The sequence below is a fragment of the Shewanella sp. SACH genome, assembly GCF_001887095.2.
GTDB lineage: Bacteria > Pseudomonadota > Gammaproteobacteria > Enterobacterales > Shewanellaceae > Shewanella > Shewanella baltica.
This window is the reverse complement of sequence record NZ_MPDG02000003.1, coordinates 1-57,671: the sequence shown is the minus strand read 5'-3', so window position 1 is coordinate 57,671 and position 57,671 is coordinate 1. Positions and strand designations below refer to the sequence as shown.

Annotated in this window: 55 protein-coding genes, 3 tRNA genes and 1 pseudogene (1 of these 59 running past the window's edge); 24 read left to right on the top strand and 35 right to left on the bottom strand. The window is 46.5% G+C overall.

Features of this window, described 5'->3' with window-relative positions; genetic code table 11:
* Positions 1 to 754, bottom strand: partial view of an octaprenyl diphosphate synthase gene (gene ispB, locus BM607_RS14440; protein WP_037391117.1) — the 5' portion only. 218 nt of this gene lie to the left of the window's left edge; 754 of the gene's 972 nt are visible here — the first part of the coding sequence; the start codon lies at positions 752 to 754; its stop codon lies beyond the left edge, outside the window.
* A gap of 271 nt (positions 755 to 1,025) precedes the next feature.
* Here ispB and rplU point away from each other — a divergent pair, with 271 nt between their 5' ends.
* From rplU to BM607_RS14405, 7 genes are all read left to right on the top strand, one after another.
* Complete coding sequence (gene rplU, locus BM607_RS14435) at positions 1,026 to 1,337, top strand: 50S ribosomal protein L21 (protein WP_006080526.1); 312 nt, start codon at positions 1,026 to 1,028, stop codon at positions 1,335 to 1,337.
* Between the two features lie 14 nt (positions 1,338 to 1,351).
* Positions 1,352 to 1,606, top strand: a complete 255-nt coding sequence (gene rpmA, locus BM607_RS14430) for a 50S ribosomal protein L27 (RefSeq protein ID WP_006080527.1) — start codon at positions 1,352 to 1,354, stop codon at positions 1,604 to 1,606.
* Positions 1,607 to 1,820: 214 nt separating this feature from the next.
* Complete coding sequence (gene cgtA, locus BM607_RS14425) at positions 1,821 to 2,990, top strand: Obg family GTPase CgtA (RefSeq protein WP_006080528.1); 1,170 nt, start codon at positions 1,821 to 1,823, stop codon at positions 2,988 to 2,990.
* Between the two features lie 27 nt (positions 2,991 to 3,017).
* Positions 3,018 to 3,779 carry a threonine/serine exporter family protein gene (locus tag BM607_RS14420; protein WP_006080529.1) on the top strand — a complete coding sequence of 254 codons (762 nt, stop codon included), beginning with the start codon at positions 3,018 to 3,020 and terminating at the stop codon, positions 3,777 to 3,779.
* Positions 3,776 to 4,249, top strand: coding sequence for a threonine/serine exporter family protein (locus tag BM607_RS14415; protein ID WP_006080531.1), 474 nt, complete (start codon positions 3,776 to 3,778; stop codon positions 4,247 to 4,249). The genes BM607_RS14420 and BM607_RS14415 overlap by 4 nt, the downstream gene beginning before the upstream one ends.
* Before the next feature lie 27 nt (positions 4,250 to 4,276).
* Positions 4,277 to 4,759 carry a type 3 dihydrofolate reductase gene (folA, locus tag BM607_RS14410; protein WP_006080532.1) on the top strand — a complete coding sequence of 161 codons (483 nt, stop codon included), beginning with the start codon at positions 4,277 to 4,279 and terminating at the stop codon, positions 4,757 to 4,759.
* A 222-nt stretch (positions 4,760 to 4,981) separates the two neighbouring features.
* Positions 4,982 to 5,395: a DUF3718 domain-containing protein gene (locus tag BM607_RS14405; RefSeq protein ID WP_006080534.1), complete on the top strand. Its 414-nt coding sequence runs from the start codon at positions 4,982 to 4,984 to the stop codon at positions 5,393 to 5,395.
* Positions 5,396 to 5,705: 310 nt separating this feature from the next.
* Here the strand turns inward: BM607_RS14405 and BM607_RS14400 are convergent, their stop codons facing one another.
* The 8 genes from BM607_RS14400 to lptD form a co-directional block, all read right to left on the bottom strand.
* The gene (locus tag BM607_RS14400) at positions 5,706 to 7,727 is read right to left on the bottom strand and encodes a methyl-accepting chemotaxis protein (protein WP_071940190.1); all 2,022 of its coding nucleotides are present in this window, start codon (positions 7,725 to 7,727) and stop codon (positions 5,706 to 5,708) included.
* A 96-nt stretch (positions 7,728 to 7,823) separates the two neighbouring features.
* Complete coding sequence (locus BM607_RS14395) at positions 7,824 to 8,648, bottom strand: symmetrical bis(5'-nucleosyl)-tetraphosphatase (protein ID WP_071940191.1); 825 nt, start codon at positions 8,646 to 8,648, stop codon at positions 7,824 to 7,826.
* Between the two features lie 21 nt (positions 8,649 to 8,669).
* Positions 8,670 to 9,050, bottom strand: a complete 381-nt coding sequence (gene apaG, locus BM607_RS14390; protein ID WP_006080538.1) for a Co2+/Mg2+ efflux protein ApaG — start codon at positions 9,048 to 9,050, stop codon at positions 8,670 to 8,672.
* A gap of 48 nt (positions 9,051 to 9,098) precedes the next feature.
* A complete protein-coding gene (gene rsmA / locus BM607_RS14385) occupies positions 9,099 to 9,905 on the bottom strand; it encodes a 16S rRNA (adenine(1518)-N(6)/adenine(1519)-N(6))-dimethyltransferase RsmA (protein WP_071940192.1) in 807 nt (268 codons plus the stop codon).
* Between the two features lie 15 nt (positions 9,906 to 9,920).
* Positions 9,921 to 10,907 carry a 4-hydroxythreonine-4-phosphate dehydrogenase PdxA gene (gene pdxA, locus BM607_RS14380; protein ID WP_006085824.1) on the bottom strand — a complete coding sequence of 329 codons (987 nt, stop codon included), beginning with the start codon at positions 10,905 to 10,907 and terminating at the stop codon, positions 9,921 to 9,923.
* A 6-nt stretch (positions 10,908 to 10,913) separates the two neighbouring features.
* A complete protein-coding gene (surA, locus tag BM607_RS14375; protein WP_006085822.1) occupies positions 10,914 to 12,218 on the bottom strand; it encodes a peptidylprolyl isomerase SurA in 1,305 nt (434 codons plus the stop codon).
* Entirely contained in the window at positions 12,205 to 12,342 is a 138-nt protein-coding gene (locus tag BM607_RS14370) for a hypothetical protein (RefSeq protein ID WP_006085821.1), read from the bottom strand. The genes surA and BM607_RS14370 overlap by 14 nt, the downstream gene beginning before the upstream one ends.
* A 118-nt stretch (positions 12,343 to 12,460) precedes the next feature.
* Entirely contained in the window at positions 12,461 to 14,758 is a 2,298-nt protein-coding gene (lptD, locus tag BM607_RS14365) for an LPS assembly protein LptD (protein WP_071940193.1), read from the bottom strand.
* Positions 14,759 to 14,917: 159 nt separating this feature from the next.
* Between lptD and BM607_RS14360 the strand changes: the two genes are divergently transcribed.
* The 5 genes from BM607_RS14360 to BM607_RS14340 all read left to right on the top strand — a co-directional run bounded on the left by BM607_RS14360 (position 14,918) and on the right by BM607_RS14340 (position 19,156).
* Complete coding sequence (locus tag BM607_RS14360; protein WP_083548638.1) at positions 14,918 to 15,961, top strand: phosphotransferase; 1,044 nt, start codon at positions 14,918 to 14,920, stop codon at positions 15,959 to 15,961.
* Positions 15,958 to 16,635, top strand: coding sequence for an N-acetylmuramate alpha-1-phosphate uridylyltransferase MurU (gene murU / locus BM607_RS14355; RefSeq protein ID WP_071940195.1), 678 nt, complete (start codon positions 15,958 to 15,960; stop codon positions 16,633 to 16,635). The genes BM607_RS14360 and murU overlap by 4 nt, the downstream gene beginning before the upstream one ends.
* 69 nt (positions 16,636 to 16,704) lie before the next feature.
* Positions 16,705 to 17,493, top strand: a complete 789-nt coding sequence (gene djlA, locus BM607_RS14350; protein WP_071940196.1) for a co-chaperone DjlA — start codon at positions 16,705 to 16,707, stop codon at positions 17,491 to 17,493.
* Between the two features lie 41 nt (positions 17,494 to 17,534).
* Positions 17,535 to 18,167, top strand: a complete 633-nt coding sequence (locus BM607_RS14345) for a porin family protein (protein ID WP_071940197.1) — start codon at positions 17,535 to 17,537, stop codon at positions 18,165 to 18,167.
* A 35-nt stretch (positions 18,168 to 18,202) separates the two neighbouring features.
* On the top strand, positions 18,203 to 19,156 hold the full coding sequence (locus BM607_RS14340; RefSeq protein WP_071940198.1) for a D-2-hydroxyacid dehydrogenase: 954 nt from the start codon (positions 18,203 to 18,205) through the stop codon (positions 19,154 to 19,156).
* Between the two features lie 68 nt (positions 19,157 to 19,224).
* Here the strand turns inward: BM607_RS14340 and BM607_RS14335 are convergent, their stop codons facing one another.
* The 4 genes from BM607_RS14335 to purT form a co-directional block, all read right to left on the bottom strand.
* Entirely contained in the window at positions 19,225 to 21,504 is a 2,280-nt protein-coding gene (locus BM607_RS14335; protein ID WP_071940199.1) for a hypothetical protein, read from the bottom strand.
* Positions 21,494 to 22,954: a DUF3142 domain-containing protein gene (locus BM607_RS14330; protein WP_071940200.1), complete on the bottom strand. Its 1,461-nt coding sequence runs from the start codon at positions 22,952 to 22,954 to the stop codon at positions 21,494 to 21,496. Before BM607_RS14330 ends, BM607_RS14335 begins: the two co-directional genes overlap by 11 nt.
* Positions 22,955 to 23,096: 142 nt before the next feature.
* Positions 23,097 to 24,821, bottom strand: a complete 1,725-nt coding sequence (locus BM607_RS14325; protein WP_071940201.1) for an RluA family pseudouridine synthase — start codon at positions 24,819 to 24,821, stop codon at positions 23,097 to 23,099.
* A 361-nt stretch (positions 24,822 to 25,182) separates the two neighbouring features.
* Positions 25,183 to 26,358: a formate-dependent phosphoribosylglycinamide formyltransferase gene (gene purT / locus BM607_RS14320; RefSeq protein ID WP_071940202.1), complete on the bottom strand. Its 1,176-nt coding sequence runs from the start codon at positions 26,356 to 26,358 to the stop codon at positions 25,183 to 25,185.
* A gap of 280 nt (positions 26,359 to 26,638) precedes the next feature.
* Here purT and BM607_RS14310 point away from each other — a divergent pair, with 280 nt between their 5' ends.
* Both BM607_RS14310 and BM607_RS14305 read left to right on the top strand, forming a co-directional pair.
* A complete protein-coding gene (locus BM607_RS14310) occupies positions 26,639 to 28,150 on the top strand; it encodes an AAA family ATPase (protein ID WP_071940204.1) in 1,512 nt (503 codons plus the stop codon).
* A gap of 300 nt (positions 28,151 to 28,450) precedes the next feature.
* Positions 28,451 to 29,149, top strand: a complete 699-nt coding sequence (locus BM607_RS14305) for a hypothetical protein (RefSeq protein WP_140393429.1) — start codon at positions 28,451 to 28,453, stop codon at positions 29,147 to 29,149.
* A 103-nt stretch (positions 29,150 to 29,252) separates the two neighbouring features.
* On the opposite strand, the pseudogene BM607_RS22295 reads toward BM607_RS14305, so the two are convergent.
* The 5 genes and pseudogenes from BM607_RS22295 to cysP form a co-directional block, all read right to left on the bottom strand.
* Positions 29,253 to 29,437: pseudogene (locus BM607_RS22295) on the bottom strand (hypothetical protein); the annotation flags it as partial.
* Between the two features lie 24 nt (positions 29,438 to 29,461).
* Positions 29,462 to 30,592, bottom strand: a complete 1,131-nt coding sequence (locus BM607_RS14300; RefSeq protein WP_006085800.1) for a sulfate/molybdate ABC transporter ATP-binding protein — start codon at positions 30,590 to 30,592, stop codon at positions 29,462 to 29,464.
* Complete coding sequence (gene cysW, locus BM607_RS14295) at positions 30,589 to 31,455, bottom strand: sulfate ABC transporter permease subunit CysW (protein WP_071940206.1); 867 nt, start codon at positions 31,453 to 31,455, stop codon at positions 30,589 to 30,591. Before cysW ends, BM607_RS14300 begins: the two co-directional genes overlap by 4 nt.
* A gap of 9 nt (positions 31,456 to 31,464) precedes the next feature.
* Entirely contained in the window at positions 31,465 to 32,310 is an 846-nt protein-coding gene (gene cysT, locus BM607_RS14290) for a sulfate/thiosulfate ABC transporter permease CysT (protein ID WP_071940207.1), read from the bottom strand.
* A gap of 195 nt (positions 32,311 to 32,505) precedes the next feature.
* Complete coding sequence (cysP, locus tag BM607_RS14285; protein WP_006085798.1) at positions 32,506 to 33,513, bottom strand: thiosulfate ABC transporter substrate-binding protein CysP; 1,008 nt, start codon at positions 33,511 to 33,513, stop codon at positions 32,506 to 32,508.
* 208 nt (positions 33,514 to 33,721) lie between these two features.
* On the opposite strand from cysP, the gene cysM reads away from it, so the two are divergent.
* Positions 33,722 to 34,603, top strand: a complete 882-nt coding sequence (cysM, locus tag BM607_RS14280; RefSeq protein ID WP_310795110.1) for a cysteine synthase CysM — start codon at positions 33,722 to 33,724, stop codon at positions 34,601 to 34,603.
* Between the two features lie 93 nt (positions 34,604 to 34,696).
* Here cysM and BM607_RS14275 read toward each other — a convergent pair whose 3' ends face one another.
* On the bottom strand, positions 34,697 to 35,233 hold the full coding sequence (locus tag BM607_RS14275) for a DUF4136 domain-containing protein (protein ID WP_071940209.1): 537 nt from the start codon (positions 35,231 to 35,233) through the stop codon (positions 34,697 to 34,699).
* 205 nt (positions 35,234 to 35,438) lie between these two features.
* On the opposite strand from BM607_RS14275, the gene BM607_RS14270 reads away from it, so the two are divergent.
* Complete coding sequence (locus BM607_RS14270) at positions 35,439 to 35,744, top strand: DUF1289 domain-containing protein (RefSeq protein WP_071940210.1); 306 nt, start codon at positions 35,439 to 35,441, stop codon at positions 35,742 to 35,744.
* A 124-nt stretch (positions 35,745 to 35,868) separates the two neighbouring features.
* On the opposite strand, the gene BM607_RS14265 is transcribed toward BM607_RS14270, so the two are convergent.
* The 5 genes from BM607_RS14265 to BM607_RS14245 all read right to left on the bottom strand — a co-directional run bounded on the left by BM607_RS14265 (position 35,869) and on the right by BM607_RS14245 (position 39,742).
* Positions 35,869 to 37,137, bottom strand: a complete 1,269-nt coding sequence (locus BM607_RS14265; RefSeq protein ID WP_071940211.1) for an ATP-binding protein — start codon at positions 37,135 to 37,137, stop codon at positions 35,869 to 35,871.
* 11 nt (positions 37,138 to 37,148) lie between these two features.
* A complete protein-coding gene (locus BM607_RS14260) occupies positions 37,149 to 37,862 on the bottom strand; it encodes a response regulator (protein ID WP_006080570.1) in 714 nt (237 codons plus the stop codon).
* Positions 37,862 to 38,272, bottom strand: a complete 411-nt coding sequence (locus BM607_RS14255; RefSeq protein WP_006080572.1) for a DUF3019 domain-containing protein — start codon at positions 38,270 to 38,272, stop codon at positions 37,862 to 37,864. The genes BM607_RS14260 and BM607_RS14255 overlap by 1 nt, the downstream gene beginning before the upstream one ends.
* 5 nt (positions 38,273 to 38,277) lie before the next feature.
* Entirely contained in the window at positions 38,278 to 39,141 is an 864-nt protein-coding gene (locus BM607_RS14250) for a MipA/OmpV family protein (protein ID WP_071940228.1), read from the bottom strand.
* A 364-nt stretch (positions 39,142 to 39,505) separates the two neighbouring features.
* Positions 39,506 to 39,742 (bottom strand): hypothetical protein, encoded by a 237-nt coding sequence (locus BM607_RS14245; RefSeq protein WP_006080575.1) that lies wholly within the window; start codon positions 39,740 to 39,742, stop codon positions 39,506 to 39,508.
* Positions 39,743 to 40,521: 779 nt separating this feature from the next.
* Here BM607_RS14245 and BM607_RS14240 point away from each other — a divergent pair.
* A complete protein-coding gene (locus tag BM607_RS14240; RefSeq protein WP_006080576.1) occupies positions 40,522 to 41,085 on the top strand; it encodes a GPR1/FUN34/YaaH family transporter in 564 nt (187 codons plus the stop codon).
* A 72-nt stretch (positions 41,086 to 41,157) separates the two neighbouring features.
* Here BM607_RS14240 and BM607_RS14235 read toward each other — a convergent pair whose 3' ends face one another.
* Positions 41,158 to 41,628, bottom strand: a complete 471-nt coding sequence (locus BM607_RS14235; protein WP_071940212.1) for a YcxB family protein — start codon at positions 41,626 to 41,628, stop codon at positions 41,158 to 41,160.
* Between the two features lie 311 nt (positions 41,629 to 41,939).
* On the opposite strand from BM607_RS14235, the gene BM607_RS14230 reads away from it, so the two are divergent.
* The gene (locus tag BM607_RS14230; RefSeq protein ID WP_071940213.1) at positions 41,940 to 42,278 is read left to right on the top strand and encodes a DUF1971 domain-containing protein; all 339 of its coding nucleotides are present in this window, start codon (positions 41,940 to 41,942) and stop codon (positions 42,276 to 42,278) included.
* Between the two features lie 106 nt (positions 42,279 to 42,384).
* Here the strand turns inward: BM607_RS14230 and BM607_RS14225 are convergent, their stop codons facing one another.
* Entirely contained in the window at positions 42,385 to 42,801 is a 417-nt protein-coding gene (locus BM607_RS14225; protein ID WP_006080581.1) for a VOC family protein, read from the bottom strand.
* A gap of 56 nt (positions 42,802 to 42,857) precedes the next feature.
* Positions 42,858 to 43,472, bottom strand: a complete 615-nt coding sequence (locus tag BM607_RS14220) for an NAD(P)H-dependent oxidoreductase (RefSeq protein ID WP_071940214.1) — start codon at positions 43,470 to 43,472, stop codon at positions 42,858 to 42,860.
* A gap of 147 nt (positions 43,473 to 43,619) precedes the next feature.
* Here BM607_RS14220 and BM607_RS14215 point away from each other — a divergent pair, with 147 nt between their 5' ends.
* The gene (locus BM607_RS14215) at positions 43,620 to 44,243 is read left to right on the top strand and encodes a metalloregulator ArsR/SmtB family transcription factor (RefSeq protein WP_071940215.1); all 624 of its coding nucleotides are present in this window, start codon (positions 43,620 to 43,622) and stop codon (positions 44,241 to 44,243) included.
* 105 nt (positions 44,244 to 44,348) lie between these two features.
* On the opposite strand, the gene BM607_RS14210 is transcribed toward BM607_RS14215, so the two are convergent.
* Complete coding sequence (locus tag BM607_RS14210) at positions 44,349 to 45,275, bottom strand: hypothetical protein (RefSeq protein WP_012088501.1); 927 nt, start codon at positions 45,273 to 45,275, stop codon at positions 44,349 to 44,351.
* Positions 45,276 to 45,436: 161 nt separating this feature from the next.
* On the opposite strand from BM607_RS14210, the gene BM607_RS14205 reads away from it, so the two are divergent.
* Positions 45,437 to 46,144 carry a 16S rRNA pseudouridine(516) synthase gene (locus tag BM607_RS14205; protein ID WP_071940216.1) on the top strand — a complete coding sequence of 236 codons (708 nt, stop codon included), beginning with the start codon at positions 45,437 to 45,439 and terminating at the stop codon, positions 46,142 to 46,144.
* A gap of 139 nt (positions 46,145 to 46,283) precedes the next feature.
* Here BM607_RS14205 and hmpA read toward each other — a convergent pair whose 3' ends face one another.
* From hmpA to BM607_RS14175, 6 genes are all read right to left on the bottom strand, one after another.
* Complete coding sequence (hmpA, locus tag BM607_RS14200) at positions 46,284 to 47,477, bottom strand: NO-inducible flavohemoprotein (RefSeq protein ID WP_071940217.1); 1,194 nt, start codon at positions 47,475 to 47,477, stop codon at positions 46,284 to 46,286.
* A 261-nt stretch (positions 47,478 to 47,738) separates the two neighbouring features.
* Complete coding sequence (locus tag BM607_RS14195; protein WP_071940218.1) at positions 47,739 to 49,364, bottom strand: methyl-accepting chemotaxis protein; 1,626 nt, start codon at positions 49,362 to 49,364, stop codon at positions 47,739 to 47,741.
* Between the two features lie 166 nt (positions 49,365 to 49,530).
* Positions 49,531 to 49,617, bottom strand: a tRNA-Leu gene (locus BM607_RS14190).
* 86 nt (positions 49,618 to 49,703) lie between these two features.
* Positions 49,704 to 49,790, bottom strand: a tRNA-Leu gene (locus tag BM607_RS14185).
* A gap of 54 nt (positions 49,791 to 49,844) precedes the next feature.
* Positions 49,845 to 49,920, bottom strand: a tRNA-Phe gene (locus tag BM607_RS14180).
* Positions 49,921 to 50,149: 229 nt separating this feature from the next.
* Positions 50,150 to 50,911: an outer membrane protein assembly factor BamD gene (locus tag BM607_RS14175; RefSeq protein WP_006085778.1), complete on the bottom strand. Its 762-nt coding sequence runs from the start codon at positions 50,909 to 50,911 to the stop codon at positions 50,150 to 50,152.
* 122 nt (positions 50,912 to 51,033) lie between these two features.
* Between BM607_RS14175 and rluD the strand changes: the two genes are divergently transcribed.
* The 3 genes from rluD (at position 51,034) to clpB (ending at position 55,515) form a co-directional block, all read left to right on the top strand.
* Entirely contained in the window at positions 51,034 to 52,008 is a 975-nt protein-coding gene (rluD, locus tag BM607_RS14170; RefSeq protein WP_006080591.1) for a 23S rRNA pseudouridine(1911/1915/1917) synthase RluD, read from the top strand.
* Positions 52,009 to 52,743, top strand: a complete 735-nt coding sequence (gene pgeF, locus BM607_RS14165) for a peptidoglycan editing factor PgeF (protein WP_071940219.1) — start codon at positions 52,009 to 52,011, stop codon at positions 52,741 to 52,743.
* Positions 52,744 to 52,941: 198 nt separating this feature from the next.
* Entirely contained in the window at positions 52,942 to 55,515 is a 2,574-nt protein-coding gene (gene clpB, locus BM607_RS14160) for an ATP-dependent chaperone ClpB (RefSeq protein ID WP_006080593.1), read from the top strand.
* Between the two features lie 271 nt (positions 55,516 to 55,786).
* On the opposite strand, the gene BM607_RS14155 is transcribed toward clpB, so the two are convergent.
* Positions 55,787 to 56,254: a DUF4124 domain-containing protein gene (locus BM607_RS14155; RefSeq protein ID WP_071940220.1), complete on the bottom strand. Its 468-nt coding sequence runs from the start codon at positions 56,252 to 56,254 to the stop codon at positions 55,787 to 55,789.
* Positions 56,255 to 56,348: 94 nt separating this feature from the next.
* On the opposite strand from BM607_RS14155, the gene pssA reads away from it, so the two are divergent.
* Complete coding sequence (gene pssA / locus BM607_RS14150) at positions 56,349 to 57,200, top strand: CDP-diacylglycerol--serine O-phosphatidyltransferase (RefSeq protein WP_071940221.1); 852 nt, start codon at positions 56,349 to 56,351, stop codon at positions 57,198 to 57,200.
* Positions 57,201 to 57,671: the final 471 nt, after the last annotated feature.

Sequence of the window (57,671 nt, the reverse complement as noted above, 5' to 3'; positions counted from 1 at the left end):
TCTCTTCGTCTGTGCCATGGGCAATGGCATAGATGAGTGGCAGAGTTGGTTTACCTTCAGCAAGATCATCACCTATGTTCTTGCCTAGCTCATCACTGTCGGCGGTATAGTCGAGTAAATCGTCGGTAAGCTGGAAGGCGGTACCAAGGTATTTACCATAGTTACCTAAGGCGGTTTCTTGCTCTGGCGTCGCACCCGCTAACACGCCCGCAAGCAGGGTGGCGGCTTCAAACAACTTAGCGGTTTTGCAATAAATGACCCGCATATAGCTTTCTTCTGTGGTGTCAGGATCGTTGCAATTCATCAGTTGTAAGACTTCGCCCTCGGCCAACACGTTCGTGGTATCCGCTAACACTCTGAGCACTTTCATGCTGTCAAGTTCAGTCATCATCTGGAATGAACGGGTATAAAGAAAATCCCCGACCAGCACGCTGGCGCTATTGCCGAACAGTGCGTTGGCGGTTTCTCGTCCGCGGCGCAATGTCGATTCATCAACTACATCATCGTGGAGCAATGAGGCCGTATGGATAAACTCAATAATCGCCGCTAGCTTAAGATGCGCTTCGCCTTCGTAGCTCACCGCACGTGCGGCTAATACCGACAGCAGAGGACGAAGACGTTTACCACCACCATTAATAATGTAAAAACCTAATTGATTAATTAGGGCGACATCTGATTCAAGCTGTTTATATATCAGCTGATTGACTGCTTGCATATCAGTGTCAGCCAGTTGACGAATAGCGTTTAAATCCATAGTAGACTCTGGTTGTGGGGTCATTACGTACCGGCCCCTGTTTAGGCTCACGTGTTATAATGAAATGAATTTTACCTAAAATTCTGACATATGACAGCACTAGCTCAACTAATGTGAGAGTTAATCCGGTCTTTTTTTATTCTTTCCTAATTAGGGCTTGCCAGAGTTAGATTCTTCGCGTAAACTCCGCGCCCATTGTCAATAAAGTTTTTATAGCACCCTGCCTCATCCAAGAATGAGCCCGCGTGTTAGGAATTGGAGTAAAATAGCTATGTACGCTGTTTTTCAAAGTGGTGGTAAACAACACCGTGTAGCCGAAGGCCACACTGTTCGTTTAGAAAAGTTAGAAGTTGCAACTGGTGAAACTATCGAATTCGATCAAGTTCTTTTGATCGCTGATGGCGAAACAGTGCATGTTGGTGCTCCTTTAGTAGCTGGCGGTAAAGTCGTTGCTGAAGTTGTAAGTCACGGTCGTGGCGATAAAGTAACTATCGTTAAGTTCCGTCGTCGTAAGCATCACGACAAGAAAATGGGCCACCGTCAGTGGTTCACTGAAGTTAAAATTACTGCTATCAACGCATAATAGGAGTCTAACTCATGGCACATAAAAAAGCTGGCGGTTCTACTCGTAACGGCCGCGATTCAGAAAGTAAACGTCTAGGTGTTAAGCGCTTTGGCGGTGAATCAGTTCTAGCTGGTAACATTATCGTTCGTCAACGTGGTACTAAATTCCACGCTGGTGTAAACGTAGGTATTGGTCGTGACCATACTCTGTTTGCTCTGACTGACGGTAAAGTGAAATTCGAAGTTAAAGGCGCTAATAACCGTAAGTTTATTAGCATCGAAGCTTAATTTTCGAACCTAGCTTATACTGTTAAAGCCCCGCCATTGGTGGGGCTTTCTGTTTTTTGTGCTTCTATTTACGCCGTGTAGATGCTTGAGTTGGTAAATGATTACCAAGAATGAGCATTGACAGGTAAGATTGGGAGCAAAGTATCTCGAGTTTTTTGGCGACCAATGAAGTTAGACGGTATAATTGCTTCATTCAGTGGTGCCAGGAGTAAGTATGAAGTTTGTCGATGAGGCAGTAATTAGGGTCGAAGCAGGCGACGGCGGTAGCGGTTGTGTTAGCTTTAGGCGCGAAAAGTATGTACCTGATGGTGGTCCTGATGGTGGTGATGGTGGCGACGGCGGCAGTGTTTTCCTGCAAGCTGACGAAAACTTCAACACTTTGATCGAGTTCCGTTTTGAACGTTTTCACATGGCTGAACGTGGCGAAAATGGTCGTGGCCGTGATTGTACCGGTCACAGCGGTAAAGATCTGATCTTAAAAGTTCCTGTTGGTACTCGCGCGGTCGATCATGATACTGAAGAAGTCCTTGGGGATTTAACGACCCACGGTCAAAAGCTATTGGTTGCCAAAGGTGGTTTCCATGGTTTAGGTAACACCCGTTTTAAGAGCAGTACTAACCGTGCCCCACGTCAAAAGACGTTAGGAACACCTGGTGAAGTTCGTAGCCTTAAATTAGAGTTGTTACTGTTGGCTGACGTTGGTTTGCTTGGCATGCCTAACGCGGGTAAGTCGACATTCATTCGTGCGGTTTCCCGTGCAACGCCGAAAGTGGCTGATTATCCGTTTACAACACTAGTGCCTAACTTAGGTGTGGTTAATCCACGTCCTGGTCAAAGCTTTGTGATCGCGGATATTCCAGGTCTTATCGAAGGCGCAGCCGATGGTGCGGGTTTAGGTATTCGCTTCTTAAAGCATCTTGAGCGTTGTCGTATTCTACTGCACATCATCGACATTGAGCCTATTGACGGAACCGATCCGGTTGAGTCTGCACGCGCTATCGTTGGTGAGCTTGAGAAATACTCTCCAAAACTGGCAAGCAAGCCACGTTGGTTAGTCTTTAACAAAACCGATTTGCTGCTTGAAGAAGAGCTGCAACAAAAGGTTGATCGCATCGTTAAAGAAATGGGTTGGGAAGGCGACGTTTACACTATTTCTGCCTACAACCGCGACGGCACTAATGAGTTGGCATTAAAGCTCCTCGATTATATTGCGAGCTTGCCACCAGAAGACAATGAAATCGACCCAGACAGTGAAGTCGAGTTCAAGTGGGATAATTATCATCAAGCTAACTTAGATTCTGTAAATGAAGACTATGTTGATGAAGATGATGACGACGACTTTGATGATGACGACTACGACGTAGAAGTTATTTACCAGAGATAATCTTACCGTCTTAATTTTGAGAGTTCCGTGTACGCAGATACTCAAAATGATATTACTCGGCAAGTTGTGCGTGCTGCACAACTGCTACTGGCCTACGGCGCAGAATCTGATTTAGTTGAAGAAATCAGCCAGCGTCTAGGTCAGGCTTTAGGCCTTGCCAGCGTAGAGCTCTCTATTTCCTCCAATTCCCTCGTGTTAACCAGTTTGGTTCATGGTCGCTGTATCACTACGACTCGTCGTATTCGTGAGCATGGCATTAATATGACCATAGTTTGTGAATTACAACGCATCTGTTTATTAGCTGAAAAAGGTCTGTATGGCCCCAACGAAGTCCGTAAACGTTTGGCGCGGATTGAGCCTAAAACCTATCCTCCTAGTTTAGTTGTCTTCATGATTGGCCTGTCTTGTGCCAGTTTTTGTCACCTGTTTAATGGTGATCTTATCTCGTGTGTGATTACCTTTTTTGCCGCAGCTGTGGGCATGTCGGTACGTTTAGCGATTGCTAAGCAGCATTTTAATTTATTGGTTAACTTTGCCGTCACGGCTTTCGTCACCAGTATGTTGGCTCAAACTGGCTATGTGTTTGCATTGAGTGAAACGCCTAAAGCAGCTATGGCCGCGAGTGTGCTAATGCTGGTGCCGGGTTTTCCGATGATCAATGCGATTTCTGACATGGTGAAAGGGCATATGAATGTCGGCATCTCCCGTTGGGGCCATGCGACCTTGCTGACCGTTTCTTCTGTGATAGGCATTACGATTGCGATGCAGATCGGCGGGATTTTCCTATGATGGAACTACTGATAACGCTGCTGCACGATGCTTTTTTCTCAGCAATTCCCGCCGTGGGATTTGCTATGGTGTTTAATGTTCCTAAACGATTTCTTCCCTATTGCGCCTTAGCGGGAGCCATTGGTCATAGCTCGCGTACCTTAATGCTACAGTTTGGTTTACCGATTGAGTGGGCCACATTTGCCGCTGCTGCAATCGTCGGGATTATTACTATAGGGTTTGGAAAACGCCATTTAGCGCCACCTTTAATGTATGCTGTCGCCGCTATTATACCTATGATCCCTGGCACTTATGCCTTTAATACCGTCATTGCCTTAGTGCAACTGACTGCTCAGTCTCAGGTGAGTCCGGAACTGACGGCACAAGTGATTAGTAATGGCCTCAAAACCGTCTTTATTCTCGGGGCGTTAGCTGTGGGGCTGGCCATGCCGAGCTTGCTGTATTTCAGAACCCGCCCCGTCATTCAATAATTCTATTTCAATAAAACAGGAGTGAGCATGCGCATTGCTATGATAGCCGCGATGGCAAACAATCGAGTCATCGGAAAAGAGAATAAAATGCCATGGCATCTTCCTGAAGATCTACGTCACTTTAAAGCCATGACCCTAGGAAAGCCTGTGGTGATGGGGCGTAAGACCTTTGAGTCCATTGGTAGACCTCTTCCTGGCCGACATAACATAGTGATTTCACGTCAAACGGATCTCGTCATTGAGGGAGTGACCTGTGTAACCTCCTTTGATGCAGCCAAACAAGCCGCCGGCGAGTGTGAAGAGTTAGTGGTGATTGGTGGCGGTCAGCTTTATGCCGAGTTATTACCTTACGCAGATACCTTATATTTGACGCAAATCAAGCTAGAGGTTGAGGGTGATACATTTTTCCCCCACTGGGATGACGGAACTTGGAAAGAAACGGAATCTTTGTCTAGTATAAATGCGGATGGTTTGGAATATCGCTTTATCAACTTGGCAAAAAAATGTTAAATTGCAGCCTCTGTTGTGTACCCTGTGTGTATGGGGCGTCATTTTATCTAACGTATTGCATCATATCGGACATTTAGTTTTCACGGAAAGAAGAGATAGCCTATTTCGTTATCCTAGATTTCGAACGAGAGCTAAAGCCAAGAGGTCAATACCCTTTAGAGACGAGATGCAGCCCATACAAAATTGATAATAAAACTATAAGAAAGTATTAAGGAGTATCGGATGCGTCTTATGCCTGTAGCCTTGGCTGCGTTAATTGGATTTAGCTATATCACTGTACCAACCCCTGCTGTTGCGGGCGTTGATCCACTCGTCGCGAGTATTTGCGATTACGTAAAAGCTAACGATAAAAACCGCCTACGTAAAAAATTAAAAGAAAGCCGCGTTAAGCTACGTCAGATTTACAGTGGCATCAGTTGCGATGGCGCAAGTCTATTGCGTACCGCTTACGGCGCGAGTGCTAACGATGCCGGTGAGTTTGTAGCTAAACGTTTGTCAGTGACGGAACTGAGTGTCGCTGAAGCGGATGGTATGACTATCCAAGCTTGGGCAGAAGCAAACGGTCATGGTGATAGCCCTATCACTGCTGCAGTGAAAGAGCGTCTTGGCGCTGCTGCGGGCGGCGAAGAAGAGTAATCGCTGAGCTGGACTCGTTGCACCGAACTAGCGGCACTTTAGCTCTATTTGCAGCTTAGTGATATTAAGTGACGAGTATTAAGCAACGGGTTTAAGTCATTAGCGTTAAGAGCCTAGTATTAAGCGCTTTGTATTAAACGTCAGGCCTTGAATCAGAAAAAATGCCGAACTTAAGTTCGGCATTTTTTATGGCCCTAATTTGCACTAAGTCGGTCAGACCGAGTGATTGGTATGATAGGGAAAGTAAATTTGGCCCAAAAGAAAGGGCCGCTAAGCGACCCTTGGTTTAGAAGGTTTTAGCAATTAACATTTAGACTCTAAATTCACCTACTGAGGCTTGAAGCTCTTCTGCTAGTTTGGCGACTTGATGGCTAGACTGAGCCGTTTGATCTGCGCCGATAGCCGTTTCTTCCGAAATGGCAGCAATATGCTCGAGTTTCTCAGACACTTGCTGACTCACTAAATTCTGCTCTTGAGCTGCATGGGCGATATGAGTGCCTGAGTCATAGGCCTTATGCACAGACTGGCTAATGGTTTCGAGGGCAATGTTGGCTTGCTCAGTTTTTTCAACACAGGCATTCGCCTGAGCACGTCCCATATCCATAGCGGCAACGGCTTGCTCTGCACCTTGTTGCAACACTTCGATCATCTGTTGGATCTCTCGGGTTGATACCTGAGTGCGTGAGGCTAAGCTACGGACTTCATCGGCAACCACCGCAAAGCCACGACCTTGTTCACCGGCTCTAGCAGCTTCAATGGCGGCGTTAAGGGCGAGTAGGTTAGTCTGCTCTGCAATGCCGCGGATCACATCCAAAATTGAGCCAATTGAGGCGCTATCAGACTGCACTTTATTGATCACTACGCCTGCCTTGGCGACTTCATCGGCTAAAGCCAAAATCGTCAGTTTGTTCTCTTCGGCAATGGCTCGCATATGCTGAGTTTCTTGGTCGGCTTGCTTGATTTGCTCAAGGGCTTGATCGGCACTTAACGACACTTGTTGCGCGCTAGATCTCAGTTCTGTGGTTGCAGTGGCCACTTGGTCCACTTGGCTTTTTTGCTCTTGAATGCCGGAGGTAGTTTGCGCTGTGATTGCCGACGTTTGTTCAGCTGCCGCGGCCAGTTGGTTCGATCTATCCAAGATGCCGATAATCAAACTGCGTAAGCTATCGACGAGACGGTTGCAGTTTTTCGCCAGCTCTGCAAATTCATCGTGTCCAGAGTCATCAAGCTTATGGGTAAGGTTGCCTGAGGCTAAGACGTTTAGAGCATTGTTCACTTGGCTTAGTGAGCGTTTGAGCGGATTCACTACAGCAAAACTCACAATGACAGCGACAACAATGGCAATTAACACTACAACCATGGTTTGTATGCTAGCAGAGTCAATCTTAGCTATGGTGTCGTTGCTCATGTTGGCGGCAACAAGTTCGATGTTATTACTCACATCATCCATGTTGGAATTAATAACTTTCACGTCTTTTTCGATAATACCGAGTTTGACCACGGCTTCTTTAGAATGGGAAAGCTGGCTCGATTTCAGCTGCAACATAGATTGCGGGCCAGTAACAAGCGCTAAAACTTTTTCAATATCTTTAGTGACTGAACTTAAGGTATCCGCATCGACGATACCTTGACCGTGACGATTCACATATTCAAGTTTGTTTTTGGTTTCGCTGATAATGTAGTCAAGTTCTTTAGAGATCAGTTCGTGTTTATTGTCTTCTTCATTGGTCACTAAGTCTGCGATAGTGGTGATGATATTCCCGAGGCTAGTATCAATCGCGCTGGCTGACGCGGCCAGACTCTGCTCATCGGGATTTTGACTGCTTTCTAAATCAACAATATCGAGCAGTTCCGATGAGGCATCATCGGCGGCATTTTCGAGTTTTTTCTTTAGATTAACTAACTGTTCTTGCTTGCTTAATGAAGCTTCACGTTCGGCGATCATAGCAAGGCTGTCTCGTTCAAAGCTTGAGAAGCTACCGCTTAATTGGCTGATTAAGGAGGTGAGCTCTGGCTGGCTTTTCACTAATTGGGTGATGTTAGCTATTTCGTTTTTGAACTGAGTTCCATGATCATCGAACACTTTGCGAATACTGGGAATATTGGCCGATTTAGGCGTGTGATAGGCAATCAGGATTTGTCTTTGTTGCTCACTCAATGTTTCACTGAGGTGATTGGTCGACTTAAGCGCGGGCAAGCTTAATTCTTGCATCATCGCCGAGCTTGCTTTTAGGCTGTTGTTGGTGAGGTAGGATGTAAATCCTAGCACCACGAGCAAAAGCGTGACAATACCAAATCCGCCAATCACTCTGGTGGCTACGTTAAATTTCATAGGATACTCCGATTTTTATTATATTTTTCCAAATGAAAACAGGGCGATTTCAGGGTTAGGCGGCTCAGTCTGTTATCGACTTTAAGCTGTTTTAGTTTAACTCTTTTTTAACTTTTTTTGCGTAATTTTTTGGTCTTTTTCAAGATGCCATAGGGTTAAGTGTTCACCCCAGCAACAACCTGTATCTAAAGCCTTTAATTTACTATCGCCGACATTGCCCATCAGTGCTGCCCAATGGCCGAAAACCAAGGTGTGGCTTTGGCGCAGGGGCGAAGCAAACTCAAACCAAGGTTTGAGTTGTGGATTAGTACAGTTTTCAGGAGGTTGTTTACAATCAAAATCGAGTCGGCCATCGACATAGAGGTAGCGCATGCGTGTTAATGCGTTGATGCAGTAACGTAGGCGCTCTATGCCAATTGCACTTGGGTCCCATTGTTCGGCGCTATCCGAATACATTTGGCTTATCAGTGCCTCAAGATAATCATCTTGTTTGAGTGCGCAACTGACGAGTGCGGCTTCTTCTCTTAATACTTCAAGCGACCACAGCGGTGGCACACCCGCATGACTCATGATGAGTTGGTGTTCGGGTAATTCACGCATTAGGGGTTGCTGTCTCAGCCAGTCAATTGAGGCTGAAATGTCGGGCGATTCAAGAATTTCAGTTAAATTATCGCTGGGCTTAGCGCGTTTGAGCTTGCCGTGTAACGCCATTAAGTGGAGATCGTGATTGCCTAAAACCGTTTTAGCGGAATCACCTAAAGAACGAAAAAAGCGCAGTGTAGCTAAGGAATCTGGTCCGCGAGCAACAAGATCACCTACAGCCCAGAGTTCATCACGTGAGGGATTAAAATCGACCTTAGCGAGTAATTTTTGTAATTCAGCGAAACAGCCTTGAATATCACCAACAAAATAATGCGCCACAGTACCCCTTTCCTAACGATATTAATGTAGTAAGCCTGGGGTCGCTAAACGGAAGGGACGGATCGTCGCTTGGAAATGCTCACCCGATTCGCTGACCATACCATAAGTGCCATGCATTATGCCAAGGGGTGTATCGAGCACTGTGCCACTGGTGTATTGATAGGCGGTATTTGGCGCTATGGTTGGTGTTTCACCGACAACTCCGGCGCCTTGGACTTCACTGGTATTGCCATTGGCATCTGTGATTATCCAGTGACGGGTTTCGAGTTTAGCCGCCTGCTCACCTAAATTGATGATAGTGATGGTATAGCTGAAGAGGTATTTTTCATCCTCGGGCGAGGACTGCTGCTCTATATATTCAGTTTTAACTTCAACCCGAATGGAGGTGTCCAATGCGCTCATTCTTGTTCCTAGGCTCTGGTTAAAGGGCACCTAAGTGCCCAGACATATTTATGCTTTCTTATCGCAAACCATGTTAGCCATAGCAACATACTGTTGCACGCTAATCTGCTCTGGACGTTGACTTGAGTCAATCTCTAATTGCTCGAACTCATCGTCAGATAACATGTGCTTTAAGTTATTACGCAGAGTCTTACGACGCATGTTGAACGCCGTAGTACAAAGGTGACGTAGTACGGTCACATCTTTGCAAGGGAACGGTTTTACAGCGTATGGCAATAAGCGTACGACTGCTGAGTCGACCTTAGGCGCGGGCGTAAAGCTGTGGGGCGGCACTTCAAGAACCGGAACCACTTGGCAGAAGTATTGCGCCATTACCGTTAAACGGCCATAGGCTTTACAACCTGGGCTTGCCGATAAACGCAGTACCACTTCTTTTTGCAGCATAAAGTGCATGGTTTCAATCTGTTCGGCAAATTCGAACAGGTGGAACATCAGCGGCGTTGAAATGTTGTAAGGTAAGTTACCAAACACTTTCATCTTTTTGCCAGGCACACTCAGTTGACCAAAATCAAACTGCAGTGCATCACCTTGGTGAATGGTCAGTTTATCTTTAAGGACTGGGTGATGATGTAAGCGTTCAACTAGATCGCGGTCAAGTTCGACGACGGTCAGATTATCTACAGCTTCGGCTACGGGTTCGGTTAAGGCACCAAGGCCTGGGCCGATCTCGACCATCACATGGTGATTATCGGGGGAAATTGCGCCCACAATGCGATCAATCACATTGCCGTCGGTAAGGAAGTTTTGTCCGAAACGCTTTCTGGCCGTGTGGCCTAAATGTACTTTGTTGCTCATTAATAATGTAATCGTTTAGTTCTTTGAGGATAACTCAATGGCTTTATTCAGAGCACACACAAAGCTGCCAATATCGGCTTTGCCTGTACCCGCGAGATCGAGCGCCGTACCATGGTCAACCGAGGTACGAATATAAGGTAAACCTAAGGTGATGTTTACCGATTTGCCAAATCCTTGTGACTTGAGAACGGGAAGTCCTTGGTCATGGTACATGGCCAAGACGACATCGGCGTCCTGTAAATATTTAGGTTGGAACAGGGTATCGGCCGGTAATGGGCCGACAATATTCATCTGGAACTCTTCTCGCAACTCGTTGAGTGCAGGAATAATCACGTCGATTTCTTCACGCCCTAAATGGCCGTCTTCACCTGCGTGTGGATTAAGGCCACAAACATAAATTTTCGGTGAAACTATGCCAAATTTGCTGATGAGATCGGCATGTAAAATCTTGATAATATGCTGTAGGCGTTGACGCGTTATCGCTTTTGCAACATAGGCCAGTGGAATATGTGTGGTCACGAGTGCCACTTGTAATCCCGGCGTTGCCAGCATCATCACCACATCAGGGCAATTTGCTTGATGGGCAAAAAACTCAGTATGGCCACTAAAGGAAATACCCGCTTGATTGATAATGCCTTTGTGTACCGGACCTGTCACGACTGCATCAAACTCGCCGCTCATGTTTTTCTCGCCCGCATAACGCAAGGTTTCAACTACATAAGTGCTGTTTTGCTCATCGAGTTGACCGCAAATCGATTCGGTCACTAGCTTGAAGGGGGCGATGGTTAATGTGCCCGCTTCTTGCGGTTTAGGCGCTTGATTTGGCTGGTAAGGGCGGAAAGTCACTTGCAAACCGAGTCGTTTAGCACGGCTGGTTAATAATTCTGGATCCGCACAAACGACTAACTCAGCAGGCCAAGCCTGCTGAGCGAGTTGTACGACTAAATCGGGGCCAATACCTGCGGGTTCGCCTGGGGTAACGGCAATACGTTTAGTGCTCAATTAGAATTAACCTCGATTGGTCTCTGGCTGGAAGATTTCAATGTATGCGTCCGAACGCATTTCGTCTAGCCAGTTTTGCAGTTCTTCGTTAAATTTGCGACGGAAGATCAACTGGTGCGCACGGTTACTGTTGAACTGATCCGTGGCATCGGTTTTTCTGCGTTCTTCTAACTGGGTAATGTGCCAACCGTGAGTAGTACGGAATGGCTCGCTGATCTGGTCAGTTTTTAAACTGTTAAGGGTTTGAGCGAACTCTGGCACGTAAATGCTTGGCTCTGCCCAACCTAATTCGCCGCCTTTAGTGGCTGAACCTGGATCTTCAGAATATTGACGCGCTAGGTCTTCAAACTTAGCTTCACCTGAGCGAATTTGCTTCAGAAATTGCTCAAGCATGGCTTTAGCACGATCTTCTGACAAAATTGGCGATGGCTTGAGCAAAATGTGGCGCGCTCTGACTTCTTCAATTTCTTTGGTTTGTAGGCCGCGAGCATCCATGATTTTAATAATATGGAAACCTGCACCACTCTTAATCGGGCCGATAATGTCACCCGTTTTCGCACCGTTGATCACTTCGGCGAACAGGGTTGGCATTTCGTTGATGTTCATGTAGTCCCAAATACCGCCTTCGAGTGCTTTAGGGCCCGAAGAAGATGCGATAGCGGTACGACGGAAATCTTCACCACTCTTCAAACGCTCCAAAACGATATTGGCACGTTTGCTCGAGGATTCCAGTTGTTCACTGGTAGGATTATTTGGCACGTCAATCAGGATGTGGCCAATTTGGTATTCCACATCTTTCATCCCTTGTTCTTGGATGAGTTTGACTAGGCTAGTAATTTCCTGTGGTGACACTTGGATACGACGTTGTACTTGAATACGTTGAATTTCACCTAAGGTGATTTCTTCGCGCAATTGCTCGCGGTATTGGCTGAAGCTTAACCCTTCGCTTTCAATTTTCTGTTGCATCTGCGCCACAGACATTTTTTGTTCGCGTGCGATGTTTTCAATCGCTTGGTCTAATTGTAAGTCACCAATATGCAGGCCAATACGATCTGCCATTTGCAGTTGTAAACGGGTCAAGATCAAACGTTCAATCACCTGAGTGCGCAGGGCACTGTCAGAAGGTAACGATTGGTTTGCCGTTTTGGCATTGGCTTTAACAGTGTCAATCATGTTAGTGATTTCACTTTCGAGCACTATGCCGTCGTTAATTTGGACCGCAACGCGGTCGAGCGGCTGAGGTGCGGCCAATGTAGGTTGGCTGATAGCGAGTGCAAATAAAGCAAAAATCAGATGTTTACTGGGTTTCATCCACAAAATCCTTGGCACGTTCTAAGGTCAGGTTCGACGGCTTAATTGAAATAACTTTACCATTTATATCGAAATTACAGCGAGTTGCCCTAATGTAATTTTTTGGCGATGCATTTGAGTGCATGGTTAAACCTTAAGATCCGCTTTTATTAGCGTTAGCAAAAGGCAAACGATAAAGCACTCATTAACCTGTTTGGACTCTCAGTCCTTGTTGAGGTTCAGCAATCTATCACAATTCTTTGCTAATTCCTCAGATAAAGCGGTTTTCTGTAGTTAAACAGGCCGTCATTGAGCATATCGGTTACGCCTAATGGGCCAGAACCACCCAGTCCTTTAATGACTAAATTCAGGTAGAAGCCGCTTTCAAACTGCTCACGCGAGTCGATAGCAGCAGAGCCAATGTTGTCGTCATAGTTAGTTTTAATGCGGTAGTGATAACTAAATCGCACCGCATAACAACATGATTCGTATTGAATACCTGTGTAGGTTTCAATGCTGCGGCTTTCGTTTAAGTCATAATACCAATTACCCACGAAGTAGAGATCGTCACTGATGGGCCAAGCGCCACGAACACCCGCTTGAGAGATGTTCACAGTATCATTGGTATTGGAGTTTAATAAATCGGGGACGTACCGATAGCTAAATTGCAGCAATTTGTTCGCTTCGGGTCTGAAATCTAAGGTGACTTCCGTTTTTTTATTTTCACTGGTGTTGGTGTCGTATTGAATTGCCGCACCCATGTACCAATCATTCGTCAAACGGGTATCTAACTCGGCAGCCAGTACTGATGTCGATTGATTTGATTCGAAAATATTGTCTTCGTAGCCGACTTTACTGTCCTGCAGGTAAAAAATTTGCCCTAAGCTGAATTTAGTCGCTTCTTGGTTGTGACTGTCAAAGATACGCGTGGTAACACCTAGCGTGACTTGATTCGCATCGGAAATGCGATCCAGTCCCGAGAAGCGGCGATCACGGAATAGACCAAAATAGTCATCCTGTAATTGGGCCGTATCGTAAATTCCTATGCCGCGTTGGTCTTCGTAGCCAACATAAAGATATTGGAATTGCGGTTCCAGTGTTTGGCGATAGTTTTCATCGAAAAGCTCAGTAAAACGCTCGAAGTTAATCTGACCATTAATCCGTACTTGCGGAATGGTACGGCTTACCGTGTCATCGACAACAAGATCAGGGTCTTCATTATGCTGCCAATAATTGGTCTGCATCAGCTTCACTTGGCTGGTCAGTGAGCCCGAAGGTCCGTGAATTGGCAGGGTCACGCTCGGTGACATATGTAAACGCGTCGCCGTGTTCACATTGTTGTCTTGATGGGCAAAATTCGTCAGCTCTGAATTAAAGCCAAAATCTAAATTGTTCCAAAAATCGGCGGCGCGAAAGTTAAAGTTGACCTGAGGCATCACCTGATACGGTTTTTCGTCTTCACCGAGTACTTTAATATCTTGGACCCGGGTGCTGATATCCCAGTTACTTTCGAAGTAGCTGATTTCACCTATGCGCGACAATTGGTTGTCAGTTGCACGGTTAACATCTGACTTTAAGTCATTGAAATAGTTGTTGTCTGACACGTCGGTAAAATTAGCTAATACCCGCCAATTCTTGTCGATTGACCCTTGGTGTTGCCAGTTGTACAGGTAGCGATTAGGGCTGCCACTGATCAATTGGTCGTTGCCTAGATATTCAAAATTGACTCGACCTTTTTGAGCCTCGCCTGCTAAATAACCAAACTCAGTCTTAGTGAATAAACCACGGTTAGACATATAGTTAGGTGTAAAGGTTAAATCATATTCAGGGGCAATGTTCCAGTAATAGGGCGCAGCAATTTCGACGCCATTAGTGGTACTGGTACTAAAGCTGGGGTAGAGAAAGCCCGACTTACGTTTATCTGAAACCGGCACTGTCATGTAGGGAATGTAGAATACAGGCACGCCGCCGACTCTTAACTTGGCATTCCAAATTTCACCCCATTCTTCTTCACTGTTAATCTTGATTTTCTCGGCTTCGAGCAGCCAAGAGACATTGTCAGGAGGACAAGTGGTAAAGTTGGTATTGGTTAAAATTAAATTGTTATTGATGGTAATTTGCAGCTTTTCTGCATCGCCATGGACCTGTTGTCCATGCAGCCAATATTGCGCCCCTTTAAGGGTGGCACGATTGGAGCGCATTTGAGCTTGTAATGACTCGGCGGTAACAGTGAAGTTACTGTCTTGGAAGACTAAATTACCATTGGCATCAAACTGTTCGGTCGCTTGATCTAAAATCGCCTCATCGGCCGCTATGTGTCTATCGCCTTGGCTAAAAACCACATCACCACGAAAAATCGCCTGTTTGCCCATTTCGGCATTGGTGTTATCAGACGTGATACGAATTTTGTTGAGTTCAGCCGCACTCATTCCTTGGGTTTGAGATACGATACGGGGTACTGGCGGTTCGATTAAGCATTGAGATGCCGAAGCGGTTGGAGAGTCGTCTGCCAGGACTAATTGCGGTAACAGGCTCAGGGCCAGAAGGTATCGGATCTGCATCTTTAGGTCAGTAATTATGATTTCTTATTCTGGACAAGTATGGATGGGGAAAGTTGCAATTTACAAACGCAACGCCGCTTAATAAATCTCTCAATTTCTTAGCTGTTTCCAAATTATATGCCAGCTATAATAAAGCAATTTTTCTTTAAGAGCCATGAAATGACTTTATCCGATCCGAGATTTCTTTCCCTAAATCAGTGGCTGAATGCATATTTTTCCGATGAGGTGACACCAGTATTGATTTCCGGTGACGCAAGTTTTAGACGTTACTTTCGGATCACGACGCCCGATGCCACCTTTATCGCCGCCGATTCACCGCCACAACTGGTACCCATCGTACCCTTTATCGCTTTATCTAATGCCTATGCCGCCGTGGGATTGACAGTTCCAAAAGTGATCCATGCCGACGCTGCTCAAGGTTTTATGCTGATGAGCGACTTAGGCGATACCCAGCTGTTATCAGTGCTTAACGTGCAAAACGTGGCTGACTATTATCGTCAGGCGCTCGATTTACTGCCGCAAGTGGCCTCTGTAGTTGAAAGTCAGCATCTTGATAGCGGCCTAGTTGAGCCCTTACCTCTGTACGACGAAGCCTTTGTTCGCCGTGAATTGCACATCTTTACTGAGTGGCTACTCGGCACTCATCTTAATTTGTCTTTGGACGAGTCAGAGCTGCAAATGCTAAGCGATAGCTTCGATCTGCTTGTCGACAATGCGCTATCTCAGCCTAGCGTGGGGATGCATAGGGATTTCCATAGCCGCAATCTTATGCTGCAAGCAGGCAAGCTGTGCGTAATTGATTTTCAGGATGCCGTCGTCGGCCCTGTGACCTACGACGCGGTATCGCTATTGCGTGATTGTTATATTCGCTGGCCGCAGCAGTTAGTCGCAGACTTGATGCAATACCATTATCAGCAAGCACTCGCGCTAGGCTTCATTCCCGCACTGGCTACTATGGAACAATATCAAACTTGGTTTGATCTCATGGGCTTGCAGCGTCATATCAAGGCGGTGGGGATTTTTGCACGGTTAAATTATCGTGACAGTAAACCTGCGTATATGGCGGATATTCCACTGACATTAACGTATATTGTCGACATTGCCATGCAGTATCCCGAACTCGTGTCATTTGCACACTGGTTGACTCGTCGCGTGTTGCCTGCGTTTGCAGCTAGCCAGTCTTTATCTGAGGTTAAGCAATGAAAGCCATGATCTTGGCCGCCGGACGAGGTGAGAGGTTACGGCCGTTAACGGATAATATGCCTAAACCTATGGTGCCAGTATTAGGTAAACCGTTGATTGTTTACCATATTGAAAAACTCGCCGCGTTAGGCATAGTCGATATCGTCATCAACCATGCTTGGCTAGGGCATAAATTAGTCGAGGCGCTGGGCGATGGCAGCGCTTTTGGGGTGCGAATTCGCTATAGCGCCGAAGAGAGTGCGCTTGAAACCGGCGGCGGCATTAAACGGGCTTTGCCTTTATTGTGTGAGGGGGAAAGCGATGAACCCTTTTTGGTCATTAATGGTGATGTGTTTATCGATGCCTTACCGCCAATCACGCAGCTTGCTGCCGATACGCTCGCCCATCTCTGGCTAGTGCCTAATCCTGAGCAGCATCCGCAGGGGGATTTCGCCTTGAGTGGCAATCGAGTGCAGGAGCTTGGTGAGACTAAGCACACTTTCTCTGGCATGGGCATTTATCGGCCGTCGCTGTTTAATCACACGCCGCAGGGCGCGTTTGCACTCGGTCCGCTGCTTAGAAAGCAAATGGCCCAAGGCCGAGTCAGCGGCGCGCTGTTTCACGGGCTTTGGTGCGATGTTGGCACGATTGCACGCCTGCAAGGGCTCGAACTCAGATTACAAAGCAATACCTAAATATCTGTGCTTGCTTATCCATAGGATAGCGCTGGCACATCAAATACATTATAGAAATCAGGATATAAGATGCGCTTTTGGGGTAAGTTTTTTGGGTTTATCATTGGCTTTATGTTCGGCCGCATCTTTGGTGCTTTGCTCGGCTTGTGGCTCGGGCACCTCTACGATAAGCGCGCAGCTTCTGGCGTGGGGTTTCGACAAGTTCTAGGGCAGGCTAAGAATCGCCAAGCGATCTTCTTCAATACCACCTTTGCGGTGATGGGGCATGTGGCGAAAGCGTCGGGACAGGTGACTGAAACCGATATTCGCATCGCGACCCTGTTGATGGATCAAATGCGCTTAACCGGTGAAGCCCGTAAAGAAGCGCAGCAGGCGTTTCGCGAGGGGAAATCGGCGGATTTTGATCTACGCAGCAGCCTCCAAGCTTTCCGCGTTATTACCATGGGACGCAAAGAGTTAGTGCAGATGTTCATTGAAATTCAGATCCAAACGGCATTGTCCGATGGTGAACTGGATCCCGCTGAACACGCTATCTTGATGACGATTGCCCAAGAGTTAGGTTATGGTCGAGTGCAGTTAGATGAGTTACTGAAGCGCTGGCAAGCGGAGTTTCGCTTTCATCAGACCTCAAGTGGTAATAAAACATCGATTACCGATGCCTACAGTTTGCTGGGGATTACTAACGAGGCCAGCGACCAAGAAGTTAAGCGAGCTTACCGTAAGTTGATGAACGAACATCATCCCGATAAGTTAGTCGCTAAAGGCCTGCCACCGGAAATGATGGAGTTGGCAAATCGTAAGGCACAGGATATTCAAGCGGCCTATGACAGAGTCAAGTCTGAGCGTGGTATGCGTTAGTCTTGATTGCTTTGGATTTTATAAAAGATAAGGAATTCATTATGAAAAACACGCATAGCCTGTTGCTATTGGCGAGTTTGTTACCTGTGACTATGTCCGCGCAGGCCGAGGTGTTTGTCGCACCTTTTGGCGGTTATAGTCTGGGCGGCGGTCAATTTGATGTTAATCAAATTAACGTCAATGCAGATCAAACGGGCGACAAGAAAAATGTGAAGGTCGAGGAATCGAGCCATTACGGCCTGATGCTGGGCATTGGCACGAATGATCCCGGAAATATTTATCTTTTATACAGTCACCAAGCCTCTGAACTCAAAAGTGGCGGTTTGTTTACGCCCGATCGTCTAACCTCGTTAGACTTAGATTACATCCACTTAGGCGGCACTTTATATTTCCCCCGTGGCGATATTCGACCCTATGTCACCGCAAGTGCGGGGATAACCCGCATGTTGCCCGACGCTTGGTCGAGTGAAACGCGTTTCTCTATGGGGATTGGCGGTGGGGTCGAGTATCAAGTGACGCCACACTTTGGTTTGTTTGCAGATATCCGCGGTTACGCGACGTTTATCAACAGCGACAGTTCGTTGTTTTGCAATGAAGATGAATGCCTATGGCATATTACGTCGGATGTGATGTGGCAGGCGCAGGCTAACCTTGGGCTCAAAGTCAGTTTTTAGCGCTAACACATCGTCTTAAAAGGAGATTTAGCGGCATGAAGATAGTTGTACTCGATGGCGAAACCTTAAATCCTGGCGATCTCAGTTGGCAATCCTTGACTGAATTAGGCGAGTTTGCGTGTTTCCCTCGCACCGCTGGCGCCGATATTGTTGCGCGTGCCCAAAGTGCAGAGATCATTCTCACCAATAAAACGCCGCTCAATGCTAAGACTCTGGCGCAACTTCCGGCACTGAAATACATAGGCGTATTGGCAACGGGTACTAACGTTGTCGATATAGCGGCTGCAAAAGCGCGCGGTATAGTGGTAACGAATGTGCCCGCTTATGCGCCCGATGCCGTAGCGCAGATGGTTTTTGCCCATATACTGCATCACACCCAAGCCGTGGCTGCCCATCATCAAGCCGTGGTCGATGGTCTGTGGGTGAACTGCCAAGATTTTTGTTTCACCTTAATGCCGCTGCAATCCTTAAAAGGCAAGACTTTAGGTTTAATAGGTTATGGTGATATCGGCCAGCAGGTTGGGACGCTCGCCCTTGCATTCGGGATGAAAGTGCTCGTCAATACCCGCTCTGTTATCAAAGACTTGCCCCAAGGTTCCACTTGGGTACCGCGTGATACTGTGCTGAGCGAATCAGATATTATCTCGCTGCATTGCCCGCTTACCCCTGAGACTGAGCAATTTATCAATCAGCAAACTCTTGCTTTGATGAAGCCTAATGCGCTGCTGATTAATACGGCACGCGGTGGATTAATTGATGAGGCCGCGCTTGCTGCAGCGCTTTCACAAAACCGCTTATTTGCCGGTGTCGATGTGTTATCGACCGAGCCGCCCAGCGCGGATAATCCCTTATTGCATGCACCAAATATCAGTATTAGTCCCCATAATGCGTGGGCGACTAAGGAAGCGAGACAAAGTCTACTCAATATTGCCGTGGCGAATGTGCACGGTTATTTACAGGGTGAAGTGATTAACTGCGTGAACAAGTAAAGCGGTATGCGTCTTTCTCTCTTTTCATCATATTGACGTTTGAAGAGAGAAAGACGCTATAGGATTAACTATTTTTGAGTCTTTCTTCTACGCATCCACCACACACCCAATAAGCCCGTGATGGCTAATACGCCAAATACAACCGGTTTTTTCAGCTTGTGGTACAGTGCGTTCCATTCAGCTATTTCATTGGCCTGTGCTCGTTTTACTGCACCGTCAAAATCAGGCGTTTCACACTGCAAACCAAAGTTTTCGGCCCAAGGCACAAAGGGGCCGTTGGCGACGTATTTTTTGTAGTAGCGTAGGGCAAGTTCTTGATCTCGATACAATACCCAACCCGTGGCTTGACAGAGTAGCGCGGCATAGGCTTGGCTGTTGTGGGGCACATGATCCGATGCCTTGTTGGCCAGTTCCGCCGCCGTGTAGCGATAATGGAAGCGTTTATCGGGAACGGCTTGGCTGGCGCTGAGCCGCAGCTGTTCTTTTTCGGCCAATTTGCTCGGTTCATTCCAATCGCTTAGATCGAATACCCCTTGGTAGATAGCGTAATCTGGGGCTAATTCAAACCCTAAGATTTCCATACCTTGATGGCGGGCAAGTTCTGCTGCAGCCCAATAGGCCTTAGCGCTATCAATGCCTGTTGCATTTTTCGCCGCTTTCAGCTCAGTGCCATAGGTGAGGGCGCTGGCATTAAGATTAGGATTAGGGAAATAAGCAGGCGCTTCGGCAATTGCGCCTTCACGTAATAATCTGCGGCCTAGTAAATAGCGTAAGCGATTGTTAATCGGCTCAATGTTATCGTACCAGTCGCTATCTTTAGGATATTCGAAGGCGATAAGCGGCACATGCTCATCGATAAATAACTTAAGTTCAGCCGTGGTGAGAACGCGCTCCGCCACATAGGCGATGTCTTGCCAGTACTCGTCGCCGCTGGCGAGTAAGTGATTGAGCGCATCGACATATTCGCCGCGCTCTAGTGATAACACGCCTTGCTCTGCGCGAATACGACAGTAAGTGGCTATATCTTCATCGGCATTAATGGCTTGCTGTTGAGTCTCTTTAGCATCAACTGTGGCCAATGCTTCATTAGACTGTTTGGGGAAGTGACGCGCTGCCTGAGCATAGGCCTTGGCCGCTTCTGCTTGATCGCCCTTTTGTAGCAGTAATTTTGCGTTGAGCCACCAAGTGAGGCCGCTGGGTTTCGCTAGCGTCAATAGGCGCTCAGCACTGGCATAATCCCCAAGCTGGTAATAAATCGCGGCTAACTTATCGCCATGGTTGAGTTGTAAACCATCGGTTGGAAACACTTTGAGGATGTCAGCTACCTTTGAGCCCATTTCCGAAAGCTGGCCATCGTAGGCAAATTCATTGGTGCTGCTTTGCCAATAGGCAATCAATAACTGCTGCACGCTCGCCTGTTGCAGTAGCGGTTTTAGTTCAGCAATGTCTTTCCCCATCAAGGTGCGGCTTAACATCAATAAAGAATCATAACCGCCGCTATCGCCTTGCACCGATTGGGTGGCATAGAGCTCAATTGCCTTATTCAGTGCATCAGGGGTAAGCGTCATTTGTAGCTCAGTATCATCTGCACTTTGATTGGTCACTTGCGGGAGCGGCTGGCCTTGGTGCAGCAGAATATAGGCTTGCTCACCTAGGCTAGCTAAGCTCAAACGCAGGGGATCGGCGACGCCTTGGGTGACTTCGTTTTGCAATTGAGCCAGGTAAGCGTTGGCACGATTAAAGTGCTCAGGATCCGCTGAGGTTTTACTTAAGATAAGCTCAATACGCGACAGCGAATAGAGTGCCCACAGACTGCGAGATGCGCGTTCATTTTCTGGTAATTTAATGATTTTACTGAAATAGTTACTCGCTCTATCATAATCTTTTGCCTCAAACGCCACGGCGCCTAAGGTGTACCAGGTCAGCGCTTGGGGCAAATCCTTATCCAACTTAGCGGCCATTTGTTCGGCCTCGATTGGACCTGTCGCATCCCGTAGTGTGTTCACTAAGATTAAATGGGCTTCACTTAACTCGCTGTTTTCAAAGGCGCGAGTTTGTGACAGATAACGGCTATGCACTTCATCCCACAGATATTCCTGCGCGGCTGGCGCATCTTGATACTGCCAAGGCAAAGGTTTTGCGAGGGCGGTTAGCTGCTGGCTGAAAGAGGTTTGCGGTAAATAACTGAGATTACTCTGCCTGTCCTGAGTCAATTGCAAAGGGAAGTCGGGGCCGCAGGCCAAGAGCATTGGCGAAAATAGGCTTAAACAGATAAGCGTGGTTTTTTTAAGCATAAAAGCCTGATTGGATGTTGCCATTGTGGATGATGATGTTGGCTTATGGCGCATAAATTCCCTGTAAATATAATGACTCACAACGTGCCCAGCCTATCACTTTCTGGCCGCCAGGGTTGAGCATGTGTTTTTGAGTTTGTTTGTTTGCTTGCGGCATTGGCATGTTCGTCGCGCTTGGAGCAGTGTCAGTCGGCGCCAACGCGGCGGTATTGTCAGCTCGCCACTGCCAGACTAACAGGCCATTTTTTTGTATTACGCGATAGCCATTTTGCGCATCATACCCGCTGCAAGCTTGTCCCGCTAGGGACAAAGTCGTGGGAATCTCGCCAGCAATATTACCGCGATTAATTAAGCTCAGTTGGAATAGCTGTGGCTTGAGGATTTCTTGGTTTTTAGTCTTATTTTCAGTGGCTAATGTCGTTTGGGTATCGTTATCGCTTGAGATCACTAATTCAATCTTGGCGGCAAGTTTACCTTGCTGCGCAACGGCGATTAAGGTGTCGAGTGGCCAGACTCTTTTATCCCCTTCCAGCGGCAGCCTGAACCAGATAATGCCTTTGAGCTTGGCATCCGCGTGGCTTTGCAGTTTGTGCACAAAAGCTTGCAACACTTGCGGATCGGCCATCAGTTCCTGTACTGCATGGGTATCATTGAGTTGACCTCGAAGCGGTGTTTCACTCTCAACTTTATAACCTGAAGCTGTGCTGATGACCGCCGAGCCGTAAGCGGGAAGCGCAATAAGATAAGGTACAGTACTGATTTTTGAGAGTTGCTGCACCCATTGCCAACCTTGATCGGCATCGAATAGTCCGAGGCGTGGGTCGCTCACGCTGTGAATTTGCAGCACGAGTTCATCGATATTGGTGAGTAATGCGGGGAAATTGGCGCTATTGAGCCAAGCGGGCAGGGCGGTAATGCTGAGTTTAAGGTCAGCAGGTAACTGCGCTTTAAGCTTTTTAAGAAAATCCCGATAGGCGGGCAGTTTGCTGCTAGCGCTGTCGTGATCGATTTCAACTCCGGCTATGTGCGTGCCTTTTGCCTGCCAATCTGTCAGTACTTGGCTGATTTTACGGATCACTTGTTCATCATTTAAATGCACGAACTGACCATCTAAGCGAATCACGGCGATTTTGGGTCTAGGATCTGCCTGTAGCCAAGCATGATTGACCGCGACTTCAAACCAAATGTTTGCGCCATTGGGTTTTGGATGTGCTTGCAGCGCTAAAATGCGCAATCCTTGGAATGCTCCTTGGCTTTGCACTAATGCCGTTTGATTGGCGGGGCGCCATTGGCGCTGCCAGATATAGACTTCCTGGGTGAGCGGAGCACGAGGCATTGCGGTTGCTGAGGTGACTTCTGCTGTATGACTGGCATCTGGGGTTGTCTTGAGTTCACTCGGTTCCGATGCGGGCTGACAGGCGCTCATGAATAGAGTGGTGCTCAACAAAGCGAATAACAGCCATTGATTTAGGCTAATGTTTTTAACCAGATTGCCTATGCCCATACTACTGCTATCGATTCCGTTTTGAGTGAGGCATTACTATGCCCGAAAAAGCTCGCTTTTACATCGCGGTCAAACTTCTGATAATGCCCCTAAGCTTGGTTCTTCCTTTGGTGCCTTGCTAATCAATATCAGAACTCAGATCTCAAAAATCAGGATCGACCTGAAAGCGCATCCGCTCACGGGTAACTGGATGCTGAAGCATCAATAAATCCGCATGCAGATGCAGGCGATTGGCGCGAGTGCCGTAGAGGTCGTCACCGACAATCGGGGTATTTAGCCCCTCTGAGTGGGCGCAGTGAACCCTGAGTTGATGGGTTCTGCCTGTTTTTGGATACAGATATATGCGGGCTGTAAGTGCCATTTCATCAAGTTGGCTCAATTCCCAATGGGTTTCGGCTGCTTTACCAAACTCATGGCAAACGAGTTGTCTCGGTCTATCGTCTAAATCACCACGCAAGGGTAAAGAGATGTGGCCCGTCGCCTGCTTATTTGCCATTACCGCAGGCATTCCCGCCAAAAGTGCTACATAACGTTTAGTCACAGTGCGCTGGATAAACTGTTTTTGCAGCTGTTTATGGGCATCTTTTGTCAGCGCGATCACCATTAATCCCGAGGTTGACATATCGAGCCTGTGGACGATTAGCGGCCCTGTGGCATGGGGAAAGGTTTGGCACATACGCGAATACACTGAGTCTTCAATTTCTTTGCCGGGCACGGATAAAAACTCGGCGGGTTTATTCACAATCGCCATCGCATCGTCTTGATAGAGGATGGCTAAGGTTTTGCCTTCGGCGGGGTTGGTAAGCAGAGGATTCTCATCAACCACGAGTCCTTCGAGCATATGTCCAAGAATAGGTTGGCATTTTCGCAGGCAGGCGGGATAAAACTGCTTATGCTGGCGGATTTCTGATTTTGGCGGCGCGCCCCACCAAAACTCGGCAATCGCCAATGGTTTAAGGTCATGTTTAAAGGCGTAATGTAACAACTTAGGCGCGGCACATTCGCCCGAGCCTGCGGGCGGGGTTAACTCAACCGTGCCATTAAATATGCCGTTCAGACTCTTTTCTGTGCCTTTAATATTGAGAAATCGATACTGCTCAAACAGCTTTTGCTGCAGCGCCGCCGAGAGCCGCTTACGCTGTTGTCGTAACGCATCGCGCTCATCTGTCAGTTGGCTTAGCGCTTGGCTGATGGTATGAATACGTTCATCCCAATAGCGTTTAATATCTCTTAACTGATTCTTTTCACTGATGCTTTCCTGGCTGAGCTTTGCTTCAGTTATTGCGTTTTCACGCAAGGTCTCATCAGTCGGATTGGCAGCCAATTGGGCTGCGAGTTGATTACGCTGCGCCTTGCGAGATTGGCGGCTATCGATCATCACTTGTCTGTGGGCGTCAAGTTCGGCTTGCGCTTGAGCTTGTTCAGTTTCTAGCTCGGTTGATAGCCTCGGAATGTCGGGATGGTTTTCTACTGCAAACAGCTGCTCGTTAATTTGGTTGATTTGCAGATTTTCGGCGTGGAAAAAATTGTCCTTAGCCAGCATATCAAACACAGGTGGAACAAAGCGTGGCCAATGGTTTTGCTCGGCTAATTTGCCCGAAAATGCAGATAAATAGCCGACTTCACCTTGTGGATTTTGTACCAGTAATACCCCGAACATCTTGCCAATGGCGCCAGTTAACTCACCCGTTAGGCCAAAGTTATGTTGCCAATCACTTTGAGTCTCAAGGTGTTGTTGTAATTCGTTGGCTGCAATCACGCACAGCGGATGTGGTTCGTAATAGAAAGGAAAGGTAAAACGCTGCGGCAGGGCATAGGCATCAATGGCTTGTGTGAAAGAGGTAAAGCAAGAAGGCTGAAGATGCATTGGTTTCTACTACTTTTGGGTTCTATTACTAATGGATTTTTGCTGCTGGAGTTTACTTAGATCACGCTCGAATTAAGCCACAGCTCGAAATCAATCGTCTTAATAAGCGCTCGCAATAAAAAGCTCTGAACAACTTGCCCGAAATTACGCTCAGACCACAGGGTTTGTTTTGCTTTGCTTGCAAAGTAAGGCCACAAGACAAGGGCGCTAGTTTACTCTGTCGGTTTGGGTGGGTCACTTTTTATTGGTAAAGGTTCTTGATGCTGTACTGTGTGCATTGAAAAAGGGAAATGGCGTTGAAGCGCATTTCCCTTTGATTTGTCGCTTGTGCTTGAAGCCAATTTTAAGCAGCTAAACCCGCTTAAAAGATGACCTTCACTTTGCTGGCGCTATCGAGTGCTTTGCTGACTGCGCTGTCGATATCGATATCACGGGCAAGCGCGACACCTAAGCGGCGGCGGCCATCAATATCGGGTTTGGCAAATATTCTCAGTTGAGTGTTGACCGCCTCTAATGCAGCGGCAATGCCTTGATAGCGGATATTACTTGAGGTGCCTTCGGCCAAAATCACCGCTGAGGCGCTTGGCCCATGCTGATGGATATTGGGGATTGGCAGACCAAGAATGGCTCTAACATGTAGGGCAAATTCCGATAAATCTTGGCTGATCAGTGTCACTAGGCCTGTGTCATGTGGCCTTGGCGAGACCTCAGAGAAATACACTTCATGGCCTTTAACAAACAGCTCTACGCCAAATAATCCATAACCGCCAAGGGCTTCGACGACTTTGCTCGCAATCGCTTGGGATTTTGCTAGGACTTCATCGGACATGGCTTGTGGCTGCCATGACTCACGGTAATCGCCATCTTCTTGTCTGTGGCCAATGGGCGCACAAAAATGAATGCCATTGACTGCGCTAATGGTTAACAGGGTGATTTCATAATCAAAGGGAATAAAACCTTCGACTATCACGCGCCCGCCGCCGGCGCGGCCACCTTCTTGGGCGTATTGCCATGCTTTATGGCTGAGGGCGATATCGCGAATAACGCTCTGACCTTTGCCCGATGAGCTCATGACTGGCTTAACCACACAGGGCACACCGATTTCGCTAATTGCTTGATTAAATTCGGTTTCAGTATCGCAGAAAAAATATGGAGAAGTGGGTAAACCTAAGGTCTCAGCGGCGAGGCGACGAATCCCTTCTCTGTCCATAGTGAGTTTAGTTGCCCGAGCTGTTGGGATGATATTCACCCCTTCGGCTTCCATGTCCACTAAGGTTTGGGTAGCGATGGCTTCAATCTCTGGGATAACTAAGTGCGGTTTTTCTAACTCGATAACTGCACGCAGGGCGTTGGCATCGAGCATATTGATCACATGGGAGCGATGCGCGACTTGCATGGCGGGGGCGTTGGCGTAACGGTCAACGCCAATCACTTCAACGCCTAAGCGTTGCAGTTCAATGGCCACTTCTTTGCCAAGTTCACCGCAGCCGAGCAACATGGCGCGACGTGCGCCCTCAGTGTAGGGAGTGCCTATCATGTGTGGGTACCTTTATGTTTGTAGGTGATGTTATATTTTGTTCTATATTATTTACCGCAATGCTTTGGCTGACATTTTTGTATGAAATGTTTTCGCCTCGTTTGGGTATTGTTATGCAGCCAGTTTACCCCAAACAGACCTTAGTCGCCCACGCTAAATCTGCTACTGTGCTTGGGATCACGGCTTTGGCGTTTTATTAATAATTAGTATTGGAAGCAGTATGTTAGTGCTGCTGAACAGATGAGTTTTGCGAGATAAATAAAAAAGGGATGTGAAAGACATGCAAGATATTCGCGATTTAACCTCAGTGCTGCGCTCCAATACGCCGATCGTAGTGATTGAAACCTATGAAGAATATCGCGTGGTCGAGTTACTTAAACGGGTCGCCAGTGTGCTTTATCAACCTGTGTTTACTTGGAGCATTACCCAAGGTTTAGCACGGGTCGATAAACCTATGGCGGCGCAAAAGTTTAATAGCGAACCCACAGATTTGCTTGGGCAAATTAAATCAACCTCGCAACAGGGGATTTATGTGCTGTGCGACTTTCATCCCTTTGTGATTGATGCGCCAAAGAATGTCCGTTTACTCAAAGAAATCGCCCTCGAATACGAGACACTGCAACACACATTAGTGCTAGTGAGCCATGCCTTTGATATCCCGCCCGAAATCAAACGTTATTGCGCCTATTTTCAATTAACCTTGCCAAGCACAGTGCAATTGCAAAACCTGATTTACCTTGAGGTCGATAAAATTCGTCACCAAGGCACGCCGTTATTGGTCGATGATACCGCTGTAGTCAAATTGGCAGAGAATCTGCGGGGCGTGACCTTAGACGATGCCCGCCGTCTGGTGCGCAAAGCCATAGTTGATGATGGTGCTATTACCTTGTCTGATATCGATGCCATCAATAAAGCCAAGTTTCAGTTACTCGACTTAAATGGCGTGCTGCAATTTGAATACGACACCAGTGATTTCTCGCAGGTCGCTGGGCTGCATAATCTTAAAAAATGGCTCAAGCAGCGCGCGCCCATAGCGGCTGTCAGCACCCTTGACCAAGCCGATAAGCCGACTTCTGTTCAGCACGCTAAAGCGCTCGATGCGCCCAAGGGGATTTTACTGCTCGGCGTACAAGGCAGTGGTAAGAGCCTCGCGGCTAAGGCAGTTGCGGGCGTTTGGCAACGACCTTTGCTCAGGCTCGATATGGCTGCCTTATATAACAAATACATAGGTGAAACCGAGAAGAACCTGCGAAATGCACTGGAGCTCGCCGACATGATGTCGCCCTGCGTGCTTTGGATTGATGAAATTGAAAAAGGCTTAAGCGGCAGTAGCAGCGATGAGGGCACCTCGACGCGTATTCTCGGCACCTTACTCACTTGGATGGCGGAGCGTAAATCTGAAGTGTTTGTGGTGGCTACCGCCAATGACATTCAAGCTCTGCCGCCAGAATTGATGCGAAAGGGCAGGATGGATGAAATCTTCTTTGTCGATTTACCCGACGAAGCCATACGCAAAGCCATCTTCTTAATCCACTGTCAGCGCCGTGGAATCGATGTGGCGAGCTTAGAGCTCGCCCAATTATCGGCCCGCAGCCAAGGATTTTCTGGCGCCGAAATCGAACAAGCGGTTATCGCTGCTATGTATACCGCAAGAAGCGTCGAGCGCAGTGTCGATCAAGTGTTACTACTTGAAGAGCTCAGCAAAACTCGGCCTTTATCTGTGGTCATGAGCGATAAAATCAATGCGCTACGACAATGGGCCGCAGGCCGAACCGTGAATGCCCATGAGTAAGATTTCTCTCTCAAGAGATATTGTTTTAAATTGTTACCATATTAAAAACTATAAAATAAGTACTTAAATCATTACTGCGTGGAAATAGAAGCTTTAGATTTATAAAGTTCAGTGTAACTCGAAGTTAAATGAAAGCTATGTAATGTTTTTCACTATTTTTGCTAAATATTAAAAACATATGAGAGGAGTTGTATTTTCATGACGCAATGATTTATATAAGGCTATTAGCCAACGTTGCTTAGATAACAAGTTTCTCTAAGGTGTGTATATCGTTTGATGCTATCTATGTGGAGGTTTTATTTGAAATCTTGGCTTAAAAACTATCAGATTAAAGAGCAAGAAATTAACTCAAGACAGAGGTTTGCTAACTTAAATTGGCCGATTGTTTGTGATGATCTTTTGTTATTCCTTAAATCCATATTTAAAGATAATCCTCAAGTGTTTCGTGATTTTTCAATATCTAAGACCAATGGTGATTGTGGAAATACTGGCTTTTGGGGGTTTGATTCGTTACAAATCATTCAAAATGACAAGTTTACTGGGACTGGTAGATGGACAATAAATAATGGGAAGAAGACATTGCAGCACGAAAAAGATTATGGAGTTTGCCTAGATATAAATCATTCAACTATAGGTACATTTCACGTATTCCTCAAACGACCAAAATGCGACATTTCAAAGCGAAAAAATCCCGATTTATTACTTTTTTATACAGATGACCCTCTGGAACTTACGCATAAAAAGGTTCTTGAATTCATAAAAACAATGCTTTTCTATGTTCATGCAACTAGTATTCGTCGAAAACTTTCGGTTTTAGATCGGTTGAAATTAGCATCGTTGGAATTAAGGAGCCATATAAGGCGGAAAAGCATGTCTAGTTACATGTATGAACTTATATCAAATAGCTTTTTAGCTTTCACTGCTGTAATTATAGGTGCAATATCTCTATATGTTGCTTATCTAACACTGTTAGCAACTATTAGTGCTATTAGCGGATGAAATATATAAACATAATATTCCATAATTCAACTCCGAAGTGCGGCACTCTTCAATTAAGCCGCTAGATGATTAATTATTTCTTCGGAGGGGATTGTGCCAAGATCTAGCTGACGGTTTGGCGGTATCTTGGGCTTTCTTGTTACCGCTTGCATCAAAAATTCAAAGTTGTCACTATCACCAAAAGCTGTCGCTACCACACCAAATGAGTACTTTGGTTTTTGGGTCGACAATCTCTCTCTGAATGGTTTGAATTTTGGCGGTATCACTGCCCAGTGATACCGCCAATGCTGCTGATTTCTATCAGAATGAAATTTAGATGTCGAAGGCGAGACTGCCCGGTGCCAGGAATGGCCAGCTTAGACGCGTTGGTGAGCTTTCACCTTGCGCCCCAAAGAAGTAACCGGTTCTTGGGGTGGCGTAAACCATACTGCCTTTTTGTAACCCGAGTTCATGCAGATTATGGTGGGTGAACTTGGCTTCCCACAGCTCTTCGCTATGCCAGCCGTGTGGGGCTAATTCCACTCTGACTTCGGCGCCAATGGGGGTCATGGCGACAATATCGAACGGCAAATTTGCCTGACTATTAGGCTTGTTTGACAGCGCTAATTCGTGACTTCGTACATAGAGCACGCCATCTTGCTGTAATGTTTGTTGTTCAGGAGGCGTCAAAAATGCTTGGCCATTTTCCCAACGCTTTTGTTGCCAACTGGCTTCAAAGACATTGACGTTACCGAGAAAATCAAACACAAAGCGACTATTGGGATGCGAGTATAACTCAGCAGGCGTATTGATCTGCTCGATATGACCATTGCTCATCACCACCACTCTATCGGAGAGTTCAAGCGCTTCATCTTGATCGTGGGTCACAAACACGCTGGTGAATTTCAATTCTTCATGTAGGCTGCGTAGCCAGCGGCGTAGTTCTTTACGCACTTTGGCATCCAAGGCACCAAAGGGTTCGTCGAGTAGCAAGACTTCGGGTTGCGTCGCGAGTGCACGGGCCAACGCAATTCGCTGTTTTTGTCCACCCGAGAGCTGTTCAGGATAGCGCTGTGCGAGATGGCCTAGTTGTACTATTTCAAGTAGTTGGGTCACGCGTTTACGTATTTCTGCCGCTGAAGGTTTTTGCTTTTTAGGCATAACTTCGAGTCCAAAGGCGACGTTATCGGCGACCGTCATATGACGAAACAGCGCATAGTTTTGAAACACAAAGCCCACTCGTCTTTCACGCACATGCACTTGGGTGACATCTCGGTCACCGAAATAAATGTTGCCGCTATCGGCTCCCTCGAGCCCAGCAATAATCCGCAATAACGTGGTTTTACCCGAACCAGAAGGCCCCAGCAGACCAATCATTTCCCCTTCTTGAATATCAAGATCCAGCGGGGAAAGCGCCTGAAACTTGCCAAATTTCTTGGAAATATTAGTAAGACGAATACTCATAATTGGCTCTGCTCTTTATTGTCATTGGCGGATAAACTGCGTTGTTGTCGCCATTCAACGACGGCTTTTAGCATTAGGGTCACTAGTGCAATCAGTGCGAGTAATGACGCGCTCGCGAAGGCAGCTTCGGCCTGATAATCTTCGTACAATAACTGCACATGTAAAGGTAAGGTATTGGTTTCGCCGCGAATGTTGCCAGAGACAACCGCGACGGCACCAAATTCGCCCACGGCTCTGGCATTGGTGAGGATCACACCGTAAATCAGTGCCCATTTGATATTAGGGAGCGTTACTCTGCGGAAGAGTTGCCACCATGAGGCGCCGAGGATCACTGCGGCTTCTTCTTCCGAGGCACCCTGTTGTTGCATTAATGGGATCAGTTCTCTGGCGACAAAGGGACAAGTGACAAAAATGGTGACTAACAGTATTCCCGGCCAAGCAAACATGATCTGCAGATCGTGCTCATATAGCCATTCACCCAGCCAACCACTGTTGCCATAGAGTAGTAAATAGAGCAAACCTGCGACGACGGGAGATACTGCAAACGGAATATCAATTAGCGTGATCAACAACTTGCGACCTGGGTATTCAAACCGAGTGACACTCCACGCCAGCATAATTCCGAACACTAAATTGATGGGGACAGTGAGCGCCGCAACCATCAGCGTCAAACCAATTGCATGCAGCGAATCTGGCTGACTTAAGTGGCCAATATAACGCTCCCAACCACCAACAAAAGCTTGTTGAAAAATACTCACCAGCGGCAATAGTAACAATAGCAAACCTAAGAACACGGCGAGTGTAATCAGGCTCCATTTGATAAGAGGGGCTTCACCGACACTTAAGGGCTTAAATGAGTTCATGTTTGCTCCTTATCGTCCATGAATGCGGCGCAGATAACGCGCCTGCCACAGGTTTATTAGCAGTAATAGCAGTAGCGAGGTCATCAGCACCACTGAGGCAATGGCACTGGCGCCGGCAAAATCAAACTCTTGTAGGCGGACAAAGATCATTAACGATGTGATTTCGCTGATATAGGGCATGTTGCCTGCGATAAATATAACGGCACCAAACTCACCTAGGCTACGGGTAAAAGACAGTGCTGTCCCGACCATTAAGGCTGGCCACAATGACGGCAAAATGATCCGCCAGAATACCGCGCGATCCGAGGCGCCAAGGGTCATGCCCGCTTCCTCTTCATCGTGGGATAACTCTTCGAGAACGGGTTGCACAGTACGCACCACAAAGGGAATACTGGTGAAAATCATCGCGACCACTATGCCCAGCGGGGTGTAGGCGACTTTTATACCCAGTTCTGCCAATACACTACCGATTTGGCCGTTTTCCGCATACAGGGTCGCTAAGGTGATACCTGCAACGGCAGTCGGCAACGCAAAGGGTAAATCCACCAATGCATCTAAGATGCGTTTGCCGGGGAATTCATAACGTACCAGCACCCATGCGAGTAACAATCCGAAAAGGCAGTTAAATAGCGATGCTGCGAGTGCAGATAGAATGGTAACTCGGTAACTCGCCAGCACCCGAGGATCTGTGATGACGCCCCAGTATTCGGACAAGCTCATTGAACTGGTCTGCATAATCAGCCCAGTGGTTGGCAATAATAGGATCAGGCTGACAAACAGTAGGGACACACCTAAGCTGATGGTAAAACCTGGAAGAACCCGCTTATGGCTTAAACGCCCGTTATTAAAAATCACAGAATAATCACCCGGTCAGGTTAATTGAATTAATCCAATACGCTGTATTTGCCGTCAGCGATCGGCTGTCTGAGTTAAAGACTATTGAAGTCGTCTTCGCTGCTTGAAAATCATCACTCGTCAATGCGCTAAAATTGCTTAACCCGGGACTGAGCCCGGGTTGCAATGTTAACCTTTTATAGCATCAAGCTGAAATTAGCGCTTGAGTAACTCATCGAGTTTTGCTCCGTTAGCAAACTGCGTTTTCATGGCATTATCCCAACCACCAATTATTTGCTCAACAGTCAGCAGGTCAACCGTTGGAAACTGCTTAGCGAACTCTGCCTGAACCTTTTCGTTATGTACACGATAGTTGAAACCGGCCAATAATCTTTGTGATTCTTCGCTGTAGAGATAATTCAAATACTCAGTCGCCAGCTCCTGTGTGCCGTTGCGCTTAGCGTTTTTCTCTACAACAGCGACGGGAAACTCAGCCAGAATCGATGTTTTTGGCACTATGACTTGGTAATCGTCCGCACCATATTGCTGACGGATATTGTTCACTTCCGATTCAAACGTAATCAGCACATCACCGATACCACGTTCTACAAACGAAGTGGTTGCACCACGACCGCCAGTATCAAATACGGCTACGTTGCCGAGGAATTTTTTCAGGAATTGATCCAGTGAAGCCTGATTATCCTTACCAAAGCTTTTTTGGGCATAACCTAATGCGGCTAAATAGGTGTAGCGCGCATTACCAGAGGTTTTTGGGTTAGGGAAGACCAGTTTAACGTCATCTCTTGCTAAATCGCCCCAGTCGCTGATCTGTTTTGGGTTACCTTTGCGTACCAAAAATGCGATGGTGGAATAGTAAGGTGAACTGGCGTTAGGCAGTAATTGTTGCCAATTTTCTGGGATCAATTTACCGCGGTCATGGAGTACCTGTACGTCTGTCACTTGGTTAAACGTCACCACATCTGCTGGCAATCCTTGCAGAATTGAGCGTGCCTGTGCCGATGATCCAGCATGGGATTGTTTAATCTCGACGGTTTTACCTGTTTTCTCTTGCCAATGTTTGGCGAAAACGGGGTTGTAGGCACTGAATAATTCCCGCGCGATATCGTAAGAAGAATTCAGCAGGGTTTGATCTGCGGCAGCCACATTGAGTGACGTTCCCAGAAAGAGCGTTCCCAGTAGGGCCTTTATCACTTTTATTTGCATTTGCTACTCCTTGAACTGGCAACTTTGTCAGCGTTATGACATATAGAGTAGTTGAAGTAATTATTTATAAGAAGTCAGTTAAATAGAACTTTTTTGAATAAGTATGAGCGATTTATTGTATGCCATAGATCATTTTCACTGTGTTTGTGCATGCTAACCCACTTAGAATAGGCTAACGCTTAGTTGTTTTATCAAGTAAAGGATAATCATAGTGTCTGACTTTCCGACAATTGAAGCCTGTATCGGGCAAACTCCGCTGGTTCGCTTGCAGCGGCTTAACTGTGGCACCTCAACTGTACTGTTAAAGTTGGAAGGTAATAACCCAGCGGGTTCAGTGAAGGATCGTGCAGCACTCAATATGATCATTCAGGCCGAACTGCGTCAAGAGATCCGCCCGGGTGATACGCTCATCGAGGCGACAAGTGGCAATACTGGGATTGCGCTAGCGATGGCGGCGGCGATCAAAGGATACAAGATGATCCTGATTATGCCCGAAAACTCGACCCAAGAGCGTAAGGATGCGATGCAAGCTTATGGCGCAGAACTCATGCTGGTGGATAACATGGAGACGGCGCGGGATTTGGCACTGCAGTTACAAACCGAAGGTAAAGGCAAGGTGCTGGATCAGTTTAATAATCAGGATAATGCGAATGCGCATTTCCTCACCACAGGTCCGGAAATCTGGCAACAGAGTCAAGGAAAAATCACTCACTTTGTCTCTAGCATGGGGACGACAGGCACCATAATGGGCGTGTCTAAATACCTTAAAAGCTGTAATCCTGACATCACGATTGTCGGCCTTCAGCCCGCCGATGGCAGTAGCATTCCAGGGATCCGCCGTTGGCCGCAGGCCTACTTGCCGGGGATTTTCGATGCATCCCGTGTTGATCTCGTGATGGATGTTGAAGAGCAAGACGCAAAAACGATGGCAAGAGCCTTAGCGCGCGAAGAAGGGATTTGTGCCGGCGTCAGCTCGGGTGGTGCAGTGTTTGCTGCGCTTGAGATAGCCAGACTGAATCCAGATTCAGTGGTCGTGGCGATTGTTTGTGATAGGGGCGATCGTTACCTTTCATCAGGGCTTTTCTCCTGAGTCTTAGATATTTTCGCCTAAGATATTTGACGACAAGCATTCTTCATTAGTAAAAATGGGCGTAATTCGCCCATTTTTATTGACTCTTCATGATCATTTTTTCGGTGGGAACTGCGCCAAAATCCGACTGACGGCTTTGGCGGTATCTTGGGCTTTCTCATTGCCGCCTGCATCGAAATCATAACTGTCGCTACCACGCCAAATGAGCGCTTTGGTCTTTGGGTCGACAATATCTATCTGAATAGTTTGAATTTTAGCGGTATCACTGCCCAGTGGTACCCCAACGCTGGTACCTATTCCAATGCCACCTGAACTCCCAAATGTGCCAGTACCTAATCCAATCGATAGCCCTGAATCTTTAGGTTTATCTTGGGTCAGTAGGGCGTAGGCGACGTTAAAGTCGGGGGCTTGGGTATTTTCGACAAAGCCTTTTTGAGTCAACTGGTTGTTGATTTCTACTTGAATACGCTGGGCGCTGAGTGGGTCGTCCGTTGGCTGTGGTGTTAGCTGGGTAAAGCTGTGCAGTGTGCTGAAGTCGTAATTGAGATCGTAATCGTTTTTCGGTTTACTGCTACAAGCGCTTAATAAGGCAACGGCGACGAGCAGACTGGCAAAGTGACGGTATCCCATGATAGTGCTCCAAGTTGTACAAACTCTGTTCAATGTGCCTTGATTAAGGTTGTTTCTGCAAGTACTTTAGATAAGTATGTTGTATTTGAATCGCTTTAAACGCCATTCGGCAGCTTCGTTTTGGGCACGGGTCGTTTAACCATGATTCATCTGAGCATGCTTCATTTGAGAACAGCTCATTTTGACAGAGGAATAGCGGCGGGTTATGGAACAGTTAGCCTTTTTTGAAATCCCCAGTCCCTGTATCGGTGTGTGTGCCACCGATGCGCGCGGTTACTGTAATGGTTGCCTGCGAAGCCGTGACGAAAGATTCAATTGGTTAACGTTTTCAGATGCGCAAAAGTACGATGTCATTCGGCTGTGCACTCAACGTAAACGCCGTCGCCAGTTGGCGATGATGAAAGCAAGGCAAGCACAAATTGAACAAGAAAGGGCGGCGTTAAATCCGCAGTTGAATTTTGAGCCTGAACCCGAAGCCGATCTGGATTTTGGTGGCTTCGAGCTAGACTAATATTTTGAATTGCAATTTAAATAGGCCAGTTAAATATTCTTGTTTAACTGACCAGTTTTACTGGCTTGTAGAATTAGCGCGTTAGATGAATAACAGAGCCGCAGTCGTTTAATCCGAATCCTTGTTACAGCTTGCGCTTCTTCGGCCAGATTAAATTAAATCGGGTATGTTGCTCATCGCTGGTGACGCTCACATTCCCTTGATGCCGTTGCATAATCCGTTTGATGATAGCAAGTCCCAAACCATGCCCCTTATTGCCATTTTGCACCGATTGGCTGCGATAAAAAGGCTCGAACACTTTAGGTAAATCCACCGCGGGGATAGCTTCGCCGTCGTTACTCACACTTAAATTAACCCTGTGCTGCGTTTGCTTAACCTCAATAATAATTTCAGTGCGGGCAAAGCGTTGGGCGTTGGTCAGTAAATTTTGCAGCGCACGTTCAATCAATGCCGGCTCTCCAAACAAGGGCAGTTTTTCGACTTCTGTCATAAGGGCAATAGGTGTTGGGCTCAAGGTTTCTAGGCGCTTAATGCTTTGATTGATGAGATTAATTAAATCGTACTCATCCAACTGGATACCTTCTCGCTGGGACTCTAAACTGGCGTAGGTCAGCAGTTCTTGGAGTAAGTCTTCCATTTCTTTGATATCGAGCTGCATCTCATCGAGAAAATCTTGGCGCTTTTGTTCGTCCGAATCGGGCTGACAATACATGGGCATGAGTGCAAGGGCGAATTTGAGTCTTGCCAGCGGCGTGCGGATCTCATGGGAGACCGCATTAGACAGGTGTTTCTGGTTCTCAATCAAGGCGCTGATATGTCGCGCCATTTCGTTAAAGGTATTGGCTAAGGGTTTGACCTGAGAGCGATTTGACAGGGTAATCCGCGTGTCCCATTTGGCTTCGCCAAACTCTTTAGTGGCCTTACGCAGTATGCTCAAATCCCGAGAAAGCGGGCCTACCCAAATCAACGCTACTAACGCAAGTGACAAATAGAAGAACAGGGTGAACAGGCTGCGAAGGTTGGCTCTAGGATCGATGTCCAGCGGCCCCGCCATTAAGACTTGATCGCCGACTCGGATAAATTGCAGCAGGTTATCGTCATTGGTCGTGGTGGTGAACACAGTACTGGTGCTGAGGGCTTGATTGTCAGCCAGCGCGACTTGATCGGCACTGAGCAATTGCAACGGCATCACAGGATTGGCTGGGATCGCCTCCAGATACCTTTGGCGGGTATCGGGAGGCAGTTCCGCTAACAATTGCGCCAAGGCCACTAATGGCGCATCGAGGGCGTTATTGTCATCCACATTTTTCTGCCACAGGCTGTCGAGTGTCCAGCCAATCCCAAGCACGCTGAGACTGAGTAGCAGATATAAACTGATAAAGAGACGTTTCACTGTATCTGTGCTTAGTTATTCCAAGCTTCAGGGGCAAAGAGGTAACCTTGTCCCCAAACGGTTTTAATTCTGAAAGGTGTCTCGATATTATCGTTGAGTTTTTTACGTAATCTAGAGATACGCACGTCAATTTTCCGATCTTTACCATCGAAATCAATATTGAGTAACAGCTGATAAATATACTGACGGCTGAGCACTTGGCCAGCTTGTGAGGCCAGTAACCACAGCAACTCGAATTCATGGCTGGTGAGATCGATTTCAGTTTCATTGAGGCGAATCGCGTGGGTATGCGGGTCGATACTCAGTTTACCAAAGGTCAAACAGTGGGATTCCGCCTGAGGTGGCTGATTCTGACGACGAAGTAAGTTGTTAATCCGCGCGACTAACAGGGCAGGATCGACAGGCTTAACCACATAGTCATCGGCACCGAGTTCTAAGCCTTTGATTTGATCTTCGCTTGAGCCAAGTGCGCTCATTAGCAGGATTGGGCCTGCAAAATAATCGGGCAGTTTCTCACACAGGGTGAGGCCATCCATGCCCGGCAGCATAATGTCTAACAGTATGATATCTGGTTTGTAATTGATTAATCGCGTTAATACTGTGTCGCCACGGCGTTCAACTTCAACATGCATACCATGGGATTTTAGGTAATCTACAATCAAGTTTGCTAGGCGAACGTCGTCTTCAACCAATAATACTCTGTGGTTCGATTGTGGGCTTGTCATTAAAATAAACTCCAAGGGTTGCGGTAACGTCTGCGAACCTGAGGTTGTGATGCAGAAGTGATTTTAAGTTTGGCACCAGCCAAAGTTTGGTTACTGTCTTTACTCACCATGACAAATTGAATATCCGTCATAGTGTGGATTTTCATGCTTAACGTATGGGTTGAAACTGAATCACTGCACCATTTTGGATAGGCGGCATTGTCGGACAAAATACAGATAAGCTCATCTTTGGCGAGCTCCCACTGCAGTTCAATATAGACGTCGCAGGCCTGAGTTTCTGAACTAGTAATACAAATTTCGGGTGTGAGTTTAAGTGACGAGTCGCGAGTTTTAGCTTGAGCAGAACTTGGGCCCATCAAGCCGAGGCTTAGACCAAGAAAGCAAAGCAAGCTTAACTGAGGCAGCGTCACTAACGTTAGAACCTATAGGCTGCGCCGATAAAGTAGGTGCTGCTATAGTCTTGGTCTAACAAGGGACTGGCGGCAATCTCATCGGCAATTAGAGTGTAACGAACTGCCAAGAGTAGATCCCAATTGTCAGTTAATATATAACGGGCCGTCATTTCCGCACCTTTATCCCAACCTGATTTTGCTTGATATTGTTCACTCCAATAGGCGTTTTCACTCGGTCTAACGCCATAATAATAATCCACTACTGCTTGGCTCTTCCAATCAAACACCAGTGCGAATTCAAAAATGAAACGATTGTAATCCCAGCCATAGGTCCATTTTATTTGTGCTTCTGAACCTTGATGAACATTAAACATATCATGGGTGAACGCCAATCGAATAATGCCGAGTCGGGTATAGATGAATGCTTCGGCACCACCAAGTAGGGTGAAGTTCCGTGTCTCTAAAGAATTAAATTCACGTTCGGGCTCTGTCGACAAAGACATACTATTTATCGCTTTGGCTTCGACTTGTGTGCCGCGGTTCAAAAAGATATTCGATGGGTCCCATCGGTAGAAATAGGCTCTATCTAAGCTATAACTGGTGACGAGATTGAACGTGAAGCTTTCTTGCTCGGCTAAGGTGTAGCCTAAATTACCATTATCGAAGAACCAGTGTTCGCCGTAATAGGCCACTGTAGGGATAAAGAACAGTGGAATATCGTCAAAATCCTTGAGTGGATTGCTTTTTTGTCCCCAGCCAATGGCGACGCCTAGATCCCAGTTGTTCATCTCAATGCATTGATTTTCTGATGCGCAGGTTTCTTTCGCCATTCCGACAGAGGGCAAAATACTTAAACTTGTAATGAGGACAAAAAGGATGCGATACATGATATAACGATTAAGGGCTGAGGTTAATAATACAGGAAAATAGATTAGCATTTTATGCCCAATCCAACAGTGGTTTCATTCGCAGGGATGCAAAATGATACAGCTATCAATTAAATAGTAAATTTGTAGATCGCACAATACCTTGATAGTCATGCTAAAAGCCTATTTTGGTGGCTTTCATACGGTTAATTGTAGATGTTAAATTTTGTATTCGATACGTTTCGTCTGTAACTGAAATGATATTTATTGTGAGCTGAATAGCTGTGTTGCTTGAAAATAATAATGCCATTCGCAGAAGTGAATGGCATTGAATGAAGCTGAAGAACGCGCTTTTGTGGTATTAACGTTGGGATTAGAATGAAGATTAATTAACCTCAGTAACCGACTTGTAGCCCATTTCTGTCAGCTGATCGTTTACACAATCAAGCACATATTGTTTTAGCTCTGCATTTTCGACTTGATCTTCAGAGGCCATCTGCTGGCACACTTCTTTCAGCTGAGCGATATCGGCTGCGGGCGCAGGCGGTAAAGATGAGTCGTCAGCAAGGGTCGTGAAGCTCACTAATGCCAACAGGGTGAAAACAGCTGATAACTTATTCATTTTATTTCCTTTAGTTATGTATTGTTAACTACAGATTAAGAAGCATTCTCTTAATACCACTGCGCCAACATCTGCAATTTATCACTGCTATTCTGTTTTAGATATAAATAATTTTTACCTTTTGGCGTTGAGGATTTTTAGCTTATTTTCCCTTGATTCGCTTCAAGTAAATCTGATGCTTAAGTGCTGTTCAATAGACTTAGCTTTAGTCATTATCCCAACAGATGAACCTGTTGAGTTTGGCTTCAGCGCAAACGGCTTTGTGCAAAGGTTATGTGCAGAGTGAGTTGTGCTTAACTCCTGCATTATCTTCGTAGGCTAAAATAGGCTAAATCTGGCATCCCAGAGTTGGTTTTTTCAAAAGTGCCACTTACATCACCTTAACCACTTATTTGCGATTAAGTGCAGTATTCTTGCTATTTTAGCCCTAATTTTGATTAAGGTTTTAAGGACGCTTAATACTAAACTATGCGGCAGTTATAAAAAGTCGCATAAAATGCGATATGACGCAGGTTGTAGTCGGCTTTCTTCCTAGAATATTGAATTGAAAAGAATTAATTTTTAATCAAAATTAGGACTCGGTTTATTTTCAGTATGTTTAATTTTAAGTGTATGTTTTTATTTTGTATTTATTGCTACTTATTCATTTTTAATGATTTCGTTGCCAAGGTTGTGGCTATCCTCTAGAATGCGCGGCTCTCGCAGGTGCGCGAACATAAGGTTTACGGTTAATGCCGTTGATTTTTATTGAATTATTGATTTTTCTCTAGGGGAACTCTGTGTCTACAAAACTGGCTAATCCAGCGCCATTAGGTTTAATGGGCTTTGGTATGACAACGATTTTGTTAAACATCCATAACGCGGGATATTTCCCTATTGATTCTATGATCTTAGCCATGGGGATTTTTTACGGCGGCATTGGTCAAGTGATTGTGGGTATTATGTGTTTTATGCGCGGCGATACTTTCGGTACGACGGCATTTACCTCTTACGGGTTGTTTTGGTTAACATTAGTGGGATTAATCTTAATGCCTAATGCGGGCATTGCGGCGAGTCCAACGTATTTTATGGGCTGGTATTTAACGCTTTGGGGCATATTCACCGCATTTATGTTTGTGGGTTCTTTGCGTTATCCACGAGCTAAGCAGTTTGTATTTGCTTCTTTGACGCTCTTATTTTTCCTGCTGGCTGCGCGTGATTTTACGGGTAGCGCCTTGATTGGCACGATTGCTGGCTTTGAAGGGATCATCTGCGGTGCGAGTGCGATTTATTTTGCGATGGCGCAGGTGCTCAATAATGAGTATGGCCGCACGATTTTACCGGTTGGTGAATTGAAAAAGTAACGATTCAGCGATGGATAGTAGTGAAAAAGGCTGATGAAGATCAGCCTTTTTTATGGATGTTTTTTAGCGGGACTAGATTTTAGTTTTAATACAGGCCGCAGCCGCCTCATCTAAGCTACGCAAGGATACATAACTCGTGCCTGCCTTGTGGGTGATCAAGAATCCTTTTTCAGTTTCTTTAATCCGGTAAATGTCGGTCCATAAAATTTGGCTGGTCACTGACATGGATTTAGTGTGGATCCCTTGCTCATCAATGGTGAGAGTGACCTCATTGCTGGCCGCTTTACTCATCATTTGACGCATCAACCACCATGCCTTGTGATACTTCACATTGAGTGCCTCGATAACGCCGAGTCCAACGAAGAAGTAAGCTAAATACAGGCTAATGTCGGCGAAGATCAGCGCGATACCTATCAGGGCCAACCCTATGGCTTTGTAGTAAGGTTTGAGCGTGGGATCAGGCTCGACAGATTGGGTATAGCACTCATCGAAATGGGCTTTATCTAAAATATAGGTCGTTGAGTAAGAATAGGGTGTCGGCATAATGTTATCTACTTTAGGTGCAGCTTAATGCGGGCTAGTGTAGCGATTACAGTGATGAAAGTAACTAAAGTAACGAATGCATAAAGTTGCTAGTGTATTAAGTCGCTACGTATAAAGTAGCTAATATCTAAAGTGCTATGGTCGTTCGCGTGAGTATGGGTAAGTGCGGCGTCGCGTCCTAGGCCAATTTGGGAAGGATCTCCTTGATGAAACTAACTCTGGGAGTTGGACAGAAATGCTGCAACGGCTATATTAGTCTTGTCGTCAGCGTTATTCGATCCCATGAGTCCCTCAAGGAGTGCGAAAGCATAATGGCCTTAGTCCCTAAAGATTTTGTTAATTACAAATCAACGCCGGTTTTCAGCCGTGACAACGTCCCTAAAATGTTGTTACACATGCACAATACTAAGGCTGGCGTGTATGGGCAGATCCAAGTGCTAACGGGCAGCTTAAAGTTCTATGGCTATACAGGCAGCAGGGGCGAGTTAGATAAAGAAATCATCATTCGCGCCGGTGAAACGGCCATTTCTCATCCCGAGTATTGGCACAAAGTGGAGCTACTGACTGAAGATACCCAGTTCAGACTCCATTTTTATGCACATAAGGATTCGGTCATAGTGGCACAGCAGCAATCCGAGCGAAGTGAATAGTCTCTAGCTCCTAGCACTTAACATCTAGCAACTAACACTCAGTCCAATTCGCACGGTTCGCGGCTGCAGTTGGCCACTTTTTTAATAACGACTTACGCTAATACCGCTAATAGCGATTTCGCTCCGCTGGAATATCAGTTAAATACTCGACAAATTCCACTTCAAAACCATGGGCGTCAAAGAAGTAAATATTACGTCGATAGGGATCTTCCATGCCATCTTTGGCAATCGGGAAGCCTGCTTGGGTCAATCTTGCTATCACAGCATCTAAGTTGTCGGTGACAAAGGCAAAATGCGCCAGTCCAATTTGATGGCCAGTTAAATCTCGGTTTTCTCCCTCACCATTATCACTAAAAGCAATGTATTGATAATCATCGCCAAAATGAATCCAATTGCGAGGTTTGCCGTACCAAGTGCCCTTATCGCCACCGCGTACACGCCAGTGGGGAAAAGCCGCCTGATAAAAGCGCAGTGCTGCGGGGATGTCGTCTACCACTAAGTTGATATGCTCTAAATGAATCATAATGCGTTCCTTGTAATGATTTTAGTCTGTTGCTGGTGGTTAAAATCTCAAGCCGCTTACATACCGTAACAGTATTCCTGCTGCTTTGGGTACGCTTGTCCGGCATGTTGTTGACGAATGGGCGCTAATGCTTGGGCGTATTGATGTAGCATATACAAGCTGTACTGCATTCTTTCCCTGAGTGCGATATCGCGGGCTCCCTCGGGAACGGCATTGAGTACATGGCTGACATTGCGGATGATCAAGTGATCGGGAATAGGCACTAATTTATTGTTTTTGAGTGCATTCATCTTCACTTCAACGATGGGATAGGTACCGCCAATCCCGTTCGATACTGAGATTAGCAGTGCCGGTTTATGGGCGGTTTCTTCGCGAGTACACATCAATAAAAAGTTCTTCAGTAGTGGCGATGCCATGCCGCCCCATTCAGGGGTGATAAGTACCAGCGCATCGGCTTCGTCGACGCTTTGCTCTATTTCGGGCCAGTGCTCCCCCTTGTTGTCTTCCTCTCCATCCCAAAATGGCAGATTAAATTGGCATAACTCTAAGTGATGTATGCTGGCGTAACCCATAGCATGGGGAGATGAGAAACTGCTTTCTGCAATGTAGCGACCGACTTTAGCACTTTGGGAGTCGGGTCTTTGGCTGGTGCTGATGATGAGTAACTTCATTAAGTAAACCTATTTGTTTATAAATTATTTATAAGGTAATTACTTTATTTAATCTTGTAAAGGATAAAGTAAATAAAAAAGTTTATTTAATCTGTTAAAGCGGTACTGGATCGGAGATAATGCGCTGGCTAACATCGGAGAGTTCAGATGAAAACCACTGATAAGATTATTCAATTGCTCAAGTTACATGGCCCACTTACCGCTAAAACCTTAGCGGAGGAATTAGCGTTAACGACGATGGGTGTGCGTCAACATCTTCAGGCATTGGAAGACGCAGGCGATGTGGACATCGAAGATAGAGTGGAAGGTCGTGGTCGCCCAACGCGTTACTGGAGATTAACTGAACAAAGCCGCAGTCATTTTGCCGATCGTCATGAGGAATTGACGGTACAGCTAATTGATTCGTTGAAAATGATCTTTGGTGACCAAGGCTTAGATAAGCTTATCGACCACAGGGAGCAAAGTGCGTTAGTTCAGTATCGTGCCGCTATGGAAGGGGCGACAGATATTCCGACACGTTTGGCAATCCTTGCGAAATTACGTTCGAACGAAGGTTATATGGCGACGATGGAACAGGTAGATGGCGTGTATTTTTTACTCGAAAATCATTGTCCTATCTGCGCCGCAGCGACTAAGTGTTTAAACTTTTGCCGCTCAGAGTTACAACTTTTCCAGCAGTTATTCGCTGATATCGCGGTGGTGAGTCGCGAAGAACATATCATCGAAGGTGCACGCCGCTGTGCATATAAGATTGAGGCTATTCCTCACTAGTGGGACTTAAGCCGCTCATTTATGGCGCTTTACCTATGGGGTAAAACGCCACTGAGCGCCAACGCCATATATCAAGCGTTAGTGCGGAGCTTAGAACTTAGTCGCTTAGGGCTTTTCAGGTTCGTGATAGGCCAATAAAGTTTCGAAACGAGCATGTCCTTTAAGTTGTGAGAAATCCGCCTCATCTAAGGCCAGTTCCTTGAAGGATGCGCTGTTATGAATGGCGCGCTCTAAATCAGAAATCGCTCTATCTTCAACCCCTAAGCACGCAAAGGCACAAGCTCTTTGATAAAAAGCGTGGGCGTTAGTCGGGTCCACTTCCAGAACGCGATTACACAGGCTTTGTGCCCAGTTAAATTCACGCATTTCCATTGCGGCGTCGGCCTTGTAGGTCAGGGCTTCTAAATCCCCAGGTCGAATCGTGAGGATCTCATCATAGACTTCAATCTTCTGCTCTGGCGTTTGCGCACTTTGCGCCCGTAGCCAGAGGTTATGGATTTCATTGATAATCTCAATCTCGCGATTATTGTCCGTGATAGTACGGCTCTTACGCTTGAGTTCTTGCTCAAGTACTTTGAACTTTTCTTCGTATTGTTCGGCAATACTCTGCAGCTGGTTAGCAGCCAGTTTGGCTGTGTGCGTTTTGATTTCTCGCAGGGATTGCCAACCGATAAAGGCGACTAACGAGGCGACACCCGCGATGATGTAGAAGAAGTAAGTTACAGTGACATTGGCGTAATTCATCGATTTGTCGGCTACGGCGAGTTCGCGGTCGGTGATGTCGATGGTGAGACGACGCTCGAGATCCTGTTGATCGTGTCTGAGGGATTTAAGTTCATCGAGGACATAACGCTCGACCAGCGGTTTATCATGGATAGCGGAGGGGCGAGCCGCTTCAGGAGGATTAACTGCATCGTTCGCTTGGGCGAAAAAAGAGCTCGCTAGCGTCACTAAAAACAAGGCTAAAAATAGCAGGTTCGAACGTATTAAAGCGGGACTTGCGGATAAGTTTTTGATGCGGTAACCACTCACAGTAAGATGAATTGAGCGCCTAGCTTAACAAATTTTACCTCGTTCGATCCAATTTAGCCCAGAATAGCCTTTGTGATGCCCCTCAAGTTCGGCTTGCTATGAGCTGAACTTGCATCCTGCTAGAATGGCTATCCCATTCATATTTCGTCATTTGTGGTGTTATGCAATCTAAGCGCGGCCGACTCGATCGTTATCTTTGTACCCAGTTACACACTCACCGTAAAGCGGTGCGTGAACTGCTATTATCGGGCCGTGTGTGCGTCGATGGATTGATAGTGAAAGATATGGATAGGCAAGTGGATGAGTTTTCCCACATCCAACTAGATGAGCAAATACTGCAGGCTAATGCGCCCGTCTACGTGATGCTTCACAAACCGATAGGTGTAGTGAGTGCGACCAAAGACACTCAGCATAAAACAGTGATTGATTTGCTTAATTGCGAAGCCCGTGATGAGTTGCATATTGCTGGCAGATTAGATTTAAACTCTTCGGGTTTGTTGTTATTAACCAATGACAGCCGCTGGTCTGATGCGCTGATGTCACCTACACACAAGGTCGACAAAGTGTATCGGGTTACCTTAGCGAATCCCATAACCGAAGAATACATCGCTGCATTTGCCGAAGGGATGTATTTTGGCTTTGAAGATATTACAACCCAACCCGCTAAACTGGTTATCCTCGCTGATAACGTAGCTGAAGTGACTTTACATGAAGGTAAGTATCATCAAATCAAACGGATGTTTGGTCGGTTCCGCAATCCGGTTGTTGGCCTGCATCGATTATCGATAGGCGATATTGTGCTTGATGAAAAGTTGGCACCGGGTGAAAGTCGCGCACTGACTGCCGCTGAAGTGGCCTCTATCCGTTAAAAATGATGAACAGAAAAGTACATCAAGCATTCATTATGCTTGTCGCTATCGTTTGCCATGCTAACAATGAAAGCTAAGCACAAAAGCTAAGCATTCAAACGGACCTGAGCGTGAATTCCCTCAAGTCCGTGTCATGCCATTAAAGATCGGCGTGAGGGCCGAACACTTCATAGTGCATGCTTTCAGCCGCGACACCCAGAGCGAGTAGTTGTTGCTTGATGGCTGACATGAATCCAATGGGGCCGCAGAAATAATAACGTGCGTGGGGAAGCAACTGTTCGGCGACTTTACTTAACTCCATTTGCCCTTCGAAATCATAATCATCACCCAACTTATCGGTTGGGGCTGGCTCACGATACCAAACATGACTCGTCAGATTATGATGTTGCTGGCGCTTGGCGTAGATAGCCTGTTTGAACCCGTGTACGGCGCCTTGCTCACAGGCATGCAGCCAAGTGATAGTGCTGGGATGCTGCAGCTTGAGTAATTGATTGAGCATACTTTTCATCGGTGTTTGGCCTACACCAGCCGAAATGAGCACTACGGGTGTGTCCGCCGCGACTTCTAGGGTAAAGTCTCCCGCGGGTGGCATCACCGCGATTTTGTCGCCGACGTGTATCGCATCATGCAGCAGGTTTGACACTTGTCCGCCGAGTTCGCGTTTCACACTGATGCGGTAGCTGGTGCCATTTGGCGCATCGGATAAGGAATATTGGCGGATTTCTTCATATGCCAAATTCGGGTGTGTTAGCTTCAAACTTAAATACTGACCGGGGATAAAATCTTTAACGGGCTTGCCATCTTCGGGCGTCAATATGAAGGAGGTGATGACTGCTGACTCGGTATTTTTCGCGCAAATGATAAACTGACGCTCACCCAACCAGCCACCATCTTGCTCTGCATGCGCTTGATAAATCTGTGCTTCTCGCTGAATAAATATGTTGGCTAAAAATCCATAGGCCTGTGCCCAAGCTTCTAACACTTCTTCTGTTACCGCATCGCCCCCTAATTCTTTAAGCGTTGCCAATAAATGGCTGCCGACGATCGCATACTGCTCAGGTTTGATCAAAAATCCCGTATGTTTTTGGGCAATGCGCTCAACCGTTGAACTCAGTACCGCTAAGTTTTCGATATTTTTCGCATAGGCTGCGACGGCATTGAACAGGGCTACAGGCTGACCACCAGAATGTTGGTGCGCCAAATTAAATACATCTTTTAGTTCAGGATTATGTTTGAACATACGTTGATAAAAATGGGTCGTCAGCGCAGGACCTGCTGATTCGAGTAAGGGAATGGTGCTCTTGATAACTTGGATAGTACGGCTGTCCAACATAGAAAATCCTTAACGTGTAAATATTATGAATGTTTAATGAGTTTAAAGATCTATTTGATTTGGATCAATAGAGATTATCGCTATCTGTGCTATCGATAACGAGGCTGAGATCATTTGAAGTGTTCAATTGAAGGAGAAATTAAATCGAGAAATAATGAAACGGATATTCTATTTCAATGGGTTACAGATGATGTAAATAGAGGGGAGTTTGACTGCAACAGCAAAAATGGTTGCAGTCGTTTTGTGGGTGATTGAGTTAAATTAGAGCTTAAATGCGCTCACTTGATTGCGCATGCTGCTGGCGAGCTTAGTCAAATTAATCACAGATTCACTTAATTCAGCCGCCGAAGCTGTGGAATGCTCGGCGATATCGCTGATGGCAATAATGCTGCGATTAATACTCTCGGCAACGCTACTTTGCTCTTCAGCTGCGGTCGCAATGTGGGTATTCAGCTCGGTGATGCTGTCTACTGAGGTGACAATTTCTTTCAGCGCTTGACCCGCCTGATTGGCTTTATCGTTGGCATCATCTACTTGATTGATAAAGATTTCCATGGCGCTGACGGCTTCTTTAACCCCTTGTTGTAGGGTAGCAATCATGGCCTCAATTTCTTGAGTCGATTTTTGGGTGCGTTGCGCTAAGGTTCGCACTTCATCGGCCACGACTGCAAAGCCGCGACCTTGCTCTCCAGCCCGTGCGGCTTCGATGGCGGCATTGAGTGCCAGTAAATTGGTTTGTTCGGCAATACTCTTAATCACATCGAGTACGCGGCCGATGTTTTGGCTTTCATTAGATAAGAATCCAATGACCTGCGCCGTTTTTTGAATTTGATCAGAAAGCTGCGACATACTGCTAATCGATTGCATCACAATATTATTGCCGTTGGCGGCATAGGTATCGGCATCTTTGGCTGAATCCGCTGCGGCAGATGCGCTTTGGGCGACTTCGGCAACGGTGGCCGTCATCTCATTCATGGCCGTTGCAGTCTGCTCCGTTTCGGCTTGTTGCTGTTGCATCCGTTTATTGGTGGCTTGGGTGAAGCTACTTAACTCATTTGCCGAACTGTTGACCGTAGTTGCCGCCTCGGCAATCGAATGAAGAATGCCCCGTAAATGTTCAATTACTTGGGTGAGGCTCGTGGATATTTGCCCTAGCTCATCGTGATTAAAAGTGGTGAATCTGACGGTGAGATCTGAGTCTTGATGGATCCTTTTCAGTTTACCGAGGATGTCATTAATGGGATTCATCACGCTGCGATTGACCCAGAGTCCAATCACAATACTGATGATCATGGCGGCACAGGCTAATGCCACAAAAATAGTGATTGAAGATTGATAAATGGTATTTACACGATCTTTTTCTTCGCCCGCCACGCGGATTTGCAGTGCAATCAGTTCAGATATTTGGTTGCTGATAGGATCGATCGCTTGGTACAGCGGCAGGATATTGGCTGAGAGTTGGCTTGAAACATCGCCGTTTAATCCTCTTAAGCGCGAGATCAGGGTATCAATCTGTTGATTCGCGGGGGAGAACAGCACTTCGGCTTGTTTTACGAGTCGGGATTCTTCTGAGGTAAGCTCGGTAGATAGGTATTTTTGCCAATGTTGAGTAATAGTCGATTTGGCACTGTCTAGCGCTTCAGCCGCTTGCGAGGCGGTGAAACCACCCGCGTTCGCCTTATTGACCGCATCGATAACATCGACCGCATACTTATCGGCAATCACTTTTAAGTCATCCAGCGGCACCACTCTGTCGTTATAGATGCGTTCAACACCCGACTCAATGTTGCCCATCATATTAATGGCGAGAAAACCAATCGTCAGTAACATTGCAAGGGGGACCAAAATACCGATAAACATTTTTTGTTTTATTTGTAGACCGTTCATATGGGATAGCCTCAGTGAACTAAAGAGTCCTTTAGGCAGAGCTCGAGCTATCCCTATGATGAGTCTGTAACATTAGGTATAGCAAATCAGCGGAAAGAGGGGAGAGTAACAGAGGATTTATTTTGTTTTAGATACAAAAAAACCTCGCTAAGCGAGGTTTAAATGTTGGTACAGATGAGAGGACTTGAACCTCCACGCCCTTGCGAGCACCAGCACCTGAAGCTGGCGTGTCTACCAATTCCACCACATCTGCATGGCTATCCGAAATTTCATCGAATGAGTAATCATAAAACCGAAGAAACAATCTTAATGCTTTGTTTCATTCGTTGAACTGCAATTTGGTACAGGTGAGAGGACTTGAACCTCCACGCCCTTGCGAGCACCAGCACCTGAAGCTGGCGTGTCTACCAATTCCACCACACCTGCACTGTACCTATTGCAGTTCTCTAACATTAGTCGCTGAAGCAACCAATTTAAAGATGGTGCCCGAACCCGGAATCGAACCAGGGACACGAGGATTTTCAATCCTCTGCTCTACCGACTGAGCTATTCGGGCGACGGGCGCAATTTAAAGGCTTTTCGGGTTTTGAGTCAATAGATTTTTACTAAATAACGTAAAAAGTGACTCGGTTGGATAAGATTTACACGAAAGTGTCATTTACGCTGCAAGTGGCGAGCTAAAAATAGTCAAACCACTATCTACGCTGGGGACTTAGCAATATCCAGTGATGGGTTAACTTGGGTAACAAAGCAAAAAAATGCCCCTATTAAAGGGGCATTCTCGGCTAGTTTGATAAGATTTCATTGTTTGGATAGTTAGCTTGCATTACCATGAGCACGTTTTGCTTCAGCTTGCTCTGACCTAATTCGCCATAAGCTTCTATCATTATCTCTAATGCCCGTTCATTTGAAGGGGTGCCAGGATATGTTTCCATTACAGATTGTGCTCGGATTGCTGCGGCGCTCCATGCATTCATCTTGAGATAATATTCGGCAACTTGGATTGAATATCTTGCTAAGCGATTCTTCAACGCTAACATGCGTTTTTGCGCATCGGCGGCATATTTGCTGTTAGGGTAAGTTTTGATAAGACGATCAAAATCTTTGAAAGCATCTTGAGCATTTTTAGGGTCACGATCGGTTCGGTCGATATTAAGCATATCGTGGAACAAATAGTTGTCGGCTTGCATGTTCACTAAACCGCGCATATAGAACACATAGTCAATATCAGGGTGGGTAGGATTAAGACGGATAAATCTGTCTATGTTCGCAATCCCCGAAGCGACATCGTCCATTTTGTAGTAAGCATAAATCAGGTCTAACTGGACTTGAGTTTTGTGAGGTCCGAAGGGGAAGCGTGAGTCTAACGCTTCCAAAGAACGGACAGCTTTAGAGTAATTGCCAAGTTCCATAGATGTCCTTGCCTGAGTGTAAAGCACATCAGGTGACGTTTTGGCGGCAATATCGTTATCATCAGGGCTGCTGCTACAGGCTGATAACGCTAGTGAAAATAGGACTAAGGTAACGCCTTTGGAAAATTTATACATACTTGAATTCAATTCTTTTTAAGTTGTAGTTAAGAATTTTTCCATTTCACTATAAAATAGAAAACATCCGATTGTAACAGATAGCACACATTTTTTGACCCCTAAATGGGGATACGGTTCCTATGACACAAGAGATTAATCTAAAAAGCGAGATTTCGGCAACACAAACTGGACTGAGATTAGATCAGGCCCTAGCAGAGTTGTTCCCAGATTACTCGCGCACGCGCATCAAGGAATGGATCCTATCTGATGCAGTTCATGTTGACGGCGTTGTCGTTAATAAGCCCCGCGAGAAAGTTTATGAGCTGCAACAGATACTCATAGACGCCACGCTCGAAGAAGAAGTCCATGCCGCGGCGCAGGCCATTGATCTGGATATCGTCTATGAAGATGACGACATTATCGTGATCAACAAGCAAGCTGGATTGGTGGTTCACCCAGGTGCTGGCAATGCAGATGGCACTTTGATGAATGCACTATTGCACCATTGTCCTGATATTGAGCATGTGCCACGTGCGGGTATTGTGCATCGTCTGGACAAAGATACAACAGGTTTGATGGTCGTTGCCAAAACCGTTGAAGCGCAAACGCATTTAGTTGCCGCTTTGCAGGCCCGTGAAATCACTCGTGAATACGAAGCGATTGTTATGGGTACTATGACAGGTGGTGGTACAGTGGATGAGCCGATTGGTCGCCATCTTACTAAACGTACTCACATGGCCGTGCTGCACTCAGGTAAACCTGCGGTGACGCATTACCGTGTCGCGGAAAAATTCCGTAACCACACACGTCTGAGATTACGTCTAGAATCTGGCCGTACTCACCAGATCCGTGTGCACATGGAATACATAGGCCACGTGTTAGTGGGCGATCCTGTGTATGGTGGTCGTCCAAAACCGCCTAAAGCCGCGAGCCCAGAGTTTTTCGATATCCTGAAAAACTTCAAGCGCCAAGCGCTGCACGCAGTTCGTCTAGAATTAGCTCACCCAGTGAGTTGTGAAATCATGAGCTGGCAAGCGCCAATTCCTGAAGACATGGTGATTTTGACTAAAGCACTGCGTCAAGACACGGTAGAGCATCCGATCGAGTATCTCTAAGTGTTTGATCACGATTGGCCTGTTCCTGCTAATGTTGGCATCGCTATGACAAATCGTCATGGCGGTGTGAGCGTGCATCCCTATGACAGTTTGAATCTTGGACTGCATGTCGGTGATGCTGAACAGCAGGTGATGGCTAATCGTGAATTACTCTGCAAACAATTAGCGTTAACCGCCAAACCTGTCTGGCTTGAGCAAGTCCATGGTACCCATGTGCTCAATTTAGACACGCTAAGCTTAGCTCAGGCTGAGGATACGCCGATTGCCGATGCCAGTTATAGCCGAACTGCGAGCCAAGTTTGCGCTGTAATGACCGCCGATTGTTTACCTGTATTGCTGTGTAATCAAGCGGGAACCGAAGTGGCAGCGGCCCATGCCGGTTGGCGCGGTTTATGTGATGGCGTGATTGAGGCCACCGCGGCGCAGTTTAGTTCTCCTATGGATGAGTTGATTGCCTACCTCGGCCCGGCCATTGGTCCGCAAAAATTTGAAGTGGGCGTCGAAGTGAAGCACGCATTCTGTGGCTTACATCCACAGGCGGCTGCGTGTTTTATTCCCAGTGGTGACAAGTATCTGGCCGATATTATTGGCTTGGCTAAATTACGCTTGAGTTTACTCGGCATCAAGCATATTTATAGCGCCGATATCTGCACTGTCAGTGACACTGATTACTTCTCTTATCGTCGCGATAAGGTGACGGGGCGCATGGCATCGTTGATCTGGCTTAAGTCTTAAGTTAATTCCCCTACAATTTATATTTATTTCCGCGTTATCCGCTTGAATTTGGCTAAATAGCCCCCATCTTTTAACTAACGAAATGTAATACCAATCCTATTAAGATCTCTTCATTAGCGGTACTGATTTAACGCCACTAAATTGGCAAGATATCTTGTGGATTGGCATATCTCTACTATGTGAGTTTTAGGAGGCTGTATGCGACTCGATCGTATGACCAATAAATTTCAGCTTGCCATCTCAGATGCCCAGTCTCTCGCACTCGGGCGTGATCATCAGTTTATTGAACCGCTGCATTTGATGATGGCATTGTTGAACCAAGATTCAGGTTCAATCCATCCCTTATTGACCCAAGCTGGCATTCGCGTGAGTGCGCTGCGCTCGCTTTTGAGTCAAGAACTGGAACGCTTACCTCAAGTCGAAGGTACGGGCGGCGATGTGCAATTATCCCAAGGTTTAATACGTTTATTAAATCTGTGCGATAAATTGGCGCAAAAGCGTAAAGACAAATATATCTCTAGCGAGTTATTTGTATTAGCTGCGTTAGAAGGAGGCGATGCCCTCGCGCAAGCGTTGAAAAAAGCCGGCGCGACCAAAGAGTTGATGGAGCAAACCATTGAACAAATGCGTGGCGGCCAAAAAGTGGATGATCCGAACGCTGAAGATCAACGCCAAGCGTTGAAGAAATTTACTATCGATCTGACCGAGCGAGCCGAACAAGGCAAGTTAGATCCTGTGATCGGCCGTGACGATGAAATTCGCCGCACGATCCAAGTATTACAACGTCGCAGTAAAAACAACCCCGTCCTTATCGGTGAACCGGGTGTGGGTAAAACGGCGATTGTTGAAGGACTTGCCCAGCGTATCGTTAATGGTGAAGTCCCCGAGGGGATTAAAAATAAGCGCGTCTTATCCCTCGACATGGGCTCATTGATTGCGGGCGCTAAATATCGCGGTGAGTTCGAAGAACGTTTAAAAGCGGTATTGAATGAGTTAGCGCAGGAAGAAGGTCAAGTGATCCTCTTCATCGACGAGCTGCATACTATGGTCGGCGCCGGTAAAGGTGAAGGCGCAATGGATGCGGGTAACATGCTGAAACCTGCGTTAGCGCGTGGTGATTTGCACTGTGTGGGCGCTACCACGCTTGATGAGTATCGTCAGTACATTGAAAAAGATGCGGCGCTTGAACGTCGTTTCCAAAAAGTGCTGGTGGATGAGCCAAGTGTTGAAGACACCATCGCCATTTTGCGTGGACTGAAAGAACGTTACGAGCTGCATCACCATGTAGAAATTACCGATCCGGCGATTGTGGCGGCGGCGACTATGTCGCACCGTTATGTGTCGGACCGTAAGTTGCCCGATAAAGCGATCGATTTGATCGACGAAGCGGCATCGAGCATCCGCATGCAGATGGACTCAAAACCTGAGTCACTCGACCGGCTTGAACGTCGTGCTATCCAGCTCAAACTGGAGGAGCAAGCGTTAGCCAAAGAAAATGATGAGGCGAGTCGTCGCAGGCTTGATCATCTGCAAGAGGAATTACGTGACGTTGAAGCTAAAGCTTCAGAGTTGAACGAAATCTGGCGTACTGAAAAAGCCGCATTAGCGGGAACTCAGCACATTAAAGCCGATCTCGAACAGGCTCGAATGGACTTAGAAGTGGCGCGTCGTGCGGGTGATTTAACTCGGATGTCTGAGTTGCAATACGGTCGTATTCCTGAGCTTGAAAAACAGCTCGATTTGGCATCGCAAGCCGAAATGCAGGACATGACGTTATTGCGTAACAAGGTCACTGAGTTCGAAATCGCCGAAGTCTTGTCGAAAGCGACGGGAATTCCCGTATCGAAAATGCTTGAAGGCGAGCGCGAAAAATTACTGCAAATGGAAGTGGCGCTGCACGAGCGGGTGATAGGCCAAAACGAAGCCGTCGATGCGGTCGCGAATGCGATTCGTCGTAGCCGCGCTGGTCTGGCGGATCCAAATCGCCCGATAGGCTCGTTCCTGTTCTTAGGCCCAACGGGTGTGGGTAAAACTGAGCTGTGTAAATCACTGGCGAGGTTTTTATTCGATACCGAATCAGCCTTAGTGCGCATTGATATGTCTGAGTTTATGGAGAAACACTCAGTATCGCGTTTAGTGGGTGCGCCTCCTGGATACGTGGGTTATGAAGAGGGCGGTTACTTAACGGAAGCCGTTCGTCGTAAACCGTATTCGGTGATATTGCTCGACGAAGTCGAGAAAGCGCATCCCGATGTGTTTAACATCTTACTGCAAGTGCTTGATGATGGACGCTTAACCGATGGTCAAGGTCGTACTGTAGATTTTAGAAATACAGTGATCATCATGACCTCGAACTTAGGCTCCGACATTATCCAGGAAGGATTTGGTCAAGTGACCTATGCAGAGATGAAAGCGGCGGTAATGAATGTGGTTACTCACAGTTTCAGACCCGAGTTTTTAAACCGTATCGATGAATCTGTGGTGTTCCATCCATTGGATGCTGCCAATATCAAGCGTATTGCTTCGATACAGATTGCTTCCTTACGCCAACGTTTGGCGGAAAAGGACTATACATTGGAGATCACCGACGACGCATTATCATTGATTGCGGAAATTGGTTTCGATCCTGTGTATGGCGCAAGACCGTTGAAACGGGCATTGCAGCAAGAAGTCGAAAACCCGCTGGCGCAGAAATTACTGCGTGGCGACTTGTTACCGGGTAAACCGATCAAGGTTAGCTGTGCGGGTGGCGAGTTAGTGTTCGAGCAATAACCAGTAGCTAGTCACTTAGTTTTTTGTTTGAATGCTATACGTTAATCGCAAGCTTGAAGTTGGATAGGTTGAAATAGGCGAACTGAAATAAGCGTTCTTGAATGAACGAGCTTGAAATAAACTATCTTGCAATAAGAGATAGCGCTTTCTTAGTCAGTATCGCTCCCGCTTCAAGTACTAAAACGAAAGGAGCCGAGTTTTTAACTCGGCTCCTTTTTTATTGCATCAGCGTTAATCGTTGTTCATTAATGTAGTGGCATAGTAAATTTGGCTACTTCTTATCACAGAAGAGTTTGATTCTTTCCTGCTGCTGGGCAATCGAGGCTTGGCGGTGTTCCTCTGTCATAGCGACAGATTCACCCGAATCGGAAGTTTGGCGGATAAGCTTAGTGTGCGTCGTGAGAATATCTAAATTGTGTTTTGCACTCTCACAAATGGATTGAGCCTGTTTAGCATTTTTCTCTTTGATCAGCGCCGCTGACTTTTCTAATTCATTGGCTTCAGAAGTGGCTTCCGCTTTCTTTACCGGTGCGATAAAACCCACTTTCGCCTGCTCTAAATCTTCACTGTAGAGCTTTTCTGCTTTGATGTTTTCTTGTTGCGGGGCTTGTTGGCTGTAATGCGTCACCCCATTTTCGTCGACCCAAGTATAGATAACGCCCGCAGAAACGGGGCCAATGAAAAGGCCGAGCCAAAACCAGCGGCATAGCATAGTGCTGAACGTGTTCACTTTTAACATCGAAATCATCCCTAACTGGTCTCTCATCGACATGATAATAAAATATGTTATCTTGAAAGCTAACTTCTCTTCACCGAACTAGCGTAATAAGTGTATGCAAAATTCTTCAAATCAAACAGTAAAGAATAAAGGTATCTATTTATTACCGAACCTTTTTACCACAGCGGGTTTGTTTTCTGGTTTTTATGCCGTTATTGCTTCCATGAATGCTAACTTTGAAGCCGCAGCGATAGCCATTTTTATTGCCATGATTTGTGATGGGCTCGATGGACGAGTGGCAAGACTGACTAATACCCAAAGTGATTTTGGTGCTGAGTACGACAGTATGGCCGATATGGTGTCCTTCGGAATGGCGCCAGCACTACTCGCCTACAATTGGGCATTAGCGGACTTAGGTAAAATTGGTTGGCTGGCTGCATTTATCTATTGCGCAGGTGCAGCACTCAGGCTTGCTCGATTTAATACGCAAGTTGGCGTTGCCGATAAGCGTTATTTTCAAGGTCTCGCCAGCCCGGCTGCCGCCGCTGTTATTGCTGGCAGTATTTGGCTTGGTAACCAATACAGTCTCGATGGAAGAAATATCAGTTGGATTGCGGCCCTTGTTACGGCAGCAACCGGTTTACTGATGGTCAGCAATTTCCGCTATCACTCCTTCAAAGAAATTGATTGGCGCGGCAAGGTCAACTTTATCGTGATCTTACTGGTCGTCGGTGTGTTTGTGGTGGTGTCGGTGCAACCTGCATTGATTTTATGTGTCGGCTTCTACTTATATGCGATTTCAGGCCCGATCATTACGATTCGAACCTTGAGAAAGCTCAAAGTCGCTCACGTAGTAGGAGATGATGTCGCGGCGAGTGTCGAAACGAACTCCTCAGTCCAAGCCGCTGCACAAACTCAAGTCGTTACAGATCTCGAGAAAGAGAAACAAGAAGAGCATAAACCTTAGGGCTCGTGCATTTGATCATTGTTTATCTTTAGCTAGGTACAAACAAGAGTAAGACATCACACTGGGCATAACGCTTTTAGAGGTTTGCTGATAGATATAGCGAAAAATAGCTATCAACTTCTGTTTATGCCCATTCAATCTATTAAAACCTCTGCAATAGGTGATTTATTCTGCCAGACTTATCAACCCAAACAGCGATATTGCTCAATATTGCAGTATATTTCTGCAGTTTGGTGGTTATTCATTCGCTTGGCGCAGATTGTTAAAAAAGCCCTTGCACAAAATCCTCTGCTGCCTATAATGCGCATCCACTGACACGGCAGACAGCGTTAAGCAGCCTGGTGTGACAGTTCATCAATGAGTTTACTAATTGATGAGTGTTGAGAAAGTTTGCAAAAACTCCTTGACGCGAAACGGGAAATGCGTAGAATACGCAGCCCTAGCCACCTGGAAGCGTTCGACGCTCAGTGT

Bases quoted from the DNA above. Each gene is read 5' to 3' on its own strand.
- rplU (WP_006080526.1), top strand. From the start codon at position 1,026: ATGTACGCTGTTTTTCAAAGTGGTGGTAAACAACACCGTGTAGCCGAA.
- rpmA (WP_006080527.1), top strand. From the start codon at position 1,352: ATGGCACATAAAAAAGCTGGCGGTTCTACTCGTAACGGCCGCGATTCA.
- cgtA (WP_006080528.1), top strand. From the start codon at position 1,821: ATGAAGTTTGTCGATGAGGCAGTAATTAGGGTCGAAGCAGGCGACGGC.
- BM607_RS14415 (WP_006080531.1), top strand. From the start codon at position 3,776: ATGATGGAACTACTGATAACGCTGCTGCACGATGCTTTTTTCTCAGCA.
- folA (WP_006080532.1), top strand. From the start codon at position 4,277: ATGCGCATTGCTATGATAGCCGCGATGGCAAACAATCGAGTCATCGGA.
- BM607_RS14405 (WP_006080534.1), top strand. From the start codon at position 4,982: ATGCGTCTTATGCCTGTAGCCTTGGCTGCGTTAATTGGATTTAGCTAT.
- BM607_RS14400 (WP_071940190.1), bottom strand. From the start codon at position 7,727: ATGAAATTTAACGTAGCCACCAGAGTGATTGGCGGATTTGGTATTGTC.
- apaG (WP_006080538.1), bottom strand. From the start codon at position 9,050: ATGAGCGCATTGGACACCTCCATTCGGGTTGAAGTTAAAACTGAATAT.
- rsmA (WP_071940192.1), bottom strand. From the start codon at position 9,905: ATGAGCAACAAAGTACATTTAGGCCACACGGCCAGAAAGCGTTTCGGA.
- surA (WP_006085822.1), bottom strand. From the start codon at position 12,218: ATGAAACCCAGTAAACATCTGATTTTTGCTTTATTTGCACTCGCTATC.
- BM607_RS14370 (WP_006085821.1), bottom strand. From the start codon at position 12,342: ATGCACTCAAATGCATCGCCAAAAAATTACATTAGGGCAACTCGCTGT.
- lptD (WP_071940193.1), bottom strand. From the start codon at position 14,758: ATGCAGATCCGATACCTTCTGGCCCTGAGCCTGTTACCGCAATTAGTC.
- BM607_RS14360 (WP_083548638.1), top strand. From the start codon at position 14,918: ATGACTTTATCCGATCCGAGATTTCTTTCCCTAAATCAGTGGCTGAAT.
- murU (WP_071940195.1), top strand. From the start codon at position 15,958: ATGAAAGCCATGATCTTGGCCGCCGGACGAGGTGAGAGGTTACGGCCG.
- djlA (WP_071940196.1), top strand. From the start codon at position 16,705: ATGCGCTTTTGGGGTAAGTTTTTTGGGTTTATCATTGGCTTTATGTTC.
- BM607_RS14345 (WP_071940197.1), top strand. From the start codon at position 17,535: ATGAAAAACACGCATAGCCTGTTGCTATTGGCGAGTTTGTTACCTGTG.
- BM607_RS14340 (WP_071940198.1), top strand. From the start codon at position 18,203: ATGAAGATAGTTGTACTCGATGGCGAAACCTTAAATCCTGGCGATCTC.
- BM607_RS14335 (WP_071940199.1), bottom strand. From the start codon at position 21,504: ATGCGCCATAAGCCAACATCATCATCCACAATGGCAACATCCAATCAG.
- BM607_RS14330 (WP_071940200.1), bottom strand. From the start codon at position 22,954: ATGGGCATAGGCAATCTGGTTAAAAACATTAGCCTAAATCAATGGCTG.
- BM607_RS14325 (WP_071940201.1), bottom strand. From the start codon at position 24,821: ATGCATCTTCAGCCTTCTTGCTTTACCTCTTTCACACAAGCCATTGAT.
- purT (WP_071940202.1), bottom strand. From the start codon at position 26,358: ATGATAGGCACTCCCTACACTGAGGGCGCACGTCGCGCCATGTTGCTC.
- BM607_RS14310 (WP_071940204.1), top strand. From the start codon at position 26,639: ATGCAAGATATTCGCGATTTAACCTCAGTGCTGCGCTCCAATACGCCG.
- BM607_RS14300 (WP_006085800.1), bottom strand. From the start codon at position 30,592: ATGAGTATTCGTCTTACTAATATTTCCAAGAAATTTGGCAAGTTTCAG.
- cysW (WP_071940206.1), bottom strand. From the start codon at position 31,455: ATGAACTCATTTAAGCCCTTAAGTGTCGGTGAAGCCCCTCTTATCAAA.
- cysP (WP_006085798.1), bottom strand. From the start codon at position 33,513: ATGCAAATAAAAGTGATAAAGGCCCTACTGGGAACGCTCTTTCTGGGA.
- BM607_RS14275 (WP_071940209.1), bottom strand. From the start codon at position 35,233: ATGGGATACCGTCACTTTGCCAGTCTGCTCGTCGCCGTTGCCTTATTA.
- BM607_RS14270 (WP_071940210.1), top strand. From the start codon at position 35,439: ATGGAACAGTTAGCCTTTTTTGAAATCCCCAGTCCCTGTATCGGTGTG.
- BM607_RS14260 (WP_006080570.1), bottom strand. From the start codon at position 37,862: ATGACAAGCCCACAATCGAACCACAGAGTATTATTGGTTGAAGACGAC.
- BM607_RS14250 (WP_071940228.1), bottom strand. From the start codon at position 39,141: ATGTATCGCATCCTTTTTGTCCTCATTACAAGTTTAAGTATTTTGCCC.
- BM607_RS14245 (WP_006080575.1), bottom strand. From the start codon at position 39,742: ATGAATAAGTTATCAGCTGTTTTCACCCTGTTGGCATTAGTGAGCTTC.
- BM607_RS14235 (WP_071940212.1), bottom strand. From the start codon at position 41,628: ATGCCGACACCCTATTCTTACTCAACGACCTATATTTTAGATAAAGCC.
- BM607_RS14230 (WP_071940213.1), top strand. From the start codon at position 41,940: ATGGCCTTAGTCCCTAAAGATTTTGTTAATTACAAATCAACGCCGGTT.
- BM607_RS14225 (WP_006080581.1), bottom strand. From the start codon at position 42,801: ATGATTCATTTAGAGCATATCAACTTAGTGGTAGACGACATCCCCGCA.
- BM607_RS14220 (WP_071940214.1), bottom strand. From the start codon at position 43,472: ATGAAGTTACTCATCATCAGCACCAGCCAAAGACCCGACTCCCAAAGT.
- BM607_RS14215 (WP_071940215.1), top strand. From the start codon at position 43,620: ATGAAAACCACTGATAAGATTATTCAATTGCTCAAGTTACATGGCCCA.
- BM607_RS14205 (WP_071940216.1), top strand. From the start codon at position 45,437: ATGCAATCTAAGCGCGGCCGACTCGATCGTTATCTTTGTACCCAGTTA.
- hmpA (WP_071940217.1), bottom strand. From the start codon at position 47,477: ATGTTGGACAGCCGTACTATCCAAGTTATCAAGAGCACCATTCCCTTA.
- BM607_RS14195 (WP_071940218.1), bottom strand. From the start codon at position 49,364: ATGAACGGTCTACAAATAAAACAAAAAATGTTTATCGGTATTTTGGTC.
- BM607_RS14175 (WP_006085778.1), bottom strand. From the start codon at position 50,911: ATGTATAAATTTTCCAAAGGCGTTACCTTAGTCCTATTTTCACTAGCG.
- rluD (WP_006080591.1), top strand. From the start codon at position 51,034: ATGACACAAGAGATTAATCTAAAAAGCGAGATTTCGGCAACACAAACT.
- clpB (WP_006080593.1), top strand. From the start codon at position 52,942: ATGCGACTCGATCGTATGACCAATAAATTTCAGCTTGCCATCTCAGAT.
- BM607_RS14155 (WP_071940220.1), bottom strand. From the start codon at position 56,254: ATGTTAAAAGTGAACACGTTCAGCACTATGCTATGCCGCTGGTTTTGG.
- pssA (WP_071940221.1), top strand. From the start codon at position 56,349: ATGCAAAATTCTTCAAATCAAACAGTAAAGAATAAAGGTATCTATTTA.